Annotated in this window: 60 protein-coding genes and 4 riboswitches (1 of these 64 running past the window's edge); of the genes, 17 read left to right on the top strand and 43 right to left on the bottom strand. The window is 38.7% G+C overall.

Annotation, left to right across the window (positions count from 1 at the left end; genetic code table 11):
• Positions 1-34: 34 nt before the first annotated feature.
• On the bottom strand, positions 35-328 hold the full coding sequence (locus AAV98_RS14090) for a hypothetical protein (protein ID WP_060666190.1): 294 nt from the start codon (positions 326-328) through the stop codon (positions 35-37).
• A 226-nt stretch (positions 329-554) separates the two neighbouring features.
• On the opposite strand from AAV98_RS14090, the gene AAV98_RS14095 reads away from it, so the two are divergent.
• From AAV98_RS14095 to AAV98_RS20315, 4 genes are all read left to right on the top strand, one after another.
• Complete coding sequence (locus AAV98_RS14095; RefSeq protein WP_060666191.1) at positions 555-740, top strand: aspartyl-phosphate phosphatase Spo0E family protein; 186 nt, start codon at positions 555-557, stop codon at positions 738-740.
• A 309-nt stretch (positions 741-1049) separates the two neighbouring features.
• Positions 1050-2735, top strand: coding sequence for an arginine--tRNA ligase (gene argS, locus AAV98_RS14100; protein WP_060666192.1), 1686 nt, complete (start codon positions 1050-1052; stop codon positions 2733-2735).
• A 76-nt stretch (positions 2736-2811) separates the two neighbouring features.
• Entirely contained in the window at positions 2812-3267 is a 456-nt protein-coding gene (locus tag AAV98_RS14105; protein WP_060666193.1) for a DUF2269 family protein, read from the top strand.
• A gap of 65 nt (positions 3268-3332) precedes the next feature.
• Positions 3333-3509, top strand: coding sequence for a hypothetical protein (locus AAV98_RS20315; RefSeq protein ID WP_156317788.1), 177 nt, complete (start codon positions 3333-3335; stop codon positions 3507-3509).
• A gap of 311 nt (positions 3510-3820) precedes the next feature.
• Here AAV98_RS20315 and AAV98_RS14115 read toward each other — a convergent pair whose 3' ends face one another.
• The 3 genes from AAV98_RS14115 to AAV98_RS14125 all read right to left on the bottom strand — a co-directional run bounded on the left by AAV98_RS14115 (position 3821) and on the right by AAV98_RS14125 (position 6101).
• Positions 3821-4075 (bottom strand): hypothetical protein, encoded by a 255-nt coding sequence (locus AAV98_RS14115; protein ID WP_060666195.1) that lies wholly within the window; start codon positions 4073-4075, stop codon positions 3821-3823.
• A 140-nt stretch (positions 4076-4215) separates the two neighbouring features.
• Positions 4216-5181, bottom strand: coding sequence for an ABC transporter permease (locus AAV98_RS14120; RefSeq protein WP_060666196.1), 966 nt, complete (start codon positions 5179-5181; stop codon positions 4216-4218).
• A 2-nt stretch (positions 5182-5183) separates the two neighbouring features.
• The gene (locus tag AAV98_RS14125) at positions 5184-6101 is read right to left on the bottom strand and encodes an ABC transporter ATP-binding protein (protein WP_060666197.1); all 918 of its coding nucleotides are present in this window, start codon (positions 6099-6101) and stop codon (positions 5184-5186) included.
• A gap of 318 nt (positions 6102-6419) precedes the next feature.
• On the opposite strand from AAV98_RS14125, the gene AAV98_RS20320 reads away from it, so the two are divergent.
• Complete coding sequence (locus AAV98_RS20320) at positions 6420-6575, top strand: hypothetical protein (protein WP_010193242.1); 156 nt, start codon at positions 6420-6422, stop codon at positions 6573-6575.
• 44 nt (positions 6576-6619) lie between these two features.
• On the opposite strand, the gene AAV98_RS14130 is transcribed toward AAV98_RS20320, so the two are convergent.
• From AAV98_RS14130 to AAV98_RS14160, 7 genes are all read right to left on the bottom strand, one after another.
• A complete protein-coding gene (locus AAV98_RS14130) occupies positions 6620-6964 on the bottom strand; it encodes a TIGR04104 family putative zinc finger protein (RefSeq protein WP_060666198.1) in 345 nt (114 codons plus the stop codon).
• A 97-nt stretch (positions 6965-7061) separates the two neighbouring features.
• Positions 7062-7445: a cytochrome-c oxidase gene (locus AAV98_RS14135; RefSeq protein WP_060666199.1), complete on the bottom strand. Its 384-nt coding sequence runs from the start codon at positions 7443-7445 to the stop codon at positions 7062-7064.
• A gap of 88 nt (positions 7446-7533) precedes the next feature.
• Positions 7534-8493: a nucleoside hydrolase gene (locus tag AAV98_RS14140; protein ID WP_060666200.1), complete on the bottom strand. Its 960-nt coding sequence runs from the start codon at positions 8491-8493 to the stop codon at positions 7534-7536.
• Between the two features lie 58 nt (positions 8494-8551).
• Complete coding sequence (locus AAV98_RS14145) at positions 8552-9628, bottom strand: Ger(x)C family spore germination protein (protein ID WP_060666201.1); 1077 nt, start codon at positions 9626-9628, stop codon at positions 8552-8554.
• Complete coding sequence (locus tag AAV98_RS14150; protein WP_060666202.1) at positions 9615-10724, bottom strand: GerAB/ArcD/ProY family transporter; 1110 nt, start codon at positions 10722-10724, stop codon at positions 9615-9617. The genes AAV98_RS14145 and AAV98_RS14150 overlap by 14 nt, the downstream gene beginning before the upstream one ends.
• A gap of 17 nt (positions 10725-10741) precedes the next feature.
• Positions 10742-12262, bottom strand: a complete 1521-nt coding sequence (locus tag AAV98_RS14155; protein ID WP_060666203.1) for a spore germination protein — start codon at positions 12260-12262, stop codon at positions 10742-10744.
• A 140-nt stretch (positions 12263-12402) separates the two neighbouring features.
• Entirely contained in the window at positions 12403-12729 is a 327-nt protein-coding gene (locus AAV98_RS14160) for a hypothetical protein (protein ID WP_060666204.1), read from the bottom strand.
• A gap of 204 nt (positions 12730-12933) precedes the next feature.
• Here AAV98_RS14160 and AAV98_RS14165 point away from each other — a divergent pair, with 204 nt between their 5' ends.
• On the top strand, positions 12934-13407 hold the full coding sequence (locus AAV98_RS14165; protein WP_060666205.1) for a sigma-70 family RNA polymerase sigma factor: 474 nt from the start codon (positions 12934-12936) through the stop codon (positions 13405-13407).
• 320 nt (positions 13408-13727) lie between these two features.
• On the opposite strand, the gene AAV98_RS14170 is transcribed toward AAV98_RS14165, so the two are convergent.
• A complete protein-coding gene (locus tag AAV98_RS14170) occupies positions 13728-13928 on the bottom strand; it encodes a hypothetical protein (protein WP_442853685.1) in 201 nt (66 codons plus the stop codon).
• A 351-nt stretch (positions 13929-14279) separates the two neighbouring features.
• Between AAV98_RS14170 and AAV98_RS14175 the strand changes: the two genes are divergently transcribed.
• The gene (locus tag AAV98_RS14175) at positions 14280-14462 is read left to right on the top strand and encodes a YkvS family protein (protein ID WP_060666207.1); all 183 of its coding nucleotides are present in this window, start codon (positions 14280-14282) and stop codon (positions 14460-14462) included.
• 48 nt (positions 14463-14510) lie between these two features.
• Here AAV98_RS14175 and AAV98_RS14180 read toward each other — a convergent pair whose 3' ends face one another.
• The 7 genes from AAV98_RS14180 to queC all read right to left on the bottom strand — a co-directional run bounded on the left by AAV98_RS14180 (position 14511) and on the right by queC (position 19254).
• Positions 14511-14825 (bottom strand): AbrB/MazE/SpoVT family DNA-binding domain-containing protein, encoded by a 315-nt coding sequence (locus tag AAV98_RS14180; protein ID WP_060666208.1) that lies wholly within the window; start codon positions 14823-14825, stop codon positions 14511-14513.
• 82 nt (positions 14826-14907) lie between these two features.
• Positions 14908-15576 carry an oxidoreductase gene (locus AAV98_RS14185; protein ID WP_060666209.1) on the bottom strand — a complete coding sequence of 223 codons (669 nt, stop codon included), beginning with the start codon at positions 15574-15576 and terminating at the stop codon, positions 14908-14910.
• Between the two features lie 59 nt (positions 15577-15635).
• Complete coding sequence (locus tag AAV98_RS14190; protein ID WP_060666210.1) at positions 15636-16649, bottom strand: DUF3231 family protein; 1014 nt, start codon at positions 16647-16649, stop codon at positions 15636-15638.
• A gap of 264 nt (positions 16650-16913) precedes the next feature.
• The gene (gene queF, locus AAV98_RS14195; protein WP_060666211.1) at positions 16914-17411 is read right to left on the bottom strand and encodes a preQ(1) synthase; all 498 of its coding nucleotides are present in this window, start codon (positions 17409-17411) and stop codon (positions 16914-16916) included.
• A gap of 18 nt (positions 17412-17429) precedes the next feature.
• A complete protein-coding gene (gene queE / locus AAV98_RS14200) occupies positions 17430-18149 on the bottom strand; it encodes a 7-carboxy-7-deazaguanine synthase QueE (protein WP_060666212.1) in 720 nt (239 codons plus the stop codon).
• The gene (gene queD / locus AAV98_RS14205; RefSeq protein ID WP_060666213.1) at positions 18146-18586 is read right to left on the bottom strand and encodes a 6-carboxytetrahydropterin synthase QueD; all 441 of its coding nucleotides are present in this window, start codon (positions 18584-18586) and stop codon (positions 18146-18148) included. Before queD ends, queE begins: the two co-directional genes overlap by 4 nt.
• Complete coding sequence (gene queC / locus AAV98_RS14210) at positions 18583-19254, bottom strand: 7-cyano-7-deazaguanine synthase QueC (RefSeq protein ID WP_060666214.1); 672 nt, start codon at positions 19252-19254, stop codon at positions 18583-18585. The genes queD and queC overlap by 4 nt, the downstream gene beginning before the upstream one ends.
• A gap of 128 nt (positions 19255-19382) precedes the next feature.
• Positions 19383-19428, bottom strand: a riboswitch (PreQ1 riboswitch).
• Positions 19429-19558: 130 nt separating this feature from the next.
• Here queC and AAV98_RS14215 point away from each other — a divergent pair.
• Entirely contained in the window at positions 19559-20890 is a 1332-nt protein-coding gene (locus AAV98_RS14215) for a DUF2254 domain-containing protein (protein WP_060666215.1), read from the top strand.
• Between the two features lie 62 nt (positions 20891-20952).
• Here the strand turns inward: AAV98_RS14215 and AAV98_RS14220 are convergent, their stop codons facing one another.
• The 3 genes from AAV98_RS14220 to AAV98_RS20760 all read right to left on the bottom strand — a co-directional run bounded on the left by AAV98_RS14220 (position 20953) and on the right by AAV98_RS20760 (position 22433).
• Entirely contained in the window at positions 20953-21411 is a 459-nt protein-coding gene (locus tag AAV98_RS14220) for a hypothetical protein (RefSeq protein ID WP_060666216.1), read from the bottom strand.
• A gap of 17 nt (positions 21412-21428) precedes the next feature.
• Positions 21429-22193, bottom strand: a complete 765-nt coding sequence (locus AAV98_RS14225; protein WP_060666217.1) for a hypothetical protein — start codon at positions 22191-22193, stop codon at positions 21429-21431.
• A 120-nt stretch (positions 22194-22313) separates the two neighbouring features.
• A complete protein-coding gene (locus tag AAV98_RS20760) occupies positions 22314-22433 on the bottom strand; it encodes a DUF6254 family protein (RefSeq protein WP_010193219.1) in 120 nt (39 codons plus the stop codon).
• A 108-nt stretch (positions 22434-22541) separates the two neighbouring features.
• On the opposite strand from AAV98_RS20760, the gene AAV98_RS14230 reads away from it, so the two are divergent.
• On the top strand, positions 22542-23150 hold the full coding sequence (locus AAV98_RS14230; protein ID WP_082380901.1) for a CPBP family intramembrane glutamic endopeptidase: 609 nt from the start codon (positions 22542-22544) through the stop codon (positions 23148-23150).
• Positions 23151-23215: 65 nt separating this feature from the next.
• The gene (locus AAV98_RS14235) at positions 23216-23617 is read left to right on the top strand and encodes a hypothetical protein (protein WP_060666219.1); all 402 of its coding nucleotides are present in this window, start codon (positions 23216-23218) and stop codon (positions 23615-23617) included.
• A 679-nt stretch (positions 23618-24296) separates the two neighbouring features.
• Here AAV98_RS14235 and AAV98_RS14240 read toward each other — a convergent pair.
• The 4 genes from AAV98_RS14240 to AAV98_RS14255 all read right to left on the bottom strand — a co-directional run bounded on the left by AAV98_RS14240 (position 24297) and on the right by AAV98_RS14255 (position 29040).
• Complete coding sequence (locus AAV98_RS14240; protein WP_060666262.1) at positions 24297-25319, bottom strand: YkvI family membrane protein; 1023 nt, start codon at positions 25317-25319, stop codon at positions 24297-24299.
• 110 nt (positions 25320-25429) lie between these two features.
• Entirely contained in the window at positions 25430-26635 is a 1206-nt protein-coding gene (locus AAV98_RS14245; RefSeq protein WP_060666220.1) for a homoserine dehydrogenase, read from the bottom strand.
• Complete coding sequence (metX, locus tag AAV98_RS14250; RefSeq protein WP_060666221.1) at positions 26623-27705, bottom strand: homoserine O-acetyltransferase MetX; 1083 nt, start codon at positions 27703-27705, stop codon at positions 26623-26625. Before metX ends, AAV98_RS14245 begins: the two co-directional genes overlap by 13 nt.
• A 15-nt stretch (positions 27706-27720) precedes the next feature.
• Positions 27721-29040, bottom strand: a complete 1320-nt coding sequence (locus tag AAV98_RS14255; RefSeq protein WP_060666222.1) for an O-acetylhomoserine aminocarboxypropyltransferase/cysteine synthase family protein — start codon at positions 29038-29040, stop codon at positions 27721-27723.
• Positions 29041-29110: 70 nt separating this feature from the next.
• Positions 29111-29224: riboswitch (SAM riboswitch) on the bottom strand.
• 659 nt (positions 29225-29883) lie between these two features.
• On the opposite strand from AAV98_RS14255, the gene AAV98_RS14260 reads away from it, so the two are divergent.
• Complete coding sequence (locus AAV98_RS14260) at positions 29884-32016, top strand: ATP-dependent Clp protease ATP-binding subunit (protein WP_060666263.1); 2133 nt, start codon at positions 29884-29886, stop codon at positions 32014-32016.
• A 498-nt stretch (positions 32017-32514) separates the two neighbouring features.
• On the opposite strand, the gene AAV98_RS14265 is transcribed toward AAV98_RS14260, so the two are convergent.
• The 5 genes from AAV98_RS14265 to AAV98_RS14285 form a co-directional block, all read right to left on the bottom strand.
• Positions 32515-32847 carry a hypothetical protein gene (locus AAV98_RS14265; protein WP_060666223.1) on the bottom strand — a complete coding sequence of 111 codons (333 nt, stop codon included), beginning with the start codon at positions 32845-32847 and terminating at the stop codon, positions 32515-32517.
• A gap of 79 nt (positions 32848-32926) precedes the next feature.
• Entirely contained in the window at positions 32927-33826 is a 900-nt protein-coding gene (locus tag AAV98_RS14270) for a polysaccharide deacetylase family protein (protein ID WP_060666224.1), read from the bottom strand.
• 126 nt (positions 33827-33952) lie between these two features.
• Complete coding sequence (locus AAV98_RS14275) at positions 33953-35443, bottom strand: UDP-N-acetylmuramoyl-L-alanyl-D-glutamate--2,6-diaminopimelate ligase (protein WP_060666225.1); 1491 nt, start codon at positions 35441-35443, stop codon at positions 33953-33955.
• Between the two features lie 172 nt (positions 35444-35615).
• Positions 35616-37310, bottom strand: a complete 1695-nt coding sequence (locus AAV98_RS14280) for a M3 family oligoendopeptidase (RefSeq protein ID WP_060666226.1) — start codon at positions 37308-37310, stop codon at positions 35616-35618.
• Between the two features lie 126 nt (positions 37311-37436).
• Complete coding sequence (locus AAV98_RS14285; RefSeq protein WP_060666227.1) at positions 37437-37883, bottom strand: MarR family winged helix-turn-helix transcriptional regulator; 447 nt, start codon at positions 37881-37883, stop codon at positions 37437-37439.
• 278 nt (positions 37884-38161) lie between these two features.
• On the opposite strand from AAV98_RS14285, the gene AAV98_RS14290 reads away from it, so the two are divergent.
• A complete protein-coding gene (locus tag AAV98_RS14290) occupies positions 38162-38893 on the top strand; it encodes a ZIP family metal transporter (protein ID WP_060666228.1) in 732 nt (243 codons plus the stop codon).
• A 33-nt stretch (positions 38894-38926) separates the two neighbouring features.
• Here the strand turns inward: AAV98_RS14290 and AAV98_RS20950 are convergent, their stop codons facing one another.
• Positions 38927-39100: an aspartyl-phosphate phosphatase Spo0E family protein gene (locus AAV98_RS20950; RefSeq protein ID WP_082380902.1), complete on the bottom strand. Its 174-nt coding sequence runs from the start codon at positions 39098-39100 to the stop codon at positions 38927-38929.
• A 230-nt stretch (positions 39101-39330) separates the two neighbouring features.
• On the opposite strand from AAV98_RS20950, the gene AAV98_RS14295 reads away from it, so the two are divergent.
• Positions 39331-40101: a divergent polysaccharide deacetylase family protein gene (locus AAV98_RS14295; protein ID WP_060666229.1), complete on the top strand. Its 771-nt coding sequence runs from the start codon at positions 39331-39333 to the stop codon at positions 40099-40101.
• Between the two features lie 55 nt (positions 40102-40156).
• Here the strand turns inward: AAV98_RS14295 and cbpA are convergent, their stop codons facing one another.
• From cbpA to AAV98_RS14330, 7 genes are all read right to left on the bottom strand, one after another.
• Positions 40157-40795 (bottom strand): cyclic di-AMP binding protein CbpA, encoded by a 639-nt coding sequence (cbpA, locus tag AAV98_RS14300; protein ID WP_060666230.1) that lies wholly within the window; start codon positions 40793-40795, stop codon positions 40157-40159.
• A 129-nt stretch (positions 40796-40924) separates the two neighbouring features.
• Positions 40925-42262, bottom strand: a complete 1338-nt coding sequence (locus AAV98_RS14305; RefSeq protein WP_060666231.1) for a CoA-disulfide reductase — start codon at positions 42260-42262, stop codon at positions 40925-40927.
• 343 nt (positions 42263-42605) lie between these two features.
• Positions 42606-43139: a 1,2-dihydroxy-3-keto-5-methylthiopentene dioxygenase gene (locus tag AAV98_RS14310; protein WP_060666232.1), complete on the bottom strand. Its 534-nt coding sequence runs from the start codon at positions 43137-43139 to the stop codon at positions 42606-42608.
• An 18-nt stretch (positions 43140-43157) separates the two neighbouring features.
• Complete coding sequence (locus AAV98_RS14315; RefSeq protein WP_060666233.1) at positions 43158-43796, bottom strand: methylthioribulose 1-phosphate dehydratase; 639 nt, start codon at positions 43794-43796, stop codon at positions 43158-43160.
• Entirely contained in the window at positions 43793-44452 is a 660-nt protein-coding gene (locus AAV98_RS14320) for a 2-hydroxy-3-keto-5-methylthiopentenyl-1-phosphate phosphatase (RefSeq protein ID WP_442853686.1), read from the bottom strand. The genes AAV98_RS14315 and AAV98_RS14320 overlap by 4 nt, the downstream gene beginning before the upstream one ends.
• Positions 44453-44454: 2 nt before the next feature.
• On the bottom strand, positions 44455-45699 hold the full coding sequence (gene mtnW / locus AAV98_RS14325; protein ID WP_060666235.1) for a 2,3-diketo-5-methylthiopentyl-1-phosphate enolase: 1245 nt from the start codon (positions 45697-45699) through the stop codon (positions 44455-44457).
• 74 nt (positions 45700-45773) lie between these two features.
• Positions 45774-45879, bottom strand: a riboswitch (SAM riboswitch).
• 230 nt (positions 45880-46109) lie between these two features.
• On the bottom strand, positions 46110-47282 hold the full coding sequence (locus tag AAV98_RS14330; protein ID WP_060666236.1) for a pyridoxal phosphate-dependent aminotransferase: 1173 nt from the start codon (positions 47280-47282) through the stop codon (positions 46110-46112).
• A gap of 98 nt (positions 47283-47380) precedes the next feature.
• On the opposite strand from AAV98_RS14330, the gene AAV98_RS14335 reads away from it, so the two are divergent.
• Complete coding sequence (locus AAV98_RS14335; protein WP_060666237.1) at positions 47381-48163, top strand: carbon-nitrogen family hydrolase; 783 nt, start codon at positions 47381-47383, stop codon at positions 48161-48163.
• Positions 48164-48424: 261 nt separating this feature from the next.
• Here AAV98_RS14335 and cspD read toward each other — a convergent pair whose 3' ends face one another.
• A complete protein-coding gene (gene cspD, locus AAV98_RS14340) occupies positions 48425-48622 on the bottom strand; it encodes a cold-shock protein CspD (protein WP_010192350.1) in 198 nt (65 codons plus the stop codon).
• Positions 48623-48938: 316 nt separating this feature from the next.
• Positions 48939-49098, top strand: a riboswitch (SAM riboswitch).
• A gap of 505 nt (positions 49099-49603) precedes the next feature.
• Between cspD and mtnK the strand changes: the two genes are divergently transcribed.
• Both mtnK and mtnA read left to right on the top strand, forming a co-directional pair.
• Entirely contained in the window at positions 49604-50800 is a 1197-nt protein-coding gene (gene mtnK / locus AAV98_RS14345) for an S-methyl-5-thioribose kinase (RefSeq protein ID WP_060666238.1), read from the top strand.
• A 3-nt stretch (positions 50801-50803) separates the two neighbouring features.
• Positions 50804-51853: an S-methyl-5-thioribose-1-phosphate isomerase gene (gene mtnA, locus AAV98_RS14350; protein ID WP_060666239.1), complete on the top strand. Its 1050-nt coding sequence runs from the start codon at positions 50804-50806 to the stop codon at positions 51851-51853.
• Positions 51854-51895: 42 nt separating this feature from the next.
• Here the strand turns inward: mtnA and AAV98_RS14355 are convergent, their stop codons facing one another.
• The 3 genes from AAV98_RS14355 to AAV98_RS14365 form a co-directional block, all read right to left on the bottom strand.
• On the bottom strand, positions 51896-52474 hold the full coding sequence (locus AAV98_RS14355) for a DUF2087 domain-containing protein (protein WP_060666240.1): 579 nt from the start codon (positions 52472-52474) through the stop codon (positions 51896-51898).
• 746 nt (positions 52475-53220) lie between these two features.
• Positions 53221-53706, bottom strand: coding sequence for a methylated-DNA--[protein]-cysteine S-methyltransferase (locus AAV98_RS14360; RefSeq protein ID WP_060666241.1), 486 nt, complete (start codon positions 53704-53706; stop codon positions 53221-53223).
• 29 nt (positions 53707-53735) lie between these two features.
• Positions 53736-55946, bottom strand: a complete 2211-nt coding sequence (locus AAV98_RS14365) for a PAS domain-containing sensor histidine kinase (RefSeq protein ID WP_060666242.1) — start codon at positions 55944-55946, stop codon at positions 53736-53738.
• Positions 55947-56279: 333 nt separating this feature from the next.
• Here AAV98_RS14365 and AAV98_RS14370 point away from each other — a divergent pair, with 333 nt between their 5' ends.
• A protein-coding gene (locus AAV98_RS14370; protein ID WP_060666243.1) for a B12-binding domain-containing radical SAM protein crosses the window boundary here: on the top strand, positions 56280-57671 show its 5' portion. The gene runs 372 nt beyond the window's last position; 1392 of the gene's 1764 nt are visible here — the first part of the coding sequence; the start codon lies at positions 56280-56282; the stop codon falls past the right edge of the window.

Raw genomic sequence — 57671 nt, forward strand, 5'->3', positions numbered from 1 at the left:
AAACAAAAGGGAGTCAATTAACTCCCTAAACAAATTATTTCATTGTAAACGGCTTGTTAATGTTATCACTTTTAACAGGGATAGCAGCGTTTTGTTGCATGCAATTATGAGCAATTTTCATACGGCTTAACGTGGTCTTTAACGTATCATGTGCGTCCTTTTCTTTGTCCAATTGAATATTGGTCATATCCACCATGGCCCGCACAACATTTTCAAAAGCAATACGAAGCTTTTCGTCTTGGAGGGCTTTTCCGTCTTTCACTATCATTTTCACCAATTCATTTGCATAGACATTCATTTTTTCCACAGCTTCTACCTTTGTATTCATGACGCACTCCTCCTAAAAGTTTTTTTCTAAGATATGAGAGATAGCCATCAAGCATGCCATAATACTTTTCAAATGCCTTTTACCTATATTAATTCTATGATAACTACACAAATCCTTCTTATCGACAAAACAAGTCACATCCATTCCTACTTTTTACACCTAACCTATTTTCTTACAAAGTTTTTTCGACTATAATATAGGAAATTGTGAAGAAGGTGTGATAAAGATGAATCTCTTAGAACTTGCTGTAGAAAAAAAACGCAGTCAAATGATGCATACTGCGTTTAAAACCGGATTGACATCAGTTGAAACTGTAAGGCTAAGTCAAGAGCTAGATGAAATGCTAAATGTCTTTATTTCTCCACATCTTGAAGAAAAACCAATAAATCAATCTCAAATGAAGAAAAAATAGTTACATTTCTTATAAAACTATGTATAATACATCTAACTTATATACATTTATCATTGATGATAAAGAGAGTAGTCTTTAGACGGCAATCAAAGCGAATCAGGGTCGGTGGAAGCCTGGTGGAAGTCTATCGTACGAAGCGCACTTTTGAAATGAAACGGGCACATCCCCATTAAGGATGATAAGCGGCTTTTCTAAATAATAGGAGAAAAGCAATTAGAGTGGTACCGCGGGCAAATGACACCAAGCTCGTCTCTTCATTAAGTTGAAGAGGCGGGCTTTTTATATTTTACTTTTAAGGAGTTGATCTACATGAAATTAACTGATCTGGCAGCACAAGCTCTCCAAAATGTATTACCTGAAATCCCATTAAATAAAATAACTTCACTGTTAGAAAAGCCGAAATACGTTCAACACGGTGACCTTTCTTTCCCTTGTTTCGAACTAGCAAAAATTAAAAAAACAGCCCCTCCTCTTATTGCAACAGACATTGCAACAAAATTAACTAGTTCCTTGATTGACAAAACCGAAGCAGTCGGTCCTTATGTAAATATCTTTTTTAAAAAGGACATGATCCAGCAAAAAATCGTTCACAAAATTCTACAAGAAAAAGAACACTATGGCACACTTGATATCGGTAACCATGAAACCATCGTCTTAGATCTGTCCTCTCCAAACATTGCAAAGCCTTTTTCAATGGGACATTTACGTTCAACAGTGATTGGGAATGCCATCGCCAACATCCTTGAAAAATCCGGGTATAAGACTGTACGTATAAATTATTTAGGAGATTGGGGCACTCAATTTGGTAAATTGATTGCCGCCTATCTCAAATGGGGAGAAGAAGAAAAAATCCGCAAAAACCCTATCCCAGAACTGCTAAAATTATATGTCAAATTTCATGAAGAAGCATCTGTTCAAACAGATTTAAATGACGAAGGACGCCGTTGGTTCAAGCAGCTTGAAGAAGGAAATGAACAAGCTGTTTCCCTATGGAAGTGGTTTAGAGAAGAATCCTTGAAGGAATTCCAGAAAATTTATGATCTCCTAGGCGTCACATTTGATTCCTATCAAGGAGAAGCGTTCTATAACGATAAAATGGAACAAGTCGTTCAAATGTTAGATGAAAAAAACTTGTTGAAGGAGTCGGATGGTGCACAAGTAGTAGAACTTGACGCCCCAACGCTTCCCCCTTGTTTAATAAAAAAGTCGGATGGTGCCACTTTGTATGCAACTCGTGATCTCGCTGCTGCTCTTTATCGTAAAAAGGTCTATCAATTCTCCAAGGCACTATATGTCGTGGGGCAAGAGCAATCCATCCACTTTCATCAGGTAAAAGAAGTATTAAAGAAAGCTGGTTTTGACTGGGCGGCAGAAATGCATCATATAACATTTGGACTTCTTTTGAAAGACGGGAAGAAAATGTCCACCCGTAAAGGCAAAGTTGTTCTACTGGAAGAAGTGTTGCAGGAAGCCATTCAACTTGCAGAAAGAAATATAGAATCCAAAAACCCAGCTCTTCCTGATAAAGAAGAAGTAGCCCGCCAGGTTGGAGTCGGTGCGGTCATTTTTCATGATTTAAAAAACTATCGGATTAACTCTGTTGAATTCTCTTTAGAAGATATGTTGAAATTTGAAGGAGAAACAGGACCTTATGTTCAATATACTTACGCACGTGCTAACTCCATATTGAAAAAAGGGGATTGGAAAAGCGACGAAATGCAGAAAGGGTTAGTAGATAGCTATTCTTGGGAAGTGGCAAAACTCCTGCAAGAATTCCCTGAAGTTGTTTCAAAAGCTAATCAAGGATACGATCCTTCTATAATTGCTAAACATATTGTCGATGTGTGCCAGGCATTCAACAGTTGGTATGGCAATATTAAATTCCTGCAAGAGGACTCCGATAAAGATGCAAGACTTGCTTTGGTATCCGCTACCGCCATTGTAATAAAAGAATCTTTGCGCCTTCTTGGTATTCAGGCCCCCCAAGAAATGTAACAGATATTGGCATAAAGAACATGAATCCATCATCCCCCTCATATATTGAAGTATCAATAGTATTGGGGGGATGCCTATGAAATGGCTGATACTGTTTCATGTGATAGTTGCCGTCGTCGGAATTGGTCCCACTTTTTTCGGAATTATACTCCTAAGAAAGCACCAGACCATCTCAGATCTTCGACACAATGTCCTATTACAACATAAACTTGACTACTTTCCCAAGATTGGCGGAACACTTGCTGTGATAACAGGCATACTACTTGTTCTCTTCGGAAACTATGGTTCCATTTTTCAAATTTGGCTTTTAGTTTCTCTTGTCATCTACCTTTCCATCCAAGTCATTGTGATCGGATTTATCTCTCCCGCCCTTAATGATCTTCAGCGATGGTTACTGCACCCTGAAAACAGAGCCTCTACGCAACTGCCAGCTCAACAGGACGCTGCTCTCCACAAAATTAGCAATCTCTACTTGCTTACCTGTATTCTTGGATTTCTCATTTTTGTCTTGATGATCATTAAACCTGCTTAATCTATAGGTCATCTCCTTTGCAGCTGAATGTTTTGGGCATTATTAGGCGGAGGTGTTGGCCTATATTGATTAAGCGAATGGAACTGCATGTTGGTGGAGATGCAGGTTATGGTTGCTTTGATAGGTGGTTGATGCTTGGTGATGCTTGGAATTGGTTAGGATTGCTAGTTCCATTCCAAATGTCCGAAGATTTCTGTAATTTGACCGAAGATTTCAAAAAGTTGACCAAAGTTTTTCAATAGTTGACCGAAGATTTGCTGAAATTGACCGAACCTAAAAATCAATTGTCCAAACACCCCTTAAAAGTTGACCGAACCATCAAATATTATGACCGAACCCTTCCTAATTCCATCGCCTTTATGTCCAATGAAAGATGAAAAGTGTCCGAACAAAATATCCACGATTAAAAAGAGCCCAAAAAGAGCCAAATCTTATAAAAAAACAGTACTTCCCATTCATTCCTGAGATTTTCCCAACTGTTCTTTCAAAGACCTTAAAGACCCCCATATCCATCAATACCAAAAAAAACCACAAAAAAGAGGCACCTATTAATTCAGGCACCTCCCACTCCAGTATCCGCTCTTTTCCGTCTCCGATAGAATGCTTCTCTCCCCATATAACTGTTAAAAAGCAGTTCCATTTCCTCCAAATCTTCCTGTAACACCACGGGGTCCCGTTCATCCCAATGCACATAAGAGACAAAATAATACTTTCGGATGGGAGAAAAAAGCACCTTGGAATGCGGAAATTTATCAAAAAAACCTTGTATCTGCCCTTTTTTCATATACGAAATGTTCACCAGATTCATTTACATCACCTACTTGTTTAAAGGATAGGTTGAATTAAAGGCAAAGGGGCTTATACTTGTAGTACCACATATTTACGTTAATTACACCAAACTTCTTAGCTGCACTATGTCTAACAGATTCCATCCACTTAGCTAAAAAGTTAAGCAGCGATATCTCGCTTCACAAAAGTAAAGAAACTCACCACATGCAACACCACAAAATAAATCAAAAACATAACAGCAGAGAAGCCAAAACTAACTCCTGGGACAATACGCACACCCTCAAGCAATGCTTCAAAGTGAATGTTGGCAAACGGTGAAAATTTCGCCCATTCAAATTTTATGGCAATAAGCGTTGTAACCTGGGTGCCTGTAAATACAAGAAATACCGAAATTCCAATTGCAAGCGAGTTATTCCGGAAAACACTCGAAATCATGAAGGCAATAGTAGCAAACATGATTACTCCCAAGCTGCTCAACGCCAGTTTCCATAGTAAGTATAAGAATGGATGAACCTCAAGCACTTCTCCACCAGCATACAATAGGGATGGCGTAGTATCAAAACCAAACGCAATAGCACCCGTTACAAATGTACTCACAAAAAGGATTGTATAAAAAATGACGATAAACACAAGTACGCTAATATATTTTGCCAAAAGAATCTTACTTCTGCTTATCGGTCTGATCATTAAAAGTTTAATGGTTCCCCAAGTAAACTCACTAGCTATCATACCGGCAGCGATGATGACAACGAAAAGGGTGACTACACTTGTCAATCCAAGATTTTCATCCATATATGTCCAAACTGTATTACCAGTTGCCGGTTCCATATCGTGTACTAACCGGTGCTCATTAATGGCCAATTGTCGCTCAAGTGGGCCCTTATCCCCCTCTTCTGACTCTTCAATCGTCATTTTCAGGTACTGATTTTCCTGCTCTAATGATTCTTGCCAGCTAAGCTCTTTGCCATTTGCACCACCTTCACTTCTCGCATCATCAAGCATCGACCCCATCATAATGGTAAAAATGACTCCAACTGCTGATAATAACACCAATATCGCACTCATCACGTAAAAGCTTGGCCTTCTAAACCATTTGATTAGTTCATTTTGAATTAAATGGTTCATTGTTAGACACCTCGCTCTTGAGACGTTTTTTCTAAGAATTTGTCTTCAAGGGTTTTCATTACTTCCTTCACTTCAAATATCGCAATATCTCGTTCTACCAAACTTTTAATAAACATAGGAATCTTTGAACGATCTATCTCCGCCTGCAATTTACCCTCTGCAAGATTATGGGGCATTTCCATTTCACGCATTAGTGACATCGCATCTTCCACCGGCTCACAATCGAGTTGATAAAGCGTCTTTCCTCCCTCGTATATAAAATCTCTTATACTTTGAATATCAATAAGCTCACCTTTTTGGATGATACCGACTCTATCACACATCAGTTCCATTTCGGAAAGAAGATGACTTGATACAACAATCGCCATTCCTTCTTCCCTAGCGAGGCTCCGCAAATAATCTCGTATTTCACGAATACCCGCAGGATCCAGGCCGTTTGTTGGCTCATCAAGAATTAACACTTTTGGTTTATGTAGTAAGGCCTGCGCTATTCCTAAGCGTTGCCTCATTCCCAATGAATATGTCTTTACTTTTTCCTTAATCCGTCCAGTCAATCCAACCAATTCTATAACTTCATCCAGACGTTCCGAGGTTATTCCTGGCATCATTCTGGCATATTGTTTCAAATTCTGATATCCCGTTAGAAACTTATACATCTCTGGGTTCTCAACAATTGCCCCCACTTGGCGGACTGCCTTTTCATAATCGGTCTTGATGCTTGCTCCGTCGATGTGTATATCACCAGATGTAATACTCATCAAGCCAACCATCATTCGAATAGTTGTCGTTTTTCCAGCTCCATTTGGCCCAAGGAAACCAAACACTTCTCCTTTATAAACCTCGAATGTAACATCCTTAATAATTTCCTTGCTTCCGATGTCCTTGCAAACATTTGTCAGCTTTACTGCCGCATCATTCATAATCATAGCTCCTTTTATGCTTCTGTTTTTTTCCTAATCAATGCTCTAACTATCTCTACGTTAATAGGGGTAAAAAGTTTCTTTCTTTTTTATATCAACATATATACCTTTACAATAAATGGATTACTAAAACCCCTGCTAAACATTCTAATTATTATTCCGATAAAATAATTACCCCATTTATCTAAGTGTGGTAAAATGACACTGATGTACATATATTTAGTTTTTTTTACAAAATTCTACTTAATTACTTATTATTTGTTAGAATATTTTGTATAATATACTTACAAATTTCTTCATGTGTGTAGGAGTGAAGCGATGGATACGAGAGCGAGAAGAATTGTACGTAATAATAAGAAAAGCCAATTCCATTATTTAATTGTATTAAAGGATTTTATTGGTTCTTTTGTTCTTCATGCTATTTCACTGGTCATTGTGGCTGCTTTCCTGATTTGGGTATTAGATCAGGTGTAAACACAACATAAAAAACGAGAAGGAATCAACATCCTTCTCGTTTTTTATTTGGCTTTCTTCTCTTCTTTTTCCTTCATTGGTTGTTGAAGCGATTTTCTATAACGCACTTTAGTTGCTGCATAAAACACACCTGCTGATCCAAAGACCAATACAATTAGCACTTGACTCCACCTTGTATGTAAGACCCCCATCATTGCACTCAACATATAGGCAATAAGAATTGGGATTAGGACTGTATAAAGAGAGAGAATGAAACGGAATTTTTCATCTACTTCATATACGGTACCACAACTCTTACATTTAATAGGTCGATAGCCAAAAAACACAGAGGTTAACTTGGTTTTATATTTAATTTCTTCTTGACAGTTTGGACATTGATGAAAAGACATATTCTCGACCCCTTTTTTGTATCTCCTCTTTCTTTTCATCATATCAAAAGCTGTGCTGAAGGAATAGTTGAAATACAAAAAAGATCCAGTACACCCCTTAAAGCACTGGATTTGAAGGCTGCTTAACATTCTTAAATACATTTATCGTAAATAGTAAAACACCTAGTGTTGTTAAATTTGCTCCGATAATGGTCAAAACTAATAAAGAATCGTTACCATGCACAACAAAAGCCAAGCCTATCATCATCAGTGGCAAGCCAATATTGTGTAACCAGAAATGCCATGTAGCAAGCCTCGTTTTTCCCGCTGCAGGAAATAAAATATAAATGATACCAGCAAGTGTCAAAGCGGTCCAACCCAGAAGATTAATATGAACGTGTACAGGTGTCAAATCGTATGCATGCGCCGTTGACATATAATAACCAATCCCTACACCTATCAAAAAATAAATAACAGAAATCTTAATCAATCTAACTCCCATCGCCATCCCTCCAGTTCTATACGTACACGCATTACTATCGTACGTACAGCCATGAGTCTATAGAACTGGAAAATACCAAATTTTACAATTATTGATTGTTATCTGGAATAGAAGAAGACATGATTTCAACAAAATTTTCAGCGAAATTATTTGTATTTACTTCTAATGCAACGGTCACTTTATTTCCTTTTTCATCTGGTTTTGGGCGAAAGTCTGCTATACTAACTCCTCTAAGGTTTCCTTCATTTAACCCAACTGTAACTACTTTTTCGACATATTTGAAAGCTTGCGGCGTTGTTACAGCAAACAATGTCATCACATCATGCAAAGGGCTTCCATCTATACCCGGAACAAGTTTCTGATAAGCTTTGAAATAATAATCAAATATGTCTTTTATGAGGTTTTGATACGGATTGTTTTGTTGTTTGATAATCTCATTAATCATTGTAGGAGTGATAATTGCATCTTTTGTGACATTCAACGGGTAAAGCACACCATTTTTTACTTTTTCCATCACAATACCAGCTGCAATCGGATCGCCATAGAAATTTGCTTCTGCTCCAGCTGTTACATTTCCTGGTATGAGGAATGCGCCTCCCATTACATAATACCCCTTTATTGAATTCATTGTATCTGCTCCTGCTAGATTAAAGGAAATGGCAAGGGAAGTTGACCTTCCAACATCTACAATAATTAATTCATCTCCATATTCCTCAATCAATTGAAAGATCGCATCAAAATTCAGCAACTCCCCCTTTATTGTGGCTGGCGGGTTAATAGGCCCTAATCCATCTTCTCCATGTATCTCTGGATAATAGGATGCAAACTCACCAGATAGCGGTGTCTTTGCTCCACCAATTAACACAATATCCTTTCTGCCTCCTAGTTCCAAAAGATATGCCACATTTTGAGTAGCTTGTTCTTGATCGACGTTGCCATAGCTTGTCACAACACCAACCAGATCAATCTCCGGATTAAGTAGTGCATAAATGATGGCTAGCGAATCATCAATTCCCGGATCACAATATAAAAGAACCTTCTGAGGCATCATTCTCCCCCTCTACTGGTTGTTATCCAATTATATTCACCGGGATCGTGAAATTGACCTATTCCGTAATTCCAGTGCTGATAAGTCTTACTTCTGCCTCAACTTGTACTGTTAAAGTTGGATAAGTAGAATCTTTCCATTTTTTAAAGTCAAATCCTCTTTTTCGAGATTTTGCTTCATATCCTAAGCCAATTGGGTCTACGCCTTTTTCCTGGAACTCCTTTATCATGGTTTCTGATTCTTTAATGATCTTTTCTTCCAACAGCTTCTGAAACTCCTTCAACTCTTTAGGAGTCACTTTATTCCCTGTATACTCTCTCACTGCTCCATCCAAACTTACGGTCATCCTAATAGATGGGATATCGTCTTTCCATTTTACCTTAAACTTTCTGTCTGTCTTTATACTTCTGATTGAAACGAATTCGTCCTTATCTTTCACTTTCAATGAAACGGACCCGTCCGCATGCTTGTCAACGAGTGTTTTGAAATAAAACAGTTTTTCATTTGGAATGGTCATTTCGAATTTATCTTCCTTCATTACTGCCACACCAACAATCTCTGCACTTTTTTCTGTTTTCTTCAAAATGGGTAAGTTTGGATCCTTCCCTTTTTGATAAAAATCAGACAAGAATATATGCAAGTTTGTTTCAGGTACATCGATTCGGTCAATATTATGTTTTAAAAGATTATATAGGTGATCTCCTGTGCCTCTTGTGCCAAGATTTTGCTCCAGGAGCTCTTTTGTTTCCCCTTCAACTATGGCCAAATATAATCCTGTACCAATACTTGCATCTCGCTGTAAACCATCTACTAGTTGCATGACACCTTTTTCCGCCAAGGCTTTATTGAACAACACCAACTCTAAGCTTCCGTTAACAATAGGTGCAGAAGATTCTTTTTGCGCATTGCTTAATATATCTTTATTTAATTCAGAGATTGCAGTAAATCTTTCATTCACTATGGTTTGATCAGCTCTATAAACAGGGACAACGAAAGTTCCCTCCACTTCATTTTCTCCAATTAAATCAAAGCCTTCTACAGATTCAATATTAATATCATCGACAATTTCCTTTTCTAGGCACCCTGTAAGAAATAGACAGATTGTTATAACCCAGATGATATTATGACAAGGCATTTTCTTTTTTCCCCCTTCTCCAATGTACAAAGGTAACGATTAGGAATATTAACGGAATATAGACATAAGCCATATAAAATCCGACTTTTCCAAGATAAGTGTTCAAATCATTGATTAGTTTTCTGTCTTCAAATTGATTCATCAGAATAAAAATGACAATTGTAATAATCATTAATGAGGTTCTGTGTTTTAGCTTGGTCATTCTTTTGGCAAGCCTACTAGAACACCATAGATAAAGGCACACATTGGGAAGAATAATAAGACACCAGTTTGCAATTCCGATGTATTCTACACGCTCTACGAATGGAAGCTCAATGATTTTCCAAATGGATAGTGTTGCCCAAATACTCTTCTCTAGCTTTCCTTCACTGAAATAGGCAAATGTAACTAGGGCAAATATCAGATAAATGGAAGAAGTGACAAACACAGCTAAATGAGACCATTTTTTCGATTGCTGAGGTTTGCTTATAAATGGATAAAATACCAATAATGTCTCAAAACCAAGCATACTTAAAGTCATATCCTTACCGGATAGGAAAATATCTTTAAAAGAGTGATCAAAAATTGGTAACAGGTTCCGAAAATTTGCATATTCCAATGGAAGCACAATGGTTAAAAATAAATAGGCGGGTAGCATGACACCTAAAAATGCTACTCCTGTGATCACCCTGAACCCTCCAGTAATAATATAATAAACAAGTAGTAAAAATAACAATGAGAAAAACCATGTACTTAGATCTGGGAACAGCCAAACTTGAACTACCTCTATATAAGTTCTGAGCACTGTAACAACTGTCATAATAAAATAAACAACAAAGAAAAAGTTTAGTAGGTTGCCTATCCATTTTCCAAAAGCCATTCTGTGCGCACTCGCCAAATCACCATCGCTCTTTTCACAGATTTTATACATCATATAAATGATGATATGAGTAAAGAAACCAAATAGAATAATTCCCATCCATGCATCATAGCCGGCAGACATTGCAATGACCCTCTGATAACCAAGTGCCCCAACTCCAAACTGCGTACTATGAATTAAATAAAACACTAAAAAAGGTGATATTTGAAAATTTTTAGGTACTGTTTGCAATGTCATACCTCCCTTCTATTTTTTCACTCATCAATATCCTTTTTTGGCTTGGTTTGTGTCCTAGTCGTTCTTTGTGGTTTATTGGTTCTTAATTGCCCAGGTCTTTCTGTTTGCATGGAAAATGGTAACCGTAAGAGAGCATCTTTCATATCTTTAACCCTTGGAGGGTAAATAGGCTCCAAATAAGGCCTTCCGAGAGATGTCAGCCTTAATAAATGAGCTGCCAAGATACAGAAACAAAAAACAATGCCAAGCAATCCCCATAATTCTGCAAACAATAGAAAAGGGAATCTCAATAGACGAATGGTGTTACCCATCTTATAAACTGGTGTCGTAAAAGATGCGAGCGCAGCAAGCGCAACGATTATTAAGAGAACGTTACTTGTCAGACCAGCTTCAACGGAAGCCGTTCCAATAACAATTCCACCTACGATACCGATGGTCTGACCTACCTTTGTTGGAAGTCTTGCTCCAGCTTCCCGTAGTAATTCGATAGTCAATTCGAGAAAAATCGCTTCTAAAATAGGCGGCAAAGGAACTTCTCGCCTTGAAGAAATCAACGTGCTCAGTAGATCTTTTGGAATCAATTCATAGTGATAGCTTAAAACTGCTACATAGACCGGGGTAACCAAGATAGAAAAGGCAACACCAAACAGTCTTATTAGACGAAAAAAGGAAGAAAGCCAATAACTTAAATAATAATCTTCAAAGGAAGAGAAAAATTCAACCAGAGTAGTCGGACCTATTAGTCCATGTGGGGACCCGTCCACCATGATTACTACTTTTCCTTCGGTCAATGCCGACACAATTCGGTCGGGCCTCTCTGTGTCTAGAAGGAGCGGAAAAATCGTGTTACCATCATCGGATATTAGTTGTGTGATATAAGAACTGTCATTAATATGATCAAATTCTACGTCATCAAGCCGTTGCGTGACAGTCTGAACATTATCCTTATTTACAATTCCATCCAAATAGATGACAGCAATTCGTGTCCTAGAGATAGTACCTAACTTCTTTTGCTCCACGGTTAACATCGGAGTACTTAAACGTCTTCTTATTAGGTTAATATTAGAATCTATATTTTCAACAAAGGATTCTTTTGGTCCAATAACGCTGAACTCTACTTCTGGAAGGGAAACAGCACGTGTCTGAACAAATTCAGAACGTACTAACAACCCTTTTTTGTCTTTCTCCCCAATCTGTACAAAAATGAATCCTGATAACAGCTTATCTCTTACTTCCTTCGGGTCGGAGCTAATGGTCACTACTTCAATAGGTAAAATATTTTTTAAATCTTGCAAATTGCTCCACGGTCTGGTGGAAATGCTATGTAATATGTCACGATGCAGGAAATCAGTATCTACTAATGTGTAGTAATAGTTAATCCACACTTTCCTATTGCCATCATTGGTCTGGTTTGTAAATCTCAAAAAATCTATAGACTTTTCCATTTGCAATAATAATTGTGTTACTGACATGTCTTCTACCTTGTTAGATGTTTGACCACTTCTCGGTGAAAACAGTTTTTTGAGTAGGTTTTTCATTGAACTCCCCCCTCTCTTTGGGTTCTAGTCGTCACAATTCTTCTCTTATTTTTCCTATAAATGTATGTAATATACCAACTGTTAAATGGGTAAATTATCAGGCAAAAAAAAAGAGCCCTATTTGGACTCTGAAGTGTTCATTATTTTTGCGGCTTTCTAATAATCTCCACTACATCAAAAATACGAATATGATAAATGTTTTTATCCACATCTTTAATTGTAAGTTTGTTCGCTTTATAACGGAAAGATTGTATCCGACCCGTAATTTGGATGACATCTCCTTCAAACCAAATCGACATCTTAAAAATTTCCTTTGCCATATACATATGACGTAATAACTTTTTAATATATTGAATGTCTGGAATATTATCCGGATACAACATAAATGCTTGTACTGTCCGGTCCGCGTCATTTTTCCATAAATACATGGATTGATTCTCTAATTTATCTTCTTTTTTATGTTCCATGGCAATTACCCCTTTTCTTACAATATCGTTGATACGCTCTTACAGGTAACCTCCATACACAACATAACATATAACTGTACAAGTCATATGCCATTACTACTACACAGTTTATTCCTGATATCCTGACATGTCAACCAAATTACCGTGCACTATAGTGGATGTACCGGGAATAAAGAAAAGCTAGTTTTTCGTTAGGATTTACTAATGAAACCAACTTTTGAAAGTGTATTAGATGAGTACACTCCTATGATACACCATATTATTAATACTTTGAATATTTACAAAGATAAAGAACGATACGTCCATGAAGCAACAATTGCTTTATGGGAAGCTTTCTGTTTAAAAGACTGCTCAAAGGGATCATTTACTTCTTATGCTTATTCATCCATGAGGGGAAAATTGCTTAATCATTTAAAAAAAGAGGTGCGGTGGGAAGATACACACATGTTTGTAGATGAGCTGCCAGAAACTTCATCTGATTTTTTTAATCCATCTGTGGGTAATTTGGAGGAATACACTTGCTATTTAACGGAAAAGCAGAAAAAGTGGGTTGTTGAATGCATTATTAAAGGCAAGAAATTGGAAGAAGTTGCGGTACAGGAAGGGGTTACGGTTAGTGCGGTTAAGTCTTGGCGGGCAGAGGCACTGAAGAAGCTTCGGAGGGAAATACCAAAGTAAACAATAAGAAACTCACTAAGGGGGGCCGCTGAAAAGCTGATCTTATAGTACTCGTGAATTCGAGCTGGTGATTGGAGCAAAAGGCGAAGACTCCTCGAAAATGCTACGCATTTTCTTCGTGCGATGAATCGCTGCCGAAGCCTTCCTTGTCCTGAGGGAGATAGTGCTAGGTGGAGACCCCGCAGGCTTGCCGAGGAGGCTCCAGCAGCGCCCCTAGGAAAGCGAAGCCATTTGCGGAAATCAACAGCGGTGTCTACCTAAACCTAGAATAAAGTACTTTCTCAGTGGCCCCATAAAAAGCTGGCTCGATCCGCTTCTTTTTAGCTTCTTGCTTCTTGCATATATTGATAGACTACTTCAGCATTGTGCTTGGCAATGCCTCTATAGTGTTTAAAGTCCTCACGAGCAACCAGCACTTTACGAAAAATCATGAAATCCTCTTTTTGAATTCTATATTCAAAAAGCTCTCCATTTTTAAGCTTGTCCAATATTTCTGTTGCTAAATTTTCATTCACCATCATCACTCCATCATTCTAAAATAATACTTTCTATTTTAACACTGTTGACATGATGTGAAAATAAGCAGCAAAAAAACCCCTTCTAAGAAGGGATTCCATGGGGGATAAGGAATAAAATGAATGGGGCAATTAGGTAGCCCTATTATTATATATGCAATTCATCCATTTACGGTCACAAAGTAAAACAGAATAAATTAAAAGAAAATTTAGAAAAAATTAAGATGAAACTATTTACGTTTCTGCAAAAATAATGCAAACTGTATGTAACACTTTTTATATCCACTATTTCACAAAAATAAAAAAACCAGACAGAGCATGAAGCTGTCGGTTAACACTATTTAGGGGGAGATATCGTTGAAAAAAGCAGAAGTGGGCAACATCATAGAATTTCGTGAAGGTCTTCAAGGGGTGGTAGAGAAAGTAAATGAAAACTCTGTCATAGTGGACCTAACCTATATGAACAATTATCGTGATTTAGAATTAGAGCAACGAACTGTCGTTAATCATAAGAACTATAAGATTGTGAGATCCGTATAAATAAAGCCAAAAAAGACTTCCCAAAACACCAAGGGGAAGTCTTTTTTACTAACCTATTTCCTCTTCTAGAATTTCCAAAACCACGGCTGACTTCTCCATGTCAAGGCGAACAGAAAAATGTGTTTCTTCGTTAATATTTAAATTGCGCCTAATTTCAATAGGAATATTAACCTTTCCGTTGTTGGAGACAATGGATTCATTAAAAATGTGTTCTTCATTAATTGGTTTCATGACTAATCCTAAAGGTTGTTCCATAATCATCAAGACATCGCCATCGGAAATATCAAGTTGTTCTCTTATTGACTTGGGAATGGTTAAATGGCCAGATTTACGAATTCTTCTAAGCTCTTTCGTTTGGCTCATAATGGACACTCCTATTTTTTATTTCTTATTCCCTGCTATGATGAAATGAAAACGAACTTTGCCAATTAAGATATAATTAGGGTCAAAGGTCACCTATTTGTGCTATAAGATCAGATTCCACTATATGAACACCTTTTCTGCCATCTTTTAAAAATCTTACCATTGCCTTCGCCACTGTTTGTCCATGAACAGACCGATATTTTTTCAACTTCCCACGCAATACAGGCTGAATGACAGTGCCTACAACTTCCCCGACTCTTTCCCCTAGTCGAAACTCCTCTCGATCTCCAAGAAGTAAGGAAGGCCTAAAGTAATAGGTAGACGGAATGCCAATTGCCGAAACGGCTTGTTCCATCTCCCCTTTTACCTGATTGTAGAAGAATCTAGAATGTTCATCTGCTCCAATAGCTGATACTACAGCAATTCTGGTTACTCCATTTTCTTTGGCGAGACGGGCTGCTTCTACAACGTAGTCAAAGTCCACTTTTCGAAAGTTTTCTTGTGAGCCTGCTTTTTTCTTAGTGGTCCCTAAACAAACATAGAGATCATCGACCTTAAAATGTTCCTTATAATCAGACATATTTTCAAAATCCATTTTCACTTGAGTTAACTTAGGATGAGTTTCAGTTGTTTGTTTTCTTACAAATGTGGTAAGGTTTTCGTAATCAGAATTTTGCAAAATCTCTTTCTTTACGTATGCTCCTACCAAACCGGTTGCACCTATTAATAAAGCGCTTCTATTTGAGTTCATATAAGGTTCTCCTCTACCTTTGTTATTTACTTTATAACAGAATTAGCGGTTTCCTACAACTATTCCCGCTCTTGGGACAATTGCTTTCTATCAGCTGTTGAAGGTGGTTTTTCCATCCAGCGATTGTTAACCATAATGTCAGCACCTGACTTTGCAAGTAATGCTGACTCTGAAGAAAGTTTTTCATATTTGATTGCGAGATCTGTCCGTTGACTTGCAGAGAAAGCTGTAGCATAATTCCCAATTCCAGCTGCAATCATCAAGCTATTATGAAACATCATTAATTTATCTGAAAATGGCGGAATGTGAGAAGCAGTTACGGAATAATCTGCTGCCATAGGTGCTTGAATATCATCCTTCAGCAATAGATCTACAAAAGCTTTTATATGAGAATGAGCTAACTGTTTCGCCTTTACCATAAACTCACGAACGTCACTGCTGACAGCTGTCTGGGAAAATGCGGTACAAAGAAGCATTCCAATCTGGTTAGTCTCAATATTCATACTTAGATGCGTGACTTCAATTGTGTTTAATGTCCGTTTGTTTACTAAAGGATTCAAGCCGCTGAAATATTTTTTGTCTTCTACTAAATATGCTCGATCAGGAATAACCGTATATGGCTTCTTAATATATATACCTCTTTCTAATAGAAGGTCTGTTGTTATATCAAGAATTTCAATAGTTCTTTCCAGGAATGTCGTAAAGAGCGTTCTGATATCTTTTATGAATACTGCACTTAGACTTGCGCTGTATGTAGCCATTCCAATCTTAGCCATTTGGAGTATATAAGATAGTTGGAATTCGTCTGAAAATAGTCGTGGTGCTTTAAGATTTATATCATTTTCCGAGAACGCAATCGGCAGAGGATGTTTTCCTTTCCAGAAAACGGCCTTTAGTTCACTTTCATTTGTAGATGCTACGTCGTATGCTTTTGCAATTATTTCTCGGATTTGCTGGTCTTCTACAGTTTCGAGAAAGTATCGTAAGACGCATACTGACATAGAGTTGTTTAAGTATAGTGTCCATAATGTGCTGGTTTCTGCACAGGACCATTCTGTTGTATGGTTTGTCATAGTTGTGCCCTCCTCATTTAATGTTATTATTTTCATTTTGGGGGGGTTTTAGTATTAGTTCTGATTCTTTTTAATCCAAAAAATTAAGTTGCTTGTTAATCTCCGCTGTTGATTTCCGCAAGTGGCTTTGCTTTCCTAGGGGCGCTGGTGGAGGCTCACGGACCGCCCGCAGGCAAGCGAAGCGCCTGGAACGGAAATCAACTGTATTTAAAACTTGCTTGATAAAAAAGAAAACACAACCGGAGCTGTGTTTTCTTTAGTGATTTATCTGTTATCGATTTTTTCTGGGTAAAGGTCATGGTTCATTAGGCGGTATTGTGCCATTTCCTCATATTTTGTTCCCGGTTTACCGTAGTTGGTATACGGATCGATGCTGATGCCGCCACGCGGGGTAAATTTGCCCCATACTTCAATATAGCGTGGGTCCATCAATTCAATCAGGTCGTTCATAATAATATTCATGCAATCCTCATGGAAATCTCCATGGTTACGGAAGCTGAATAAGTACAATTTTAATGATTTACTTTCTACCATTAACTCACCTGGGATATAGCTGATATAAATGGTCGCAAAATCCGGCTGATTCGTTTTTGGACATAAGCTTGTGAATTCTGGGCAATTGAATTTTACAAAGTAATCTCTGTTAGGGTGCTTGTTTTCAAAGGTTTCCAACACATCGGGGGAATAGTTGAACAAGTAATTTGTCCCTTGGTTCCCTAGCAATGTTACACCTTCTAACTCTGTATCTTTTCTTCCTGACATGTACAATCTCTCCTTTTATTAAACGCCTCGTTTGTTACCCCATACTAGTGTGTGCAGCTGTGGTAAGACACGAACGTTATTCATTTCATCATCTTTCATTACTTGGTCAATCAACCACTCATATTTAGACAACAATTTGCTGACTAATTTTTCATCATCCTCTGTGGTGGTATCATCATTTCCGACTTGTACATAGAATGCTACATCCGGATGCTCTTTGTGAACTTTCTTCGCATAAGTCAAATCGTCCTCATCAAATACCACTACTTTTAGAGAAACACTACTTTTATTAACTCTTTCTAGAAGGTCATTCAGTATCGAAAAGTTGGTATCCATTCCGGAGCTTGGTGGTTTAGGCGAGATGGTTAAATCATCTATTTCCTTTAGCCAATCTTGCCACTTGCTTCCTTGTGTTTCAAGCGCCACCTTTATCTCGTTCTGATGCAGGATGCTTACAAGGTCACCTATATTTTTTAAAAGAGCTGGATTTCCTCCAGAAATAGTGACGTGATTAAAAGCTTTCCCACCAATCTCACACAATTGACGATAGATGTCTTCAGGGGACAACATCACAATATCATCCTTAGCAGTGCCGTCCCATGTGAAAGCAGAATCACACCAAGAGCAGCGGTAGTCACACCCAGCAGTCCGCACAAACATCGTTTTCTGTCCAATAACCATTCCTTCCCCTTGGATCGTGGGGCCGAATATTTCTAAAACTGGTATCAGGCTGCTCATTGCTTTTTCCCCTTCTTTGGTCGATAAATACAATAACTTGTCGGTGTTTCTCTTACATATACTTGAAGACAGGTTGGTTTAGAAGGCAGCATCTCCAAATGATTTTCTATTGTTTCCCACATGACTCTTGCCACCACTTCTGTTGTTGGAAAATAATTCGGGTCCTGGTCATTAAAGACATCTTTATGGTCATTAAGAACGGTATGATCGAACTTATCATGCAAAAGCTTTTTTAACACTTTAAAATTAACAAGAAATCCAGCCTCATCTAATTCGTCTCCTGCAACTGTTACATTGACGAAGTAGGTATGACCATGTATTTGTTTGCATTTCCCGGCAGCATCTGTTGGAACAAAATGCGCCGCTGCTATTTGCATATCCTTATTTAACTCATAACAATAATCATGTTGTACTTGTGGATAAATTTGTTGCATCATGAAGATACAACTCCTTTTTCTTTCTTAACAAGATAGTCATCCAACCCACGTTTTCTTAGTTTACATGCAGGGCACTCTCCACATCCGTCCGCGATAACCCCGTTATAGCAAGTTAAGGTCTTGGTCCTTACAAAGTCCAGGGAATTTAGATCGTCTGCCAGTTCCCAAGTTTCTTCCTTGTTCAGCCACATTAATGGAGTATGGATGACAAATGGGTAATCCATAGAAAGATTTAAAGTCACATTCATAGATTTAATGAAAACATCGCGGCAGTCGGGGTAACCGCTGAAGTCTGTTTCACATACTCCTGTTACAATATGTCTTGCACCTATCTGTTTAGCTGCAACTGAGGCAAAGGATAGGAATAAAAGGTTTCTTCCATCTACAAAGGTACTTGGAAGTTCCCCATCTTTTTCTTCAATTTCAATATCATCTCTTGTAAGAGCATTTGGTGTTAGTTGTCCTAGTAGGGACATATCAAGAATTCGATGTTTTACTCCAAGTTCTTTTGCTATGTTTTTCGCACATTCAATTTCTAATTCATGTCGTTGTCCGTAATGGAACGTAACTGCTTCCACTTCATCAAATTCCTTCAGTGCCCAAATTAGGCAAGTAGTGCTGTCTTGACCACCACTGAACACGACCATCGCTTTTTCCTGTTGCTTCATCGTGTCTTCACTCCCTTAATCTTCTTAATCTATAGTCATAGAAAAAACGCTACCCAAAAATAATGGAGGCTAGCGCATAACATCAGAAAAAATAAAAAAACTATATCCTAAGGAATATAGTTTGGTATCTGTCCTTAGTTTTTTATAGAGGGTATTTGCTAGAACCTCTCCTTACACCATAATCGGTGTAAGACTTTATTCAATTTAACTTTGTTACTATAACATATTAAGATAAAATATTCTACTTTTTCTTATGTGAATGATTGGTATCTATTCCAGGGTATCTAATAAAGGAGTGTAAATAATGGCACGGTCTGTGAATATGTTGCGTTTAAGAACCAATTTTTGGTTCCTGCCCGTTTTTTATGGCGGGGTCGCACTTCTATTAGCAATTGGAACGCTTCTATTAGATCATTATTTTATGGCAGGGAATGTCGGAAAACTACTTCCCTCCATATTCTTATCAAATATTGATCTTGCACAAACAATACTAAGCTCAATAGCTTCTTCTCTCTTAACAATGACAACCATTACTTTTTCAACTATCCTTGTTGTTTTAACTACTTACTTGTCGCAGTTTTCTCCAAGAGCCCTGCAAAATTTCATAACGGACCATGCTACCCAAAGAGTTCTTGGTATTTTTACAGCAGGCTTTATCTATTCCATTATTCTGCTGTTATTTCTTAAAGAAACAAGAGAGGAACAGCTTTTTCTTGTTCCATCCTTTGCAGTCGCTATCGCCATTCTTTGTCTTATTGTATTCGTATTTTTCATTCAACATGTCACAACTTGGATTCAAGTAAGCAATTTATTACATAACATAACCGTGGAAACATTGGAATGTATGGAGGAGTTGTTTAACGATAGTGCCACCTCCACCCATGATGCTCCCTGGGATGATTGGGAGAGTAAAGAAATCACCACAAAAGAACCCATAACCGTCATGTCTAACAAACCTGGCTATGTACAGTATATTGATATAGATGCACTCGTAAAAATTGCATATGAAACAGATTGTATTGTTCGTGTGGAAAGACAACAAGGCGATTATATAAATGAGCATACACCTATGCTTTCCATTTGGGGTTCAGGGGAAAAAATTAATAAAGAGTCCTTCCGATCTTTGATTACCGTTTCCGTAGCAAGAGCGCCACTTGAAGATGTAGAATTTGGAATTAGGAAGGTGACAGAAATTGGAGTAAGGGCACTTTCACCAGGGATAAATGACCCAAGTACAGCCGTGCATTGTATTGAACAATTAGGCACGCTTCTTTCTAAACTTACTTCCATGAAAGGAATTAAGCCATTTTTCAATGATGTGCATAGAAATTTGCGTGTTATTGTAAAAACACCAGATTTCTTTCGTTATCTTGATATCGCTTTTTCTCCCATTATCCGTTATGGAAAGATGGACTTTGATGTTATCCATTCTGTACTTGATGTTCTCAAATTGGTTTCCGATCACTCTCCCTCTTATCGAAAAGAAGCTATTTGGAAGTACACATTACATACTATAGAATCAATAAAGGAAGAAAAGTACCTCGAGCTTGAAAGAGAGAGATTAAATGCAAATATTAAGGGTTTATGTTATTCCCTTGGATACGCTAAAGACATTGAAAGAATGAAATTGAAATGATTAACTAACAACTTCAAAGGGCCCTTCCAGTGACTAGGAAAAGGCCCTTTTACGAATATATGTCATCTATCCAAAATCCCCACACCCAACACCATGTTGTTCCAGAGAACACCCTCCACTTTTTCCTGCTTTTCTTTTGGACATTGAATCATGAGCACCATATCGGCATCCGATTCACGTTTCCTAAAAGATTTCTCACTTTTTTTTGTAAAATAATAATCAATCAAAAAACCTAAGACACCTCCAAACACTAGCCCAAAAAGCCCCCAGAGAATTGGACCTAAGTAAAAGATGTATCCATAAATGACCCCCAAAAGCATAAAAATGATCCCAAAAATAGCAGCTAAGTCAATAAGACTTCTCCCATCAGAACGATGCATGGAGTCAATCGCTTTTGTTTGGGTCTTAATCTTATCCAATGGTACTACTAAGATTTGCTCTTTCGTCAGGCCAAGCTCTTCTAATTCACGTAATGTAAGTTCCATTTCCATGTTGTATTCAAATGTGGCGAAAATGTACATTACTTTCCAGCTCTTTTCTATATCGGCATTTTAAACTGAATATCCTGGTATTTATCTTTCAATTCTCTAGATAAATACTTATCAATAAATTTATTGAGTTCCACTGCGCTTACATAGGAGTCATACACTGCAAAACAATAAATAGAAGGGACAAATAAGAGCCATTGAGGGACCAAAATATCCGTAGCCCCTTGGAAATTGCCAACCAATGTCATGTGAATGGCTGGAAAGACATTTGCTTCATATGTAATAATTAACCACCAAGTTAAGAAGAAGATAACGGACAAGATTCTTGTCACATAGAGATTACCTAACCCAGGGGTTAATAAAGACCAAATAATTGCAAGCAGAGGATTCTTTTTGTCAAGAACATTTATTTCTATATAAGATGTATTATTTATCAGTAGTGGAAACCCTTCATGGTAGGCTAATGTATAATGCTTATTCAATTCAATCGTAAGCCGGTAACTGTCCCATATCGAGAACACATACATGCAAATATATAATATGATCCAATGCTGGTCCAATACCGCTATCGCCTCTTCAAATCGTCCTGTCATGGAAAAGAAGATGGCTTCGTTTAAATGTGATAATGAATTAATTACTACTTCCCATGTAATTAATATGAAAGCTGTCAGGTATTTCGATAACATAAAATGCCCAAACCCTGGAAATGCAGCCCCCCACCACGCAACAACAAAAGGTTTGCGATAATGTACAAGACTTGTAGTATAAGGGCTAAAGATGCCAACATATCTCTTTTTTTCATGCTGATAACCCATATACTAAACCTCATTTCTGTAATATCTTCCAATAGTATGCATTTATACCTCCGTCAATATACACTGCTCTCCTGTAAAAAAGAGGCCATCCCAACATTCGGAATGACCATTAGTTGAAATTTACTTATTTTTTCCCGCTTCATCTGCAAGCTGTTCAAAACTCTTTACTTTTCCATGCTCATTTTGGGACTGCTTTCTCACTTTTCTCTGTCTTTCTTGCTGGCTTTTGGATTGAGTCATCTTTCCATCTCCTTACAAAATAAAAAGTATTTACAACGATAGTATGTTCGTTTATTAGATCAAGCTTTCCTGTTAAAATAAGGGCAATCACAATACTAGGAGAAATTTATGATGAAAAAGACTTATATGTTTTTGGTACTAGCAAACATTTTACTTGCTTGTAGCTTTCTGCTAACTGATTATTTTTGGACGCTCTTTCCTATTTCGTTATTCATCCTTATTATTATTTGCATAAATGAAAGGAAGTTCGAACGCCCTTTTGTGCGATCTTTTAACTTTCCTGACATCTCCTATGGTATCTTATCAGGATCCATATTATATGCACTTTTTTTAGTGACCTACTTAATACTAAAAGTACTTCCCATTCCGCTCATCAATTTTGTGGAAGAATTATATCTAATTGTAGGCCCAAATACTTGGTGGCATTACGTTGTATTGGTTCTTATCATTATTCCGGGAGAAGAAATTTTCTGGAGATGGTATCTTCAGTCTCAGTTAGTGAATAGGTATGGCAAGTTATTTGGGGTTATAGCAGGCGCCTGTCTGTATGCCTTAGCTCACATTTGGACTGGTAATCCAATGTTGGTAGCAGCCGCAGCTTCAGCAGGAGTTGTATGGGGTGCATTATATCTATGGAAAAACTCTCTTGCTCTTGTCATCATCTCCCACCTTGTATTTGATATATGGTTACTCATCATTTTTCCACTAAACTTTTGATACCCCTATTGGAAGGTTTCAGGTAAAATATATACTTATTGTGCATATTTTAGGAGGGATATTCCGTGGATGCTTTATTCTTATTTGTTATAGCCGCCATGATAGCAAGCTTTGGGATCTCAATTGTATTACGTTTTAGTATGGAGAAACTTGTGCTAGAGCCAGAAAGCTTTGCACAAATACAATCAAGGTTCTTTATCTATGTCGTTGTCATTGAAGCTCTACCAATCATTCTAATTGTTTTCGGGTTTATGTCATTGATGGAATCAGCGGTTAACATATTCATACCAATTACCATTGTGGCAGTGAGTGTGTTAGTCAATTTTATTCTTAACATAATCAAAAAGAATGAACTTGTCAGTAGTGCACCTGACCTGCAAGAAAAACTGATGACATTCTTCCTGATTGGCAACGTCCTAATGACCGCCATTCCACTAGTTGCAATCGTCGCTTCATTTGTACGATAAGACTCCAAATAGGAAGTTAGGGAGATATAAATTAAAGATTACTATCCACTCTGTTGACTGAAGTTTAAAGTGTGAGACTCCTGTGGGGGATAACTTTAGCTTGAGACCCCACAGGCGAAGCCGAGGCCACTGAATAATTTAAAACGTAAAGTTTTTATTGATTCCTAGCTGGTGATTGGAGCAAAAGGCGAAGACTCCTCGAAAATGCTATGCATTTTCTTCGTGCGATGAATCGCTACCGAAGCCTTCCTTGTCCTGAGGGAGATAGCGCTAGGTGGAGACCCCACAGGCGAAGCCGAGGAGGCTCCAGCAGCGCCCCTAGGAAAGCGAAGCCTTTTGCGGAAATCAACAGCGGTAGCTAAAAAAATTCTAAAATCAATGACTTTTTCAGTGGCCTCGGCGAAGCCGACGAGGCACAAGCACCTACCTCAGGATAAGCGAACACCTGGAACGAAAGGAAACAAGGAGTTAGAGTGGTATACGTTGAAGATTACTCTCCACCCTGTTGACTGGAGTGCAAGGTGTGAGACTCCTGTGGGGGATAACGGTAGCTTGAGACCCCACAGGCGAAGCCGAGGAGGCTCAAGCACCGTCCCACGGAAAGCGAACACCTGGAACGCAAGGAAACAGGGAGTCAAAGAGATACCCTGTGAAAAAACATGTCCAACCTTCATCCCACTCACTTCCTCACAACCAACAACACCAAAAACGCCATACTCACATACCCAAAAAACGGATACAAATGCTCAATCAAACTACCATACCCAATCTGACTAATCATATAAATAATACTCACCAACACAACCGTCACCACATACCTAGACACCCTAAACATACTCTCCAACTGCCGCTGCAACCCAAAAATATCACTCACAACAGACGTAAATATCTCCCCATAAATTACAAAAACATAAATACCAAAAAACGAAAGCATACTCAATTTCACCACTTCTGCCATCGGTATTTCAAACATATGAAAATTCGGAAGAGAAGCAATAGATATATGACAGGTCAATAAAATAAAACATAAGACCAATCCGCCAATGAAGCCGCCTCGCTTAATAATCCAATCGTCCTTTGCTTCCATTGCCAACGGGACCAGAACAGGCTGTGCCATTGCAAGATTGAATGACACATACATAAAGGGTGCCAACCACCCCTTTAAACTTTCCTTTACAGGAGCAAGACTTAAAAAAGATAACCCATTATCGGCAATGGAATTTCCCGCAATAATAACACTGAAAATGATCATGACCGGTACTACAATAACATTGACCCCAACCAGCCCTTTTACACCGAAAAGAACAACACCTACCGAGAGCACAACCGTAAGGAGTAAACCAAACTGGAATGACCAGCCGAGCTGTTCCTCAAAAACGGCACCTGCTCCAGAAAGCATCACTGCCCCTACACAAATTAAAATGGCCAACATAAAAAGATTAACAATGGTTCCTGCAGACATACCGAATAGATATTCATTAAATTCTTTATAGGAATTGGCTCTGATTCTTTTAGAAATAAGCATCATTTTTGTTCCCAGCCAAATAAATAAAAAACCACTCATAAGTATTGTAATAAAACCCATCCATCCATACTGCGTAAAAAACTGGACAATCTCTTTGCCTGTAGCAAAACCCGCCCCTACAATGGTTCCTACATACACCGCCCCTATTTGACAAGCACTAAGCCAGTTGCGTTTCACGATTGCCACACCCTCTTCTCCCTAAACATTCCACCAAAATAAAACCAGCTTGTCACATATATATGAGACAAGCTGGTAAGAAAGAAGAGAGATTTTCATCAGCCTAAAAATTATACGGTTACTTTTTTCACTGTATGTCGATAATTTCCTTTAAGTTCAAAGGAGACTACATCTTGTATTCCTAATCGAATCCTTTCCACTTCCTCTATTTCTACTACTGCCGCATGATTAGAAAAACGAGCTAAAACGGTGATGTCATAGGGAATATCTAAATTCCCATTTTTACTAAACAACACGTACTTTGACGAAGGCTTGGCATCTTCTTGATACTCTATATAAGCTGGTTTAGAATTAACAGGACGGCTTATTTGAATGATGTCTTCGAGAATGGCACTTGCCGTTGGATACCTACCTGCTCCAGGTCCTTGCAGCTGAACATTTCCTACAAGATCAGTTTCTATGGAAACTGCGTTTTGCACCCCATCGACCTGATAAAATGGGTGTTCAGTAGAAATTAACACTGGCTCTACCTTACACTGAATCCCTGTTTCGCCTTTAAATAACGTGACAATATGCCTGAAGCGCAATCCAAGCTCAGCTGCGCTTTCCACATAATCTGCAGTAATTTCTGTAATTCCCTTTCGAATAGTTGACTTTTCCTCTGGTTTTTCACCATAAATCAGCTGACTTAAAACCACCGCTTTATAAAATGCATCATACCCCTCAATATCATTGGAAGGATCAGTTTCTGCATACCCGTTTTCTTGTGCTGCTAGTAACGTTGCTTCAAAAGAAAGGCCATCTTTCCTCATGCTGGATAAGATAAAGTTAGACGTTCCATTAAATATTCCTTCAACTTTTTGAATTCGATTCACTTGCAGAAGTTGCTTTAGAGTTTGAATAACTGGAATCCCACCCGCTACCGTTGCCTCAAAACCTACCGTAACATTATTCTTTTTGGCGAGGGCAAGAAGCTCCTCGCCATGATGGGCAAACATTTCCTTATTCGCGGTCACCACATGTATCCCTTTTTCTATAGCTTGTGTTAAATAGGTGCGTCCTGGCTCACAGCCCACAATGGCATCAACTATTACATCTAGTTTTTCAATCTCTAATAGTTCTTCGTAGTTGGTTGTAAGTAGAACTCCATCTTCACGAGATTGTTCATGTTTTTCCATATTCTTCACAAGGATACCCACTACCCTCACACTTTTGCCCAATACCTCTTCTAACCTAGTTTGGTGAGATTTTATCGAATGGTGAACCCCTTTACCTACTGTGCCAAATCCAAGGATTGCAATATTTAAGTGAGACATTCTGTCACTTCCTTTCTTTCTAAAATGTTCTGGACATGATGTCCCCATTTTTCGAATTCAACAAGAAATCCATCATGCCCAAATCTTGTCTCCACATGGATATAGGCCGCATTTTTATTTCGTTTCTTTAATCTTTCAACTAAAGCTTCTCCTAAAAATGGTGGGTAGAGAAGATCCCCAGAAAAACTGAGCATACAAACTTTTGCCTCTACTTTTTCTAGCGCGTTTTGCCACCCTCCTCTTTTAAACCCGAGATCATATTGGTCCATTGCCTGAAGAAGAATAAGATAGCTATTTGCATCAAAACGGTTAGAAAATTTCTTCCCCTGATATTTTAAATAAGAGTCAACCTGATATTCTATATCCGCGCCATCTTTCTTTTCCCTGTTAAACCGGTCATTGAATAAGCTTTCCGAGCGGTAAGTGACCAGCCCTACCATCCTCGCTATCTCCATCCCTTTAATGATAGTACCTTCCGAATAGTTTCCGTTATCCCACAGAGGATCTGATTTTATCGCATGTCTTCCTATTGAATTATAAGCAAGGGCATAGTCAGTAAAATATGGTGTCACTGCCATTGGTATGAGTATTTCTGAGAATTGAGGATACAAATGTCCCCATTCAAGGACCTGCATTCCACCAAGCGATCCTCCCATAATAGCTTTTGCACGATTGATTCCTAAGTTTCGCAAAGCCTGATACTGTGAATGCACGATGTCCCTAATCGTTATAGCAGGAAAGGAAGCGCCGTACTTCTTTTTGGTTTCGGGGTTAATGCTCTTCGGCCCTGTACTGCCAGCACACCCCCCAAGAACATTCATCGTTATTACTTGGTACCTATTCGTGTCGACAAATAGCTCAGGACCAATAAACTTACTCCACCAACCAGGGTAATGATGACTTCCAACAGTACCTTGGTTTCCGGATAAAGCATGGCAAACAACAATTACCTCCCCCTCCGGATTCCCTACCCTCTCATATGCTATCTCCACATTTGATAATTTTTCACCACTATCTAAAACCAACGTTCCGATCGATACTTTATGGGTATGTTCCGTTTGACAGCTCACAAATCCCACTCATTTCTATATGTTTTGACTGACTACAGCATGTTTGGATTTTCCGGTAGCCTCAAAAAGTGCTTGATTTAGGTCATTTTGAAGATCCTTTAGCGATTCAATTCCAACAGACAAACGAATTAAATCTTCTGTCACTCCGGATTTTATTAAATCTTCACCTGTTAGCTGCTGATGTGTGGTAGAAGCAGGATGAATGATTAGCGATTTTGCATCACCAACATTGGCAACATGAGACCAAAGTTTAATACTGTCAATCGCTTTTCTCCCTGCATCCCTTCCACCTTTAATGCCAAAATTTACAATGGATCCGTTTCCGGTACCTAAATACTTTTTGGCAAGTGAATGTGCTGGATGATTTGGTAATCCAGGATAAGAAACCCACTCTACTGCTGGGTGGTCCTGTAAATATTTCGCTAATTCCAGGGCATTCTCATTATGCTTTTCCACTCGTAAGTGTAAGGTTTCAAGTCCCTGTAAAAGTAAAAAAGCATTTTGGGGACTTAAACATGCTCCAAAATCTCTTAAAAGTTGCACTCTTAGCTTCACTGCGAATGCAAGATTTCCAAAAGTCTGTGCATACTTGATGCCATTATAACTTTCATCAGGCTCAGTGAATCCAGGAAAATTTGGATGGTCCCAGTTAAACTTTCCGCCGTCCACTACAATTCCCCCAATGGTTGTTCCATGACCCCCAATCCATTTCGTTGCAGAGTGAACAACAATGTCTGCTCCCCACTTGATTGGGTTGCACAGGTAAGGTGAGGCAAACGTATTATCAATGATTAATGGTATAGAGTTATCATGGGCTACCTTTGCTACTGCTTCCACATCCAGTACACGCAAGCTTGGATTGCCAATAATCTCTCCAAATATCGCTTTTGTTTTCGGTGTAATGGCATTGCGGAAATTCTCTGGATCTGTTGCATCTACAAACTTTACCTTAATGCCGTACTTAGGAAGAGTTACAGCAAACAGATTATAAGTTCCACCATATAAATTTTCTGCAGCAACAATTTCATCTCCAGCATGCGCAATGTTCAATATGGCAAATGCGATTGCTGACATACCTGAACTTGTAGCAACTGCTGCCACCCCACCTTCTAAAAGAGCAAGTCTTTTTTCTAGCACATCTACGGTTGGATTCATGATTCTTGTATATATATTACCGAATTCATTTAACGCAAAAAGGTTTTGCGCATGGTCCGTGTTTTCAAAAACATAGGAAGTTGTTTGGTAAATAGGTACTGCCCTTGATCCTGTCGTCGGGTCTGGCGTTTGTCCTCCGTGCAATAATACTGTTTCCACATCATAATTTTGTTTGGTCATCCTTCATTCCTCCTAATTACTATTTTCCACAAAATAAAAACCCCTTCCTAAGAAGAGGTTATCATTCCTCCTCTTATCTCTCAGGCTACTTCGCCTGCAGGAATTAGCACCATCTCAAGAAAATAAATTCTTGAAGGTTGCCGGACTTCATCGGGCCTGATCCCTCAGTCACTCTGGATAAGAGTTATTTAGTTGGTTAATACGTTAAAACATAATAGTATATAATCTACGTTATTCTAAGGAGAAAAAATTATTACTAAAACTTTTTGCAATTATAGCAACTGTAAGCCCCAAAAGTCAATAAAATATTCTGAAATTTTCAACAACCCTTACTCTTCCACTAATTTCCTAAAAGCAAACTACTTGAAAGTCAAAAAAGGTCAAAGTATAATATCCATACAACCTTTAAAGGTCAAAACAAGTCAAACTTTTATCAAAAGTGAAATGCCCCCCTATAAAATGAAGCCACTGAAAAACTGATAACGTAAAGTTTTTATTGATTCCTAGCTGATGATTGGAGCAAAAGGCGAAGACTCCTGAGGGAGATAGCGCTAGGTGGAGACCCCGCAAGCGTAGAGAGGCCACAGAAAAACTGATAAAATAAAGTTTTTATTGATTCCTAGCTGTTGATTGGAGCAAAAGGCGAAGACTCCTGAGGGAGATAGCGCTAGGTGGAGACCCCGCAGGCGTAGCCGAGGAGGCTCCAGCAGTGCCCCTAGGAAAGCGAAGCCATTTGCGGAAATTAACAGCGGTTGTTATAAAAATACTAAAATCAAGACTTTTTCAGTGGCTTCTATAAAATGGATGGGGCTTATCACATCAATATGAGGAGGTAGCATGATGATGAAATGTCAAAAGTGTGAAGTGAATAATGCAACCATTCAACTTAAATTTCGCTCGAATAACGAGCAAGTACAATTAGTCTTATGCTCTTCCTGTTTTGAAGAAGTAAGAGCACAAATGAAATCTCCGACCCCAAACGGTTTTTTCTCTAACTTTCCTTTTATGAACGGAGCGTCTAATGAGAATGAAGGATGGAACGCTGCAACTCAACAATCACCTTCAGGAAACAATAAAAGTGGCAGCATACTTGATGAGCTTGGAAAAAATATAACCAATATTGCCAAAACAGGTCTTATCGATCCTGTCATTGGACGGGACAAAGAAATTAAACGTGTAATTGAAATACTGAATAGAAGAAATAAAAACAACCCTGTATTAATTGGGGAGCCCGGTGTAGGTAAAACTGCGATAGTAGAAGGATTAGCCTTGAAAATTGTAGAGGGGGAAGTCCCTTCAAAATTAAGAAACAAGGAAATTTACTTGCTGGATGTAGCTTCCCTTGTTGCGAACACGGGAATTCGTGGTCAATTTGAAGAACGCCTAAAACAAGTAATCGCAGAACTACAAAATAGAAAAAATGTCATATTATTTGTGGATGAACTACACCTTATTGTAGGCGCCGGCTCTGCAGAGGGCTCTATGGATGCAGGAAACATCCTAAAACCTGCATTGGCAAGGGGCGAACTTCAATTGGTAGGAGCAACGACATTAAAAGAATACCGTCAAATTGAAAAAGATGCTGCACTTGAACGCCGCTTCCAGCCTGTAACTGTGAAAGAACCTTCTACAGATGAGGCATTAAAAATTATTAAAGGAATTCAATCAAAATATGAGGACTACCATCAGGTTTCCTATACTGAACTTGCCATTAAAGCGTGTGTAGAGTTATCTCATCGGTATATCCAAGATCGTTTCTTACCAGACAAAGCGATAGATCTTTTGGATGAAGCAGGTTCAAGAAAAAATCTGACCTTAAATACGATTGATTTGGAACAAATTGATGCTCGTCTGAGTCAAATTGAAAACGAAAAAAAGGCCGCTCTATCAAAAGAAGATTATGAAACTGCAGCCAAATTACGGGACGAAGAAGAAAAGTTAGAAGAAAAAAGAAACTCTAATGATCAAGTAGGTTCTGAGCGAGGTCAAGTTACGTTAGAAGATATTCAACACATCATGGAAGAAATGTCAGGGATCCCAATAGGGAAATTGCAAGTTGATGAACAAGAAAAATTAAAAAACCTTGCAACAAACCTCAACAAAAAAGTTATCGGGCAAGAACAAGCAGTTAATCAGATTACCAAAGCTATTCGCAGAAGCCGTGCTGGCTTAAAAAGGAAAGAGCGTCCAATCGGTGCATTCTTATTTGTTGGACCTACAGGTGTAGGGAAAACAGAACTGACAAAATCGCTTGCCGAAGAACTCTTCGGAACGAAAGATGCGTACATCCGCTTTGATATGAGCGAATACATGGAAAAGCATGCAATTTCCAAACTGATTGGTTCCCCTCCTGGCTATGTTGGTCACGAGGAAGCAGGACAACTGACAGAAAAAGTACGCCGCAATCCTTACAGCATCATTTTACTTGATGAAATGGAAAAAGCGCATCCAGACGTTCTCCACCTGTTCTTGCAGGTCATGGAAGATGGTCGTTTAACAGACAGCCAAGGTAGAACGGTAAGCTTCAAGGATACAGTTATTATTATGACAAGCAATGCAGGAGTGACAGATAAGAAAATAACCGTAGGCTTTGAAAAGCAAGACTCTCCTGAAACGAATTCAGTTATTGAGAGCTTATCTAACTATTTCAAACCAGAGTTCCTAAACCGTTTTGATGGCATCATTGAGTTTTCACAGTTGCACAAAGATCACTTATTATCGATTGTAGATATTATGCTCGGTGAATTAACTGAGATGTTGAGACAAGAACGTGAGTGTGAATTAACAATTTCAGATACTGCAAAGGAAAGACTCATTGAGCTTGGGTACAATCCTTCTTACGGTGCAAGACCATTGCGACGGGTTATCCAAGAACATGTAGAAGATTCAATTACAGACTTATTGTTGGATGGAGATACCCTTGAGAAGATACACGTGGATGTTACAGATAATCAAATTGTAATTAGTGGAAAATAGAAATTAGTGTAAAAAAGACTGTCTGAACTGGGCAGTCTTTTTTTGTAAGATATTTCCTTTCCATGCTCATCCCTTGCCTGAGGGTCTCCTCTGCCCCTTCTTCCCGCGGGTGTCTTGGCGCTGGCGCCTTCCCTTCAATCAACTAGGCAATCTCATTCATTCTCATATAAAAAATGAGGTTTATATCAGTTACTGTAAAAGCATACCCTTTGATTTTTAGATTTTCAGCTGGTGATTGGAGCAAAAGGCGAAGACTCCTGAGGGAGATAGCACTAGGTGGAGACCCCGCAGGCGTAGCCGAGGAGGCTCCAGCAGTGCCCCTAGGAAAGCGAAGCCATTTGCGGAAATCAACAGCGATGTTAAAAAAAATTCTAAAATCATGACTTTTTAGTGTCCTCTTCGTAGCCGTAGGAGGCTCACGTCAGCCCCTTGGAAAGCGAAGCTATTTGTAGCGGCGATTAGCCATTAACAAATATTTTATATCTTAAATTTTGTTTTCTATATATCCAGTTCTCCGTTTAGGTCTAATCCAAATCCTCTTCTATAGAAGCGGAATCCCCGGCTTTTAAATTCAGGTATATAAAATTTCATTTTAGAGTCACCCAAGTTGCCGATAAATATTAAATTGTATCGGGTCAAGCCTTGAAGGGTCAATGACTTAAGCGGTTCCCTGCTATCCTTGTCAGGATCTATAATTACATCCACTAACTCCTGCTGGATGACCTTTTCATTCATGATGGAATTGGCGTTCTCCACTTTAGTCTTCGATTGACACGCCGACACATTAAACAATAGCACAATAGAAAATACTACATGAAACATACAAGCCACGATACTAACCTCCCACTCTTATCGTGACCCTAAGCTCCATCAATATGTGATTTCCCATCATTTGTTACAAAATTGTAATCTACTCTAGATCATACTCGTGTAGATGAACAAAGCTAAAACCTTGCTCCAATAAGGCCAATACAGCTTCTTTAACTCCTTCTGCTGTTTCACTTTGAGGTTGGTTCATATGCAAAATAATGATAGAACCCGAATTTGCTTTTAACATTTCTTGCGTTACCTTTTCCTTTGTAAACGTTGCTCCACCATCACCGATGACATCAAAATTGACCACTTGAACACCTAAGTCTTCGGTAATTTGAACCGCTGTATCATCATAAAATGCTGTACCCGAACGAAAATATTGTGGTATCTCTCCTGTTATCTCAAATATTTTTAATTGGTTTTCCATTATTTCTTCCACTATTTCATCTTGAGTAGAAGTACTGGAGATTCCCCAAGCACTTCTCGGAGTAACGGAAAGCGGCTTATGTTCAGTCCCATGGTTTTGAATTGTGAAGAGGGGATTCTCTGCAAGCTCTACAAATGCCTCATATTGTGCATCAATCCACCTTGCATTGACAAAGAGGTCTGCCTTTATCTTGTTTTCTACTAGAAATGAAATTAGGTCTTCATCATAACCGCTTCCATTTTCACCGCCACACGCATCCAAAGTAAGAGCGATTACTTTCTCTTCTGTTTTTAATCGTGTCTTTACCCCTGTAACATACTCTGAAAATTGCGACGACTCACCATAGACTTGTCCATTTACTTCTATTGCGAGGTCCTCCAGCTTTTGTTTTTGGGATTCTTTCTCTATGTTTACACTGTCTTTATTTTCCTCCTGCTTAGGAACATTCTTTTGTTTTTGAGCATCGTTCATTTCCTTAACATCATGTTCTGTTACATTCGTATTTGTGTACGATGTACATCCCATTGTTATTAAAAGCATAAACATAAAAACCACAGACTTTTTCCCCATTTTTCTTCCATCCCCTGTGCATTTCGACTTTATCTTCCAAGACAAAAACCAAAAAAAGATGACTAGGAAATTGGCTCACTTTAACATTAGGTGAGCCAATTAACTAGTCAGCCTAGATCCTTTTCTCTATGTTGTAGGAATGGTTTCTGTAAGTGGAAAGGCTTGTATTGCTTTTAGCGTAATTTCTTTTTCATCAAATGGAACGGATTCTTTCCCAATCAATTGATAATTTTCATGACCTTTGCCGGCAATAAGGATAACATCCCCTTCACCAGCAATTTCAACAGCACGGATGATTGCTTGTTCGCGATCAGGAATACACTCAAAGTGTTCGTGAGTCGCTCCAGCAGCCATTCCCTGTACAATTTCTTCTCCAGGTTCATCAAGAGGATTATCCGTAGTAAAAATGACATACTCTGATTTCTCAGTAGCAATTCTACCCATTTTCGGGCGCTTATCTTTGTCTCGTCCTCCACCTGTGCCGATAATCGAAATTATTTTGTGCTTAGAGAACATGCGTATGCTGTCCAACGCTTTGCCGATGGCATCTTCTGTATGAGCATAATCAATAATTACATTACGCTTATCACCAGTCTTTAAAGTTTGCATGCGTCCACTTGGGGGTGAAGTTTCTCTTAGGTGATTCAAGATGCGTTCAAATGGCATCCCTTTATCCCAAAGAACACAAATGACGGATAAAATATTGTAGACATTAAACTCCCCAACGAACGGAATTTCCATTTCATATTCGCCAAAATTAGTTTCAAGGATGAAGCTTGTCTTATCTTCAAAAAACATAATGTCACGAGCTTTGAAATCAGCATCGTTGTTAATTCCGTAAGTGATAATTCTAGCACCTGTCATTTGTATATAATCCTCAGTCGCTGCATCATCCACGTTTAAAATTGCTGCTTTGTCTTTACGGAGATCTTGGCCTAATTGAGCAAAAAGCAGACCTTTGGCGTTTTTATAATTCTCCATCGTCTCATGAAAGTCGAGGTGGTCTTGTGTTAGATTAGTGAATACACCGTTTTGGAATTCTACTCCGGCAAGACGGCCTAGAACTAGACCATGTGAGGATACTTCCATGACCACATCCGTTACACCGGCTTCCACCATATCTTTTAGCATTCGCTGCATGGTTAATACGTCACTTGTCGTATTTTTACTCTCAAATTTTTCTCCGTCTATATCAATCTCAATGGTCCCGCTTAGTCCCGTTTTATACCCTTCTTTTCTCATTACATTATTAATGACACTTGATACGGTTGTTTTACCATTGGTTCCTGTAACCCCAACAATTCGAAGTTTGGTGGATGGATAGTCAAAGAATACATTCGCCAACTGACCCAAAGCACGCTCTGTGTCTCTTACGTGTACATAGCAAACTCTCTCATCCAGTTGTTCCGGCAAGTCCTGAACCACAATCACACTTGCGCCTTTTTCTATTGCGGATGGTATGTAGTGGTGTCCATCCACCGTATAGCCTTTAATACAAACAAATACTGAATCTGTCGTAACTTGTCTAGAATCAGAAAAAATATTAGAAACGGACAAAGGGAAATCACCGTATACTTTTAGGGTTGAAACATTGGAAAATAATACATTTGTTTTCATATCAGTCACTTCCTTTTCTGATACTAAAAATGAGAATATATAGTATCTTGATAAGATCTTATGTACCTTACCGAATTTTACATCTATTTTGGTTAAAGTATACCCTTTATTCTACAAAATTTGCGGTAAAAGTGAAAGAAAAAGCTGCCGAAGAATACGACAGCTTTTTCTCTTATAACGCTTTATCATTCACTTCATTCAAATAGCTTTCAATCTCCCCGACAACTGACTCTACGCAACCATCTTCAAACGGAGAGCGAAGTCCAGCGAATTTCACTAGGTCGACAAACGACTTGCTACCACCTTGTTTGCAAAGCTCCAAATAAGAATTCCATGCAGATTCAGGATTTTCTTGTGAAAGTTTCCAGTATTGCAAGGCACAAATTTGAGCCAAAGTGTAATCGATATAATAGAAAGGCGTACGATAAATGTGGCCTTGACGTTGCCAGAACCCACCTGCTTCTAAATAGGAATTTCCATCATAATCACGGCCAGGCATATATTTCTTTTCCATTTCTCTCCAAGCTTGATTTCTTTCTGCTGGCGAAGCCTCTGGGTTTTGGTAAACAAAATGCTGGAATTCATCTACCGCCACACCGTATGGCAAGAAAGAGATTGCTCCACTAAGGTGAGAGAATTTATACTTTTCTGTATCCTCTTTGAAGAACAGGTTCATCCACGGCCAAGTAAAGAATTCCATACTCATAGAATGGATTTCACAAGCCTCATATGTTGGCCAGTTGTACTCAGGTACATCATAATCACGGCTCATATAAACTTGGAATGCATGTCCCGCTTCATGTGTTAACACGTCAATATCGCCGCTCGTTCCGTTAAAATTCGAGAAGATATATGGTGCCTTATATGTTGGGATATACGTGCAATATCCTCCAGCTTCTTTCCCTTTTTTTGCAACAAGGTCCATTAAGTTCTTATCAATCATAAATTGGAAGAATTCTCTTGTCTCTTCCGATAACTCTTCATACATTTGTTTCCCGTTCTCAATGATCCACTCAGGTGTTCCTTTTGGCTTTGCGTTACCCGTTTTGTAATTAAATCCTTCGTCATAATACTTCATGGAGTCTACACCTATTCGCTCCTGCTGCCTTTTAGCGAGTGTTTCTACTAATGGAACGATGGAGTCTTTTACTTGATCTCGGAATTTAGCCACCATCTCCGCATTATAATCAGTGCGGGTCATACGCGCATATCCTAGTTCCACGAAACTATCATAACCAAGTTTCTTTGCCATTTTAGTACGTATTTTGACGAGTTGATCAAAGATCTCATCAAACTCTTCTTGGTTCTCTTGGAAGAAACCAAACTTGGCTTCACTTGCTTGCTTGCGAACGTCGCGATCCTCGGACTCTGTATAAGGATCTAATTGAGCAAGTGTAAGTTCTTCTCCGTTAAAATTAATCTTCGCAGAAGCAACCAATTTGGAGTATTTAGTGGTAAGTTTGTTTTCAAGCTGAAGGTCTTCAATAATCGCATCATCAAATGTTTTCAATTCACATTCTGCCAAAGCAAACAGCTGTGTACCCCACTTTTCTTCAAGCTCGTTTCTAAATGGTGATTTAACCAGAGCTTTATAAAACTTTGTTTCCAAAGACTTCGTCAGCGGCTCAATCTCATCGAGGAAATCCTGTTCTACTTTGTAAAACTCGTCGTTCGTGTCAATGGAATGACGAATATAAACTAGGTTGAAATCTGTACTTAATTGATTTCGAACATCATTGATTTCCCGAATCGCTTCCTCCTGCTTTGCAACAGATTCTGCCGCCTCAAACCTCTCAACAGCAGCCATAAACCTCTTCTCTACCTCATCCATATTAGGACGAGAATAACCAAACTCTTCAAATCTCATATGTACTATCCCCTTTTCAAACAGACTTCACCTTACTTAGTATTCGACATGAATCATGAAATTCCTTGTGGGGTCTGACCCCACAAGGGAATTTTTTTGCAATAAAAAAACCAACCTATTTAAAGGTCAGTCTTTTTGTTGGGCGTTTAGGCCGAGTTTTTTGACGAGTTGGATGGCTTGTTCTTTTTCTTGTTGGGTAAGGCCGTCGACTAGGGTATGGATGTGTTGTTCGTGTTTTGGGAAAATCTCATTGAGTAGTTTTTTTCCTTCGTCCGTTATTTGTGCATAGGTTACCCTTCTGTCTTTGGGACATGCTTTCCTTGCTAAGAGTCCTTTGTTTTCCAGTTTATCCACCACATACGTGATGCTGCCACTTGCCAATAATATCTTACCGCCGATTTGCTGTAAGGGTTGTTCTCCTTTGTGGTAGAGTAGTTCTAATACTGCAAACTCAGTTGGATTCAATTTAAAGCTTTGGATAGATTGGTTCGCTTTGTCATTTAGTGCACGAAACGCTCTGGAAAGAACGATAAATAATTTCAGTGAAGTATCGAGTTCGTGTCTTTCTGCCATAAAAGTCATTCCTTTTTATAAAATATCTTGAATTAAAACTAATGGTATAGTAAATGACGTGATTCGTCAATGAAAATTCAAGAAAATGTAAAATCCTACACGAGTCCGCTTTTCTACTATTAAAGTAGACTCCTTTGCTTTCCATCACCTAAAGGCATGATGGAGCCAAACACCTTATTTTGTTTATAAAAAAATTATTGGTACAATATCGTTAGTCCATAGAAAAGGAAGTTTCTCCATTATATAACTTCCTGATATAACTAGAAAGGAAATAGATAATGTCAGAAGTGATAATAGGAAGTGTATTGGCTGCCATGTCTACAGGCTTAGGGGCCTTACCGATTTTATTTTTGAATAACACATTGACTCACAAATGGAGAGATATGCTCCTTGCATTTACAGCCGGGATCATGATGGCTGCAGCGACGATGAGTTTAATACCAGAGGCTCTTTCATATGGGGGTTTTGTTCCATTAGGAGTTGGGTTGCTTCTTGGTGTCATTACTTTGACCCTTTTAGAACGATCTATTCCTCATATAGATTTGGAGCATAATCGAAAAGGAATCGCTTTCGATCAAAAAGCAATGCTGATTGTTGCAGCGATAACATTGCATAATATACCGGAAGGACTTTCTGTTGGGGTAAGCTACGCATCAGATGCAGCAGATACCGGAAATTTAATTGCTTTTGCGATTGGATTACAAAATGCACCAGAAGGTTTTTTAGTGGCTTTATTCTTGATAAATCAGAGGATAACAAAACTGAAAGCTTTTATCGTTGCAACATTAACCGGGGCTGTTGAGATACCGATGGCTTTATTAGGTTTCTATCTCACTTCAGTTGTATCATCCCTTGTCCCATATGGACTTGCTTTTGCAGCAGGAGCGATGCTTTATATCATCTATAAAGAATTGATTCCTGAAAGTCATGGTGATGGGAATGAAACGACCTCCACCTATTCTTTCATCATCGGATTACTTTTCATGATTTTTCTAACTCAGATATTCTAACCGTCTCTGTAGGACGGTTTTTTATATGCACGATTATTTTTTTTGATATATTATTTCTTGGTATTTGTATATCAATTTATCTAAGTCCTGGCTGCACTTGACCGTTTGCTCACTTACATAACCAGTCTTGTTGGCGACTGCTATCATTGTATCTCTTTTTTCTTTAATAAGTAATAACAGTTGATCTAAATACCCTTCATAAGACATACTACTCGTCCCTTCTTCATCAAATTCCACAATAGAAATTATTACAATAATTTCTATATTTGTAAATAGAATCGCAAAGTTAGACAATTTTTTTATAGAATTAATTTATATCTATATGTAAAAAATAGGACAAAGTATCTAGTGAGAGTAGCATTTGATTCACTTCTTACCACTTAGTTATGCAAATTTTGTCGAATCAATAAAACATAATTAGACAAGTAGGTGCAAAAATGAAAGTAATATTAGTTATCATATTGAGTAGTATGTTTATCTTTGTCCCTTCTATTAATACTTATGCCGAACAGCTCCCTAGCAATAAGGTGGCCATTGTTATTGATGATTTTGGCAATAACATGAAGGGTACCGAGGAAATCCTCCATTTACCGGTACCGTTGACTGTAGCTGTCATGCCTTTTCTTTCTACTACCCAACAAGACGCTGAATTGGCCCATCAATTAGGCCACGAGGTAATCCTTCACCTTCCCATGGAACCAATGAAAGGTAAAAGAAGCTGGCTAGGACCAGGTGCCATCACCTCCAATCTATCTGATCAAGAAATATATAAAAGAGTAAATGACGCCATTGATTCTGTACCTTACGCTGTAGGCATTAATAACCATATGGGTTCTAAGATTACTGCCAATAAGCGGATTATGAAAATTATTTTAGGGATCTGTAAAGAGCGAAACCTATACTATCTAGATAGTAAAACAACCAAAAAAAGTGTCGTGGCAGAATTAGCCACAAAGTTGGGGGTTCCATACTTAGAAAATGAGTTATTCTTTGACGAAGTATACACCACTAACCATATTGTAAAACAAACGAATCAGCTCATTAAAAAAACAGAGGTGGATGATTCTATCATAGCCATTGGCCACGTTGGAATCGCAGGGGAAAAGACAGCAAGTGTCCTAAAGCAATATATCCCGAAATTGCAAGAAAAAGCGGAAATTGTCACATTGTCTAACATTCTAATTGATAAAGAAATTTTGCTGCATTAAGAGGATTCTACTACGAACAAAGAGCAGCCTCCAAATTGGGGGACTGCTCTTCTTTTTATTTTTGCACATCAATTTGATCGACATGTGTGACTCGGAATTCTTTTTCTCCGAGTTTCTTCACTAATTTGTTTACCTTTTCTTGCGGTAATTCAGCTGGTAAATTGACAATGATTCTACGCAAATATTTCTCTCCATTGTCAAGTGTGAGCATTCCGTCGATATTAATGTCCTTTAACATGGAAACAAGGTCCTTGATTGCCCCTTTGTGCTCAATCGTAGCGATAGTAAGGGTATAGCCACCTGTTTTCATACCAAATGAATCAGCTAGGACATCCATGACGTTCGCATGCGTCAGTATCCCTAGAAACTCATTTTCCTCATTTAGGACTGCGATAAAAGGGAGTCGTTTAATTGTGAAAAATGCTTTAAAGAATGAATCTTCTTCAAATATAAAAGCATCTTGGCTTTTGACCAGTACTTCTATTGAATCATCAGGGCTCCCTTTTTGTTCGTATAGATAATCCAGTAAATGCACTTTATAGACTAGGCCTAAAAATGTATTCCCATCATTTGAAAGTATAGGTATACATCTGTAGCCTGTATCCTTGATTTTCTCATAAGCTTGTTTAATTGTGTAAGTTGGTTCACAGAATTCTACATCTTGCTTTGGCACAAAATTGTAGCGGACCTTCATGTCTCTCACTCCTTAGGCAAATTCTCTCTAGAATATGTATGTTATAAAACTATTATAACAGTAGCATATTCGCCTTCTAAGGTAAAGAAAATTCATAATATTAACGCAATTTATTTATCATGAAACAGATTACTTAGCTGCATTAGCTGCAATTTGTACGGCATCCCATACGGTAGCATATGGAGGAGCATAACACAAATCCAACATGGCGATTTGCCTGGTTGTTAACCCGCATGTAATAGCTGTTGCATAAACATCCAGTCTCTTGGCGATAGATTCATCCTTACCAATAAGCTGTGCTCCCAACAGTTTTAGTGATTCTTTTTCATATACAAGTTTGATATGGATGTTTTCTGCCCCAGGATAATAAGAGGCATGATTATTTGTTTCAATTACGACTTTTTCAACATCTAGGTTTTCCTGTTCTGCTTGTTTTTCAGTAATCCCGGTCATAGCTGCCGTCCATTCTAGAATTTTGACCACATTCGTTCCGAGTATTCCATCAAATGTAGAAGGGATGCCTGCAAGATTGTCTGCGACCACCCTTCCATGTTTATTGGCAGTCGTACCTAGGGCTATGTTTACTGGTTTATTTAATAATAGGTGATTGCTCGTTGCACAATCTCCCGCAGCATATATAGACTGAATGCTCGTTTCCTGATGGGAATTAACGATAAGCGCGCCGTTTTCCAGCATGTCTAACCCAAGTTCTTTAATAAAATCCGTGTTTGGTTTTATTCCTATATTAACAATAACCGCGTCGACTTCGTAAGAATCTTTGTCCGTTACGATGCTTGTCACTTTCCCTTCAGACATTTTTAGTTCCTTTACTTCTTCTCCTGTTCGGATTCCAACTCTATCTTGGAGAGATTCAGAAATTATTTTTGCCATATCCTCATCATAATTTGGCAGGATGTGATTTTGAAGTTCTATGACAAACACCTCTTTGCCAAGCTCTACCATGGTCTCAACAAGCTCCATGCCAATATAGCCTCCACCAATGATACCGACTTTCTTAATTCTTTCATCTTTATAAAACTTACGCATTTGGATTCCATCATTTAATGTCTTCAATGTATGAACATTGCTTGCTTCTTTTGGAATAAAAGGCGGAAGGATCGGTTTGGCACCTGTTGAAATCAAAAGTTTATCATAGTTTACGTACGTTTCCTCTCCGGATTGAAGGTTCTTTACCTTCACCCTTTTGTTTAAGGCATCTACTTTTGTTACTTCATGATGGATATGAACCTCTATATCTCGTTCTTCAAATTCTTTTACCGTTCTCGCCAGCAGATCTTCATGAGATTCTGTCACACCAGATATGTAATAAGGCAATCCACACGCCCCGTATGAAACATATTCATCTTTTTCAAATACGCTAATTTTTACTGTTTTATCTAGTCTTCTTAGTTTGGAGGCAGCACTCATTCCCCCTGCAATGCCACCAATTATCACCACATGTTCCATTTAGCCATCCTCCTAAATCTATCTCTGATTTCTTACCATTATATTCCCTCTTGATAGGTAAAGTAGTCATATACAAAAGAAAGAATTTTAGTGGTTTGCTTATTCACCCTTATGGATTTCCGCAGATGGCTTCGCTTTCCTTTGGGCCCTGCTGAGTGGAAGGCGCGGAGACACCCACGGTAGGAAGGAACTGGTGAGACCCCTGTAGCGTTGTGTGGAGGTTCACGGACCGCCCCGCAGGCAAGCGAAGCGCCTGGAACGGAGATTAACCGGATTTTACGATTTCTTTCCATAATAATAAAAAACAGATGACCTCGTCTATGCAAGGGCATCTGTTTTTTTATTAGTTATTTACTTCCTCTTTTTCATAAATTGGTACCCAACCTTCTGTAGTAACGAAGATTCGAACAGCAACTACTTTACGATCCTCCATTAAGGTGAAATAATGTCGGACATTAGGAGGGACAGAGATCAAATCACCAGGTTCCAATTCAACATCAAAGAAAGTACCATCCTTTCCTTGAATGACAAAAATACCATGTCCGCTGACAATGAAACGAACTTCATCATCTGTATGATGGTGCTCTTTATTGAAGTTTTGAAGTAGTTGCTCGAGGTTAGGTGTTGTCTCAGATAATGAGATAACATCTTGTGACTTGTACCCTCTTTTCAAGGAAATTGATGCAATTTCCTCTTTAAAAACCGTCAAAATTTCTTCTTTATTTTCGTCTGATAGGGAGAAATTTTCTTGGAGGTAAGAAGGTAATTTTGCTATGTCCCAGTTTTCATAGATTACTTCGTTTTTGTTTAAGAAATCTTCTACTTTTTCTTTCCCTACGACTCTCTCATTTGTTTCATGCAGTCTGATTTCTGCCATGTTACATTCCTCCTTGGGTTAAATAGATATTTTTGGTTGAACCAAGTTTTTTACACTTAGTAATTTTAAATGATAGGAGAATAAAAACTCCCAGGCTTCTAAGTATTTTTTTGCTTCAAAGGCTGTTCTGCCCCAGACGGTGATACCATGATTTCTGATGAGAACAGCGCCAACATCACCTTCAATAAATGAAGCAAATTCATCTGCTAGTGTTGGAATGTCTGCATGGTTTCTAATGATTGGGATTCTTACTTCTGCATCTTCCTCCCAAATACCGAATGCTTTAATGATTTCCTGCCCTTTAAATCTAATTTCCCCGTGATCACCGTATAGTTCAGATATAACATTATTGTCTATCGTATGGACATGTAAGGAGCAACCAGCTTTGGTTTTCCGGTAAACTTCGAGGTGCAGTAATGTTTCTGCTGAAGGCTTCAAATCCGTATTCTCAACGGCTTTTCCTAATTCATCCACAAGCAGGAAATCTTCTGAGGTTATCTTTCTTTTATCCTTGCCACTAGAGGAAACCAAGAATTGCAGCGGGGTACCTGATACTTTGATAGAAAGATTTCCACTTGTACCAAAGAACCAATCACGCAAAGCCAACTCTTCCTTTACCTCAGAAAGTTCTGTCCATTTCTTTAAAAACTGGCTCATGCAGTCACCTCCCGTTTCTTTAAAATATCCATTACATCATAAAAGGTTTTGAACGGAGAAAAGGCGATGGAATGCTCCTCACACTTTTTAATCAAAAAGTCTCTGGCAATGACTTGATCCGCTAGTTTTGCCGCCTCTAAATCGGTAATGGAATCTCCAATCACAATTTTATAGGTTTCTGAATCGGCAAGATTCCTGATAATGGATGGCTTGCAGCAGCCACATTCATTGTTACATTTCGCATCACATGCATGCGGCCAAAGGATATTAATTTTTTCTCCTGAAAAATCGGCCCGGTTGCAATAGATGTTTGTTTCTTCTATCAAGCCTGCTAAAAGTGGTTCCACAAAGAAATCAATACCGCCAGATACAATATAAAGTGGTATTCCCTCTTCTTTGGTGTAAGCCACAAACTCCTTGAAGCCATCGCGTATCTCCGCATGGGCTACTATATATTCCGAAATAACCTCTTTCTGTGCAGTAGGAAGTAGGGAAAACATCTTCCCTACCCCTTCTTTAATGGAGATTTGTTGGGATAATACGTTATTTTTAATGTCGTCCCATTCTTTTGGTGCAAATTTTTTCATGATCGCAATGATATTGTCACTATTAGTGATGGTTCCATCAAAGTCACAAAAAATCATCTGCTTATTGATTGTCATGTTGTAACCTCCACACTTCCCCATTGCTTAATGGCAACTTCCAGCTCAGGATGCTTTTGTGCGTAACTTGCCAGTGATTCCCCAGACTTAACTGCATCTACTGCTTGACGGAAAGCTTTTACCCCTGCTGCTCCTCCAAGCTCATGCCCGTGGACACCTCCTCCTGCATTAATGACCGCATCATTTCCAAAATCTTGATAAAGTAGCGGAACTAGTCCAGGGTGTATCCCAGCTGATGGCACAGGAAGGGGCGCTTTAAACTGATGATCAGATACCGTTAATGCATCTCGTATTCCGAGTGCTTGTTCCTTTGGCAGCGCAACACTTCCGTAAGGAGAAGGGAATAAGGAAAAGTCGGCTCCTGCATAACGTAAAAGTTTTCCTAACAATAGTTCATTTGAGATGCCATAAAATTCCGATGGGGTCACCGCTCCGCTGACAGCAGGGTGTGCCATAATTGGAATGGATACTTCCTTGTCTTCAGCCAAACTTTGTAGTGTATCAAGACCATAAGCAAAAACATTGAATAATAGAATATCAGCACCTAATTCTACAGCCCTTTTCGCTTTATCTTTAAGTTCTAGCGTACGGCCTGTCAGGTTTACCGCATATCTTGCGCGATGACCTGTCTCCTCTTTCACTTCCTCTAAGATCCTTCTGCCTTCGGTAACCCTATTGACAAATGGAGTTAGTTCGTTATCAAACAATATTTCGTCATCTTTGATGAAATCGACTCCCCCGAGTGCTTGCTCCTTCAACTGTTGCGTGTGATAAGCAAGGTCCCTGCCAATTACCCCTTTAAATATACTCATGACAAATGGTCTATGATATACGCCGGTTATGGAGCGAAGCCCTTCTATTCCGAAATTAGGTCCCGGATATGCTCGCTTCAGGTCATTACTGAATTCAAGATCAATCAACTTTATCTCCCCGTCCAGTGATAGCTTGCCAAATACCGTGGTTAATATGGCTGGAAGGTCATTGCTGAAATTAAAACTGGGGTATGCAATTTGAACGATGCCGCGTGTTACCGTTTTTCCTATATATGCATCCACTCTGTCACTTGAAGAGAGTTTTTTCACGCTAACTACTCTGCCTTTATGCTTTTTTAGCTGCTCCTGTTCGAGCTGCGGGAGGTCTGTCCAAGACCCGATTGTAAGTCCGAGTGCAATTCCTTCCGCCTTTTTTTCGAGATTGCCTTTTTGGTCATGTACCAGATAGGTTGCTAGAATTTCTGACATGATGTACACCCTTTCTATCTATGATAAAATACAAAAAACCTCTTCGATAAGAAGAGGCTCGTCTATCTAACGTCCTCTTATCTATCAGCATTTTGCTGCAAGATTTAGCACCGTGCTTACTTGAATAAGTCGGTTGCCGGGTTTCATAGGGCCAGTCCCTCCACCTGCTCTTGATAAGATTGGATAATATAAATAAATTTATAAATTCTATTATTCACCGCTGTTGATTTCCGCAAATGGCTTCGCTTTCCTAGGGGCGCTGCTGGAGCCTCCTCGGCTTCGCCTGCGGGGTCTCCACCTAGCGCTATCTCCCTCAGGTGTCTTCGCTTTTTCTCCAATCAACAGCTAAAAATTTTACTGAATTCTAGTTGAGATTATGCCATTATTCTGACTTTATGTCAACAGACTATTCAGAAAATCTTTAACTCTCTGATTCGTTGAACTGCTTCTTGTAATCTTTCTTTACTTGTTAATAAGCCAACGCGTACATATCCTTCTCCATAGGTACCGAAGCCAATACCAGGAGCTACAACCACATGTGCTTCTTCTAGCAGTTTGTCCGCGAACTCCTCAGAAGTATAGCTTTCAGGAACTTTTAACCATGCAAAGAAGGAGCCTTTTGGTGCTTTCACTTCCCAACCAATTTCCTGCAACCCCTGTATAAGGACATTACGTCTTTCCTCATATAAATCTACCAGTTCTTCTACACAAGTTTGTTTATCTAACAATGCAGTAGCAGCCGCCTCTTGAATGGCTCCAAAGATACTAACATACATATGATCCTGTAAAAGATTAATAGCTTTGATTACACTTTCATTCCCTACTGCAAACCCCACACGCCATCCTGCCATATTAAAAGTTTTCGACAAAGTATAGATTTCAATACCGACATTTTTTGCCCCAGGTGTCTGCAAGAAACTTAGCGGTTTTTTACCATCAAACCCGATAGCACCATAGGCAAAATCATGCACCACACAAATATCATGTTCCATTGCAAGTTCTACTGTTTCCTTAAAAAAAACAGAATTCGCCACAGCTCCTGTCGGATTATTGGGATAATTGAGGAACATGAGCTTAGCAGCTTTTAAGACTTCCGGATTAATGTCTTCATAGCTTGGTAAAAAATGATATACTTCTTTTAAAGGCATGTATTCCATTTTAGCTTTCGCCAATGCTACACCAGACCAATAATCCGGATAGCCCGGGTCTGGGACAAGTACGGTATCCCCTTCATTTAACAAGCACTGGGGAATTTCCACTAGTCCCGCCTTCCCACCAAAGAGAATGGCTACTTCTGTATCTGGATTTATGTCAACATCGTATTCTCGTTTATAAAAAGTTGCTATAGCTTCTTTAAAAAATTGGTGCCCCTGAAATGGGGAATATTTATGATGATTTGGTTTTTCTACCCCTTCCTGTAACGCTCTTACAATATGTTCAGGAGTTGGCTGGTCCGGGTTTCCTTGGCCTAGATTGATGACATCGTGTCCTTGTTCCACAACCTTACCCACTTTTTCAACCAATGAAGCAAAGAACTGTTTAGGCAGTGTATTTAATAATTCAGATTGTTTAAATTCTTTCACCTTTTTCACCTACTTAAAAAATTCTTGAAATCCTAGTCACAAATCATATATTGTTAGATTCAACTTGTAAAGTATTTTTTCAACGGGGGGATAAACTAATGAAATGGAAAGTTGCTTGTATTCAATTGGATGTAGCCTTCGGAGATCCCGAAGCAAATATAGAAAAGGTATGTGAACTTTTGACTGTAGCAGGCAAAGATCGTCCAGATATCATCGTTCTTCCTGAACTTTGGTCCACTGGTTATGATCTAGGCCGCCTTGATAAAATAGCAGATTCCGGTGGTTTTGTTACAACCAAATTCCTTAAATCGGCTGCAAAAGAACTAAAAACGCATATTGTTGGCGGTTCTGTTGCCAAAAAAACGAACAAAGGTATTTATAACACGATGATCACTGTCAATAAAGACGGAGAAGTAGCAGGAGAATATAGCAAATTGCACCTTTTCCGCTTAATGGACGAGCATCATTTCCTTCAACCCGGGAAGACAGATGGAATGTTCGAGCTGGACGGACAAACATGTGCAGGTTTTATTTGCTATGATATCCGTTTTCCTGAATGGATTCGTGCGCATACCACCAAGGATGCAAAAGCAATCTTTGTTGTTGCAGAGTGGCCTTTGGCAAGAGTTGACCATTGGCGTACCCTTCTTATCGCGCGTGCTATTGAAAACCAATGTTACGTCATTGCATGTAACCGTTCTGGTGCTGATCCGAAAAATGCTTTTGCTGGACACTCGATGATTATTGACCCTTGGGGAGAAGTTGTAGCGGAGGCTGGAGAATCGGAGGAAATCATTACAGCAGAGATAGATTTGGCGAAGGTGGAAGAAGTAAGAAAAAGAATCCCAATCTTTGAAGATAGAAGACCACAATACTATTAATCTAGGTTTGTTAAATTACACCGCTGTGGATTTCCGCAAATGGCTTCGCTTTCCTAGGGGCTGACGTGAGCCTCCTCGGCTTTGCCTGCGGGGTCTCCACCTAGCGCTAGCTCCCGCGGGAGGAAGGGACAGGTGAGACCCCGCAACGGAGGATGCTCACGGACCAAGAGAAGCGCTTGGAACGGAAATCGACTGTATTACTCTTTCAAATTTCAAAATAAAAAGGACTCCGCGATGGAGTCCTTTTCTATTTGGCTAGCATTATTTTGTAACGTTAGCAGCTTGAGGTCCACGAGCACCTTCAACGATTTCGAAAGATACTTCTTGACCTTCTTCTAAAGTTTTGAAACCTTCGCCTTGGATTGCGGAGAAGTGTACGAATACGTCGTCTTGACCTTCAACTTCGATGAATCCAAAACCTTTTTCTGCATTAAACCATTTTACTTTACCTTGTAACATGTTTGTTCCTCCTTGTGGCTAAACCACGTAAATATTACTATTCTTGCTCTTTCAAACATTTCAAGACGAAAACGTGTTTCTGACTTTCCATATTCACGAACAAAAATAATAGTTTAATAATAACAGGTGCCTATCATTTTTTCAAGGTTTTAACCAAACAATTCATACAATTCGATTTAATTCTTTGAAAAATTAATTATCGGTTCAAAAATAATTCCAAAAAAATTATTGACAATTTTCCCAGCCCCTTGGTATTATTTTCATCAAGCAATAATTTTCAAACAATTTTATACATTCGCAATTAAATGATTGCGATCTCTTATCAAGAGCAGGTGGAGGGATTTGGCCCGATGAAACCCAGCAACCGACCGTAATACTGTTGTGAGACAGGGCGTTACACATGTGTGGACGCCGAACGAAAATGTTCTTAAGGCACGGTGCTAATTCCAGCAGAAATTATTTCTGGCAGATAAGAGGGGAGAAGTCTACTCTTCAAGCCTCTTTCTTATGGAAAGGGGCTTTTATTTTTGAATGGCTCTGTTGGAACATCGCTGTTGATTTGCGCACCGGGCTTCTCTTATTAAAGGCGCTTGCTGAGCCTCCTCGGCTTTGCCGAGGCCACTGAAAAACTGATAACGTAGAATTTTTATTTATTCCTAGCTGTTGATTGAAGCAAAAGGTGAAGACTCCTGAGGGAGATAGCGCTAGGTGGAGACCCCGCAGGCTTTGCCGAGGAGGCTCACGTCAGCCCCTAGGAAAGCGAAGCCGTTTGCGGAAATCAACGCGGTGTTTATAAAAATACGAAAATCAAGTCTTTTTAAGTGGCCTCGCTTTGCCTGCGGGATCTCAGCAAAGCGCTACCTCCTGTAGGAGACGTCGCCCTTTGCTCCAATCACCAGCTAGTGACCACTATAAATCAACAGAGCTTTTTGAATGAATAATCGCCCCGCTCATTATAATTTTGACACGGGGGTAATGACTATGACAATTACAGCAACTACTGAATATGAGCCGTTAACGGATTCATCCGCTATTACTTTAGCCAAAGACCTAAATTTTTTTAAAGATGGTGCACGCTTGCATTGCCGTGAAATTGGTGATGGAAATCTAAATTTGGTTTTTCACATAAGAGACGAAAATAATACAGGGATAATCATAAAGCAGGCTTTACCTTATGCCAAAATTGTCGGGGAAAGCTGGCCGCTCACCTTGCACAGGGCAACGATAGAAGGAAATTATTTAAAAAATGCCGCTACATTGGTTCCTAATCTAGTTCCAAAAGTCTATTATACGAACGAAGCTTTAGCGATAACCATTATGGAGGACCTTTCCCATTTAGAGATTGTTCGAAATGGTTTTATTAATGGAAAAGACTTTCCTCTTTTGTCAAATCATATTGGGGAATATTTGGCAAAAACACTATTTTACACTTCTGATTTTGGATTAAATCAACAAGAAAAAAAGAAGCTGCAGCAGTCATTCGCAAATCCAGAGCTTTGCAAAATTACGGAAGATCTTGTTTTTACAGATCCATTTTTTAATAGTGAGACTAATGACTATGAGCCAGAACTGCTGAATGCAATGGAGGAGATTTGGAAGGATGAGGATCTAAAGCTTGAAGTGGCAAAGTTGAAATACACATTTTTGACAAACGGAGAAGCACTTCTACACGGAGACCTCCATACAGGAAGCATCTTTGCAAATGATATTGATACAAAAGTTATTGACCCAGAATTTGCATTCTTCGGACCGATTGGCTTTGATGTTGGGCAGTTCTTTGCCAATATCCTATTACAAGCAATCACTAGGGATGTTAGTCAAAGGTCTAGTATTACTTCCCACCTGAATCAAGTATGGGAAGGATTCACTTCCACTTTCTCAGATTTATGGAAGACAAAAAGTGTGGAATATTACTCACAAACACTAGGCTATTTGGATTTCATCCTGAAAAAAGTCTTTAAAGATGCTATTGGCTTTGCCGGATGTGAGGTTATCCGTCGAACGATTGGGCTGGCTCATGTAGCCGACCTTGATACCCTTAAGCCTTATGAACGTAGAATTTCAGTAAAGCAACAAGCTTTGTTACTAGGGCAAACACTGGTTAAAAATGCTCCTACTATCCGAAATATCCAAGATGTAGAAGAAATACTTGAAATTAATACAAAAAGGAATGTTTGAATTATGACAGTCACTACTAATCTACCGCTATCAGTTGAATGGAAAGACACATATATTCGTTTATTAGATCAACAAAAATTGCCACAGGAGACTGTATTCATTGATTTGCATACCATTCAGGATGTCTATGATGCCATAGTCACCTTAAAAGTAAGGGGTGCGCCTGCCATTGGCATAACTGCTGCATACGGCCTTGTTCTTGCTGCAAATTCATATACCTTGACTAGTTTACTTGATTTTCAAGATTATTTAAAAAAGCACCGGGATTACCTGGCGACTTCTCGACCAACTGCTGTGAATCTTTTTTGGGCAATAGACCGCATGGTACAAGTATCCATGCAGGCTTCTTCTGTGAACGAAGCAAAAACAAATCTTGTACATGAAGCGATTCAAATTCAACTAGAGGATGAAGCGACATGCAGACTTATCGGAGAACATGCTCTCTCCTTGTTCCAAAAGAATGATAAGCTCCTGACCATATGTAATGCTGGATCTATCGCCACTGCACGATATGGAACCGCATTAGCTCCATTTCATTTGGCAAAAGAAAATGAATTTCCTATCAGTGTTTTCGCCTGCGAAACAAGACCAGTTCTACAGGGGGCCCGACTAACTGCCTGGGAACTGCAACAATCAGGAGTGGATGTAACATTAATCACAGATAACATGGCTGCACATACGATTAAGACCAAAGAAATTTCTGCTGTTATCGTTGGAGCTGACAGAATCACTGCCAACGGGGATACTGCAAACAAAATAGGCACTTATGGTCTCGCTATTCTGGCTAAAGCCTTTGGTATTCCATTTTACGTAGCCTCACCTTTATCGACGTTTGACTTATCTAAGGAAACTGGAGAGGAAATTGAAATTGAAGAAAGAAGTTCTGAGGAAATCACCCATTTGGGAGGAAAACAGATAGCACCCGATGGTATTTCGGTATTCAATCCTGCATTTGATGTAACCCCCAATGATCTGATTACCGCCATCATTACTGAAAAAGGTATCATCAAAGGCAACTATTCCAAAGTGATTCCTACACTTTTTGAAGATTGATATTCATGAACCCTAAGTTCTATTAGCTTAGGGTTCTAAGTATTATTTCGCCCACATTTCAGCAGGGTTTAATTCGTAAATTCCTGCTTCTCTATACATGTAATGATTAATAATGAATTCCCTGCGAATCGTTGCATAGTCCTCATGGAATTGTTTGATGTGTTCATTAATTTCCTTTTCGCTGTATTTTTTACCCATTTCCAAGTCTTTTAGGATATGTTCAAAAACAATTAGTTTCTTCTTTCTTTGCGCAGGAATGGTTTTCAATGTCCCATCTTTGGCAAGGAAATTTTGCAAGATCTGCTCCCTCTCTTTTTGCTCTTCCATCGTCCTCTCCCCTTTCCCACTTCTTTCTAACACGATAAAAAGACCTTCACTATGTTGTCTTAAAGCCTTTGAATTTAAATAATAATAGACCGTGTTTTTTTCTCTTCTTTCGTACACAGCACTTACTTCTTTAAGCTTAGAAATATGATGGGAAATCGTCGGGGGCTTTACCCCTAATCTTTCTGCTAATTCTTGTCCACTTAATGGTTCTTCCGTGGATAACAAGACAAGCAGTTTTATTCTAGTTGTATCTCCCATTACTTTGTAAAAGTTAACGAGTTTATCCAGTTGCAGAATAGTTCACTCCTTCACCTTATATTAGATGTTCATCTAATTAGATGATAATCTAATAACAAGGTAAAATCAACCTTTTTTCTCATTTTTCTTTAATATTGATCCTTTTTCTTCCACACTAATGATATTAAGCTTGGCTAATACTTCCGCATAAAAAATGAGCTTACTATTTTTCCCCATTTTTATCATCTCCATTTTTGCCCTTGAGCAACTTTTTTAGTCTTAGTAAATTATATGAAGAAGAAGAAAAAATGATACACACATACAACTTTTAGAAAAAAAAAAACAAACGTCAGGTCTTTTTTAGTTAGTCGGTTATTCACCGCTGTTGATTTCCGCAAACGGCTTCGCTTTCCTAGGGGCTGACGTGAGCCTCCTCGGCAACGCCTGCGGGGGTCTCCACCTAGCGCTATCTCCCTAAGGAGTCTTCGCCTTTTGCTCCAATAAACAGCTATAAATTACAAGGACAACATGTTACTGCATTTTCATTTATTTCATTTTAATGTTTTTCACAAACGCTTAAGAGAATGAAGTCTCCTTAATGATACGAGTGGAAGCCGCGCAGAAACCCGCGGGAGGAAGGGACAGGTGGGACTCCTTGTCGCAGTAAGGGAGGCTCATGGACCGCCCGCAGGCAAGCGAAGCGCCAAGAACGGAAATCTACGGGTTTTTTTCTTTCTTTTTTCATAAAAAAGTACGATAGCATAAATGCTATCGTACCTTGTTGTAACTTTATTTTTTTTGCACTATGCCCATGCGCCTTCTAATCTTAACAGTTCTTCTTTCATTCCAATTTTATCCCCTGCATAACCTACCAGCGCTTTATTCTTACCAATGACACGGTGGCAAGGAATGACAATCGGAAGCCGATTTCTTCGATTCGCTTGTCCAATTGCTCTGACTGCTAATGGTCTGTTAATTTCTATAGCAATATCCTGATAACATTTCACTTCACCATAAGGAATGTTACACAACGCATTCCAAACTTCCTCTTGAAAAGGGGTACCGTCCAAATTATAAGGTACTTCAAATGAGGAACGACTGCCCGCAAAATATTCTTGAAGTTGGGATATCACCATCTGACAGGTTGGATCTTCAGGGGCAAACACGTAAAGACCATCTTTGCTGTAATTAAGAAAATCTGCATCAAACTCTATCCTAACCAAATGATCCATACGACATATTACGTAAATAGTACCGATTGGAGTTGGTGTGCTACTGTACTGGTACATGTTAAATACCCTCTTTCTTTTCAGCCAATTTAAAGATCAGTTGGAGACCCTATTGGTAATTTTATATGGAAGGTAGTACCTTTGCCGACTTCGCTGCTGACTTCAATGGTACCATTATGTTCCTCTACAATTTTATAGCTTACCATAAGTCCCAACCCTGTTCCACGTTCCTTTGTTGTATAAAAAGGTTCTCCAAGCTTCTTCAACTTATCTTCCGGGATACCGATTCCTTCATCCCTAAACGAAATCAGAACCTGTTCTCCTTCTATCTTTTTTACATCCACTGACACAGTTCCACCGCTAGGCATCACTTCTATTGCATTTTTTAAAATATTGATAAAAACTTGTTTTAATTGATTGGGTTCACAATAAATATCCGGTAACCCTTCTTCAATAAAACTAATAAACTGCACATTCTCAAGGGATGCTTGTGCACTTAACAAATCAAGGGTTTCCTTCATAATAACTGAAATATTTTTTCTTTGATAAGAAATGGCTTGTGGCTTGGCCAATACGAGAAATTCAGTAATGATGGATTCAATTCTCTTTAATTCAGAGGTGATAACATCAAAATACATGCCATATTGGTCTTCATTCATGCTGTTTTGTAAAAGTTGAATAAATCCTTTTAGAGCTGTCATTGGATTTCTTATTTCGTGTGCAATCCCAGCAGCCAATTCTCCCACAACCGTCAGGGTATCAGACTTTCTTAGCTGATCTTCCATCTCCCTTTTTTCGGTTATATTTCTAAAGATCGTCATGTGCAATCCTTCAATAACATGCTTCTTGGCAGAGTATTCAATGATCTGTACTCCACCCTCCCCTTCCATACATAATTCTCCACTTAACTCTTCGCTTTCTGGACATTCTCTCCACTGAGCTTGGAGGTCCTTCAGCTGATCTTTTGGAATGTACCAGTTAAGCTGATTATTTATTAATTCTTCTTTAGACAGACCCATTATTTTGCTTGCATTAGGATTGGCATCTATCACATCGCATCTATTATCCCATAGAAGGATACCGTCCATGGCATTATTAAAGATCTTTCTAAATTTTTGTTCGCTTTCTCTTAAGTCTTTCTCCATCTTCCTTCTTTCGCTCACATTTCGGAAAATAATCATATTGTAACCATCTATAATTCCTTTGTTGGCGGTGAATTCAAGAAGTTTTTTCTGTCCATTGGGCATATGGAACTCGAGTTCTTCTCGAATTTCTCCCTTTGCTCCGAACTGTTTTACAATGGAGAACACTCTTTTATCTTTCTTTGGAACAAATTCATGAAGCTTTGAACATACCAATTCATCAAGCGGCAATTCAAAGGCTCTGCTTGCCGCAGGGTTCGCTCGTTTTATATTCCCATTATTATCTACTAATACAATTGCATCTAAAGCATGTTGGAACATCTCTCTAAAACGCTCTTCGCTTTTTTTGAGTTGCAGCTCCATATTGCGCTTTTCTGTTACGTCTCTCATTATTGCTAAATAATACTCGTCATAAATATTGGCGGTGATGGTCACTTCAAATGTTTTATGCTCACCTGAATGAAGCACTACGGGCAATTCGCCCCTAACCCTTCCATGACTATCTAGAAGATTCCAAATTTTCGTCATCTTATATTGGAAACCATCTTGCAAAAAGTCATCTAATTTTGATTGCAAAAGATCTATTTTAGTCATGGCAAAATTAGAACAGAATGCAGGGTTAACATCGATAAATAAGCCCTTTCTATCAAATACGACAATCCCGTCCACCGCTCTATTTATTACATCATGATACATTTGTTTACTTTTGCTTGATTCCTTTTCTAATTGTTTCTTAGCCGTTATGTCACGAATGATACATATATCCAGCCCGCTTTCGTCCGGATTACGAACAGCTGAATATTCCACAAATTTAATTGTTCCGTTATCTAAACGGACAATCAATTCATTTTTTAACTCTCCTAATTCCGTTAATTGCGCTTCCTGGTACTCCACTTCCTCTTTTGGCATTAGCTCCAGAAAATCATGTAATTTTCGACCTAATAATTCCTCTCTTGGCATTTCAAACAGTTCGCAAGCTTTAGAATTCACTTGAAAGAATTCAACATTTTCATTAAATAAAATTATGGCATCATTGGCATGTTCAAATGTAAGTTGCAAAAACCTGTTTTCCTTTTCCAGCAATTGAAGTTTGTCAGTTAGAGTTTCTATTTCTGCCTCCAACTTTCTGGTTTCTTCCTTTACCATGTGTTGGATCATGACCTTCCCCCACTTTTATTATATTTACATTCTTTTCTCAAAGATTATTATTATTGACGACAGACAGATAACAAATTAGTAAAAAACATTATTAATCAACCACTCTTTATTCTTCTACATACCTCACCATAATTCCTTTGTTCTACATTTAACGCAATAAAAAAGTCATTTCAGAAATCATTTTGTAATAATTCCAGATTTCCTGTTGATAATGGAAGAGAGGAAAGATTTACTAGACCGTGGAAAAAGACACGAATGTATTACTCACCTTATTTAATTGTGATAAACTATATTAGTTATAGAATTTTTCAATAGGAGTTTGATGGATTTATAATGAAAATAATTGCCACTACATTAAACGCGAAATATATCCATACCAATCTTGCCATTCGCTACTTAAAAGCTTATGCAGAGCCGGATTATACAGTAGATTTAGTTGAATACACGATTAAAGATCCGGTGATGAATATTGTGTCGGACCTTATCCAAAGAAAACCGGATGTTATCGGTTTTAGCTGTTATATATGGAACATTGAAGAAACAATCAAAGTTATGAGCATGTTGAAGAAAATTAACCCAGAGCTCATCCTCGTTCTCGGTGGACCTGAAGTAACGTATGATGTGTCGGAATGGCTTGACAGGTTGACGGACGTTGATTTTATCGTTCTTGGGGAAGGTGAAATTACTTTTAAACAACTGCTTCAAGAATTAGAAGGTGAAAGAAACTTCGAGTCCATCAGTGGCTTGGCTTATCGAGATGGAGAGCACAAAAAAATATCTCCTCAACGAAATAAAGTAGATTTAAAAGAACTACCATCTCCATACAGATTTGAGGAGGACCTAGCACAAATTGGCAAACGAGTGACTTACTTTGAGACAAGCAGAGGGTGTCCTTTTAGCTGTCAGTTCTGTTTATCTTCGATTGAAGTGGGAGTTCGTTATTTTGACCGGGAAAAAGTAAAAGATGATATTCGTTTCCTGATGAATAACGGAGCAAAAACGATTAAGTTTGTGGATCGCACCTTCAATATTAGTCGAAGCTATGCTATGGAAATGTTCCGGTTCTTAATTGACGAGCATCTTCCAGGGACTGTTTTCCAATTTGAGATCACTGCCGACATCATGCGACCGGAAGTTATTGAGTTCCTAAATCAAGAAGCCCCTGCTGGATTGTTCCGATTTGAGATTGGTGTTCAGTCGACCAATGATTCCACAAACGAGCTTGTAATGCGCAAACAAAATTTCGCCAAATTATCTCGTACCGTGACCATGGTTAAAGAAGGCGGAAAGATAGATCAACACTTAGATTTAATTGCCGGTTTGCCGGAAGAAGATTACCATTCATTCAAGAAGACGTTCAATGATGTATTTGCCCTTCGTCCTGAAGAGCTGCAACTTGGTTTCTTAAAAATGTTGCGTGGAACAGGGTTAAGGATCCGTTCAAATGATCATGGATACATTTATATGGACCACGCTCCTTACGAAATTCTTGGAAATAACATCCTTAGCTTTGATGACATCATACGAATTAAGCAAGTGGAGGACGTACTTGAAAAGTTTTGGAACGACCACCGAATGGATGCGACGGTAGAACACTTGGTTACCCATGTGTTTGAAACACCTTTTGACTTCTTCCAAGATTTCGGCGCTTATTGGGATAAACAAGGTTGGGCTAGAATTGGCCATCAATTAGAAGACCTTTACAAGCGTTTGTATTCCTTTTTA

Origin of the sequence: Bacillus sp. CHD6a, from assembly GCF_001293645.1 — a bacterium.
GTDB lineage: Bacteria > Bacillota > Bacilli > Bacillales > Bacillaceae_I > Sutcliffiella_A.

Excerpts from the sequence above, each read along its gene's own strand:
- AAV98_RS14090 (WP_060666190.1), bottom strand. The coding sequence starts at position 328 with ATGAATACAAAGGTAGAAGCTGTGGAAAAAATGAATGTCTATGCAAAT.
- AAV98_RS14095 (WP_060666191.1), top strand. The coding sequence starts at position 555 with ATGAATCTCTTAGAACTTGCTGTAGAAAAAAAACGCAGTCAAATGATG.
- argS (WP_060666192.1), top strand. The coding sequence starts at position 1,050 with ATGAAATTAACTGATCTGGCAGCACAAGCTCTCCAAAATGTATTACCT.
- AAV98_RS14105 (WP_060666193.1), top strand. The coding sequence starts at position 2,812 with ATGAAATGGCTGATACTGTTTCATGTGATAGTTGCCGTCGTCGGAATT.
- AAV98_RS14115 (WP_060666195.1), bottom strand. The coding sequence starts at position 4,075 with ATGAATCTGGTGAACATTTCGTATATGAAAAAAGGGCAGATACAAGGT.
- AAV98_RS14120 (WP_060666196.1), bottom strand. The coding sequence starts at position 5,181 with ATGAACCATTTAATTCAAAATGAACTAATCAAATGGTTTAGAAGGCCA.
- AAV98_RS14125 (WP_060666197.1), bottom strand. The coding sequence starts at position 6,101 with ATGAATGATGCGGCAGTAAAGCTGACAAATGTTTGCAAGGACATCGGA.
- AAV98_RS20320 (WP_010193242.1), top strand. The coding sequence starts at position 6,420 with ATGGATACGAGAGCGAGAAGAATTGTACGTAATAATAAGAAAAGCCAA.
- AAV98_RS14130 (WP_060666198.1), bottom strand. The coding sequence starts at position 6,964 with ATGTCTTTTCATCAATGTCCAAACTGTCAAGAAGAAATTAAATATAAA.
- AAV98_RS14135 (WP_060666199.1), bottom strand. The coding sequence starts at position 7,445 with ATGGGAGTTAGATTGATTAAGATTTCTGTTATTTATTTTTTGATAGGT.
- AAV98_RS14140 (WP_060666200.1), bottom strand. The coding sequence starts at position 8,493 with ATGCCTCAGAAGGTTCTTTTATATTGTGATCCGGGAATTGATGATTCG.
- AAV98_RS14145 (WP_060666201.1), bottom strand. The coding sequence starts at position 9,628 with ATGCCTTGTCATAATATCATCTGGGTTATAACAATCTGTCTATTTCTT.
- AAV98_RS14150 (WP_060666202.1), bottom strand. The coding sequence starts at position 10,724 with ATGACATTGCAAACAGTACCTAAAAATTTTCAAATATCACCTTTTTTA.
- AAV98_RS14155 (WP_060666203.1), bottom strand. The coding sequence starts at position 12,262 with ATGAAAAACCTACTCAAAAAACTGTTTTCACCGAGAAGTGGTCAAACA.
- AAV98_RS14160 (WP_060666204.1), bottom strand. The coding sequence starts at position 12,729 with ATGGAACATAAAAAAGAAGATAAATTAGAGAATCAATCCATGTATTTA.
- AAV98_RS14165 (WP_060666205.1), top strand. The coding sequence starts at position 12,934 with ATGAAACCAACTTTTGAAAGTGTATTAGATGAGTACACTCCTATGATA.
- AAV98_RS14170 (WP_442853685.1), bottom strand. The coding sequence starts at position 13,928 with ATGATGGTGAATGAAAATTTAGCAACAGAAATATTGGACAAGCTTAAA.
- AAV98_RS14180 (WP_060666208.1), bottom strand. The coding sequence starts at position 14,825 with ATGAGCCAAACGAAAGAGCTTAGAAGAATTCGTAAATCTGGCCATTTA.
- AAV98_RS14185 (WP_060666209.1), bottom strand. The coding sequence starts at position 15,576 with ATGAACTCAAATAGAAGCGCTTTATTAATAGGTGCAACCGGTTTGGTA.
- AAV98_RS14190 (WP_060666210.1), bottom strand. The coding sequence starts at position 16,649 with ATGACAAACCATACAACAGAATGGTCCTGTGCAGAAACCAGCACATTA.
- queF (WP_060666211.1), bottom strand. The coding sequence starts at position 17,411 with ATGTCAGGAAGAAAAGATACAGAGTTAGAAGGTGTAACATTGCTAGGG.
- queE (WP_060666212.1), bottom strand. The coding sequence starts at position 18,149 with ATGAGCAGCCTGATACCAGTTTTAGAAATATTCGGCCCCACGATCCAA.
- queD (WP_060666213.1), bottom strand. The coding sequence starts at position 18,586 with ATGATGCAACAAATTTATCCACAAGTACAACATGATTATTGTTATGAG.
- queC (WP_060666214.1), bottom strand. The coding sequence starts at position 19,254 with ATGAAGCAACAGGAAAAAGCGATGGTCGTGTTCAGTGGTGGTCAAGAC.
- AAV98_RS14215 (WP_060666215.1), top strand. The coding sequence starts at position 19,559 with ATGGCACGGTCTGTGAATATGTTGCGTTTAAGAACCAATTTTTGGTTC.
- AAV98_RS14220 (WP_060666216.1), bottom strand. The coding sequence starts at position 21,411 with ATGTACATTTTCGCCACATTTGAATACAACATGGAAATGGAACTTACA.
- AAV98_RS14225 (WP_060666217.1), bottom strand. The coding sequence starts at position 22,193 with ATGGGTTATCAGCATGAAAAAAAGAGATATGTTGGCATCTTTAGCCCT.
- AAV98_RS20760 (WP_010193219.1), bottom strand. The coding sequence starts at position 22,433 with ATGACTCAATCCAAAAGCCAGCAAGAAAGACAGAGAAAAGTGAGAAAG.
- AAV98_RS14230 (WP_082380901.1), top strand. The coding sequence starts at position 22,542 with ATGATGAAAAAGACTTATATGTTTTTGGTACTAGCAAACATTTTACTT.
- AAV98_RS14245 (WP_060666220.1), bottom strand. The coding sequence starts at position 26,635 with ATGTCTCACTTAAATATTGCAATCCTTGGATTTGGCACAGTAGGTAAA.
- AAV98_RS14255 (WP_060666222.1), bottom strand. The coding sequence starts at position 29,040 with ATGACCAAACAAAATTATGATGTGGAAACAGTATTATTGCACGGAGGA.
- AAV98_RS14260 (WP_060666263.1), top strand. The coding sequence starts at position 29,884 with ATGAAATGTCAAAAGTGTGAAGTGAATAATGCAACCATTCAACTTAAA.
- AAV98_RS14270 (WP_060666224.1), bottom strand. The coding sequence starts at position 33,826 with ATGGGGAAAAAGTCTGTGGTTTTTATGTTTATGCTTTTAATAACAATG.
- AAV98_RS14275 (WP_060666225.1), bottom strand. The coding sequence starts at position 35,443 with ATGAAAACAAATGTATTATTTTCCAATGTTTCAACCCTAAAAGTATAC.
- AAV98_RS14280 (WP_060666226.1), bottom strand. The coding sequence starts at position 37,310 with ATGAGATTTGAAGAGTTTGGTTATTCTCGTCCTAATATGGATGAGGTA.
- AAV98_RS14285 (WP_060666227.1), bottom strand. The coding sequence starts at position 37,883 with ATGGCAGAAAGACACGAACTCGATACTTCACTGAAATTATTTATCGTT.
- AAV98_RS14290 (WP_060666228.1), top strand. The coding sequence starts at position 38,162 with ATGTCAGAAGTGATAATAGGAAGTGTATTGGCTGCCATGTCTACAGGC.
- AAV98_RS20950 (WP_082380902.1), bottom strand. The coding sequence starts at position 39,100 with ATGTCTTATGAAGGGTATTTAGATCAACTGTTATTACTTATTAAAGAA.
- AAV98_RS14295 (WP_060666229.1), top strand. The coding sequence starts at position 39,331 with ATGAAAGTAATATTAGTTATCATATTGAGTAGTATGTTTATCTTTGTC.
- cbpA (WP_060666230.1), bottom strand. The coding sequence starts at position 40,795 with ATGAAGGTCCGCTACAATTTTGTGCCAAAGCAAGATGTAGAATTCTGT.
- AAV98_RS14305 (WP_060666231.1), bottom strand. The coding sequence starts at position 42,262 with ATGGAACATGTGGTGATAATTGGTGGCATTGCAGGGGGAATGAGTGCT.
- AAV98_RS14310 (WP_060666232.1), bottom strand. The coding sequence starts at position 43,139 with ATGGCAGAAATCAGACTGCATGAAACAAATGAGAGAGTCGTAGGGAAA.
- AAV98_RS14315 (WP_060666233.1), bottom strand. The coding sequence starts at position 43,796 with ATGAGCCAGTTTTTAAAGAAATGGACAGAACTTTCTGAGGTAAAGGAA.
- mtnW (WP_060666235.1), bottom strand. The coding sequence starts at position 45,699 with ATGTCAGAAATTCTAGCAACCTATCTGGTACATGACCAAAAAGGCAAT.
- AAV98_RS14335 (WP_060666237.1), top strand. The coding sequence starts at position 47,381 with ATGAAATGGAAAGTTGCTTGTATTCAATTGGATGTAGCCTTCGGAGAT.
- cspD (WP_010192350.1), bottom strand. The coding sequence starts at position 48,622 with ATGTTACAAGGTAAAGTAAAATGGTTTAATGCAGAAAAAGGTTTTGGA.
- mtnK (WP_060666238.1), top strand. The coding sequence starts at position 49,604 with ATGACAATTACAGCAACTACTGAATATGAGCCGTTAACGGATTCATCC.
- mtnA (WP_060666239.1), top strand. The coding sequence starts at position 50,804 with ATGACAGTCACTACTAATCTACCGCTATCAGTTGAATGGAAAGACACA.
- AAV98_RS14360 (WP_060666241.1), bottom strand. The coding sequence starts at position 53,706 with ATGTACCAGTACAGTAGCACACCAACTCCAATCGGTACTATTTACGTA.
- AAV98_RS14365 (WP_060666242.1), bottom strand. The coding sequence starts at position 55,946 with ATGATCCAACACATGGTAAAGGAAGAAACCAGAAAGTTGGAGGCAGAA.